General features: G+C 40.1%; 55 protein-coding genes (1 of these 55 running past the window's edge). 8 read left to right on the top strand and 47 right to left on the bottom strand.

The features are described from left to right. Positions 1–518: 518 nt before the first annotated feature. The 9 genes from PZE06_RS03225 to speE form a co-directional block, all read right to left on the bottom strand. The gene (locus PZE06_RS03225) at positions 519–1,043 is read right to left on the bottom strand and encodes a DUF2812 domain-containing protein (RefSeq protein WP_150914410.1); all 525 of its coding nucleotides are present in this window, start codon (positions 1,041–1,043) and stop codon (positions 519–521) included. Continuing rightward, positions 1,043–1,360: a PadR family transcriptional regulator gene (locus tag PZE06_RS03230; RefSeq protein WP_150914412.1), complete on the bottom strand. Its 318-nt coding sequence runs from the start codon at positions 1,358–1,360 to the stop codon at positions 1,043–1,045. Before PZE06_RS03230 ends, PZE06_RS03225 begins: the two co-directional genes overlap by 1 nt. 77 nt (positions 1,361–1,437) lie before the next feature. Then, positions 1,438–1,989 (bottom strand): GNAT family N-acetyltransferase, encoded by a 552-nt coding sequence (locus PZE06_RS03235; RefSeq protein ID WP_150914414.1) that lies wholly within the window; start codon positions 1,987–1,989, stop codon positions 1,438–1,440. Positions 1,990–2,056: 67 nt separating this feature from the next. After that, positions 2,057–2,236: a XapX domain-containing protein gene (locus tag PZE06_RS03240; RefSeq protein ID WP_150914416.1), complete on the bottom strand. Its 180-nt coding sequence runs from the start codon at positions 2,234–2,236 to the stop codon at positions 2,057–2,059. Between the two features lie 62 nt (positions 2,237–2,298). Beyond that, a complete protein-coding gene (gene mnmH / locus PZE06_RS03245; protein ID WP_275791628.1) occupies positions 2,299–3,381 on the bottom strand; it encodes a tRNA 2-selenouridine(34) synthase MnmH in 1,083 nt (360 codons plus the stop codon). A gap of 56 nt (positions 3,382–3,437) precedes the next feature. Then, entirely contained in the window at positions 3,438–5,108 is a 1,671-nt protein-coding gene (gene argS / locus PZE06_RS03250; protein WP_150914423.1) for an arginine--tRNA ligase, read from the bottom strand. Continuing rightward, positions 5,105–5,542 carry a YwiB family protein gene (locus PZE06_RS03255; RefSeq protein ID WP_150914424.1) on the bottom strand — a complete coding sequence of 146 codons (438 nt, stop codon included), beginning with the start codon at positions 5,540–5,542 and terminating at the stop codon, positions 5,105–5,107. The genes argS and PZE06_RS03255 overlap by 4 nt, the downstream gene beginning before the upstream one ends. Before the next feature lie 300 nt (positions 5,543–5,842). Beyond that, entirely contained in the window at positions 5,843–6,715 is an 873-nt protein-coding gene (gene speB, locus PZE06_RS03260; protein ID WP_150914429.1) for an agmatinase, read from the bottom strand. Between the two features lie 15 nt (positions 6,716–6,730). Next, on the bottom strand, positions 6,731–7,558 hold the full coding sequence (speE, locus tag PZE06_RS03265; RefSeq protein WP_150914430.1) for a spermidine synthase: 828 nt from the start codon (positions 7,556–7,558) through the stop codon (positions 6,731–6,733). Positions 7,559–7,926: 368 nt separating this feature from the next. On the opposite strand from speE, the gene PZE06_RS03270 reads away from it, so the two are divergent. After that, entirely contained in the window at positions 7,927–9,999 is a 2,073-nt protein-coding gene (locus PZE06_RS03270; RefSeq protein ID WP_150914432.1) for a transglycosylase domain-containing protein, read from the top strand. 456 nt (positions 10,000–10,455) lie between these two features. On the opposite strand, the gene PZE06_RS03275 is transcribed toward PZE06_RS03270, so the two are convergent. Then, positions 10,456–10,962: a YwhD family protein gene (locus PZE06_RS03275; protein WP_150914434.1), complete on the bottom strand. Its 507-nt coding sequence runs from the start codon at positions 10,960–10,962 to the stop codon at positions 10,456–10,458. Between the two features lie 22 nt (positions 10,963–10,984). Continuing rightward, positions 10,985–11,641: a site-2 protease family protein gene (locus tag PZE06_RS03280; RefSeq protein WP_150914436.1), complete on the bottom strand. Its 657-nt coding sequence runs from the start codon at positions 11,639–11,641 to the stop codon at positions 10,985–10,987. 244 nt (positions 11,642–11,885) lie between these two features. Between PZE06_RS03280 and PZE06_RS03285 the strand changes: the two genes are divergently transcribed. Beyond that, a complete protein-coding gene (locus PZE06_RS03285; protein ID WP_137743450.1) occupies positions 11,886–12,071 on the top strand; it encodes a 2-hydroxymuconate tautomerase in 186 nt (61 codons plus the stop codon). Positions 12,072–12,312: 241 nt separating this feature from the next. Here the strand turns inward: PZE06_RS03285 and PZE06_RS03290 are convergent, their stop codons facing one another. The 14 genes from PZE06_RS03290 to PZE06_RS03355 form a co-directional block, all read right to left on the bottom strand. Beyond that, positions 12,313–13,266, bottom strand: coding sequence for a phosphoglycerate dehydrogenase (locus PZE06_RS03290; protein ID WP_150914438.1), 954 nt, complete (start codon positions 13,264–13,266; stop codon positions 12,313–12,315). Between the two features lie 20 nt (positions 13,267–13,286). Further along, positions 13,287–14,453, bottom strand: a complete 1,167-nt coding sequence (locus PZE06_RS03295; protein ID WP_150914440.1) for an iron-containing alcohol dehydrogenase — start codon at positions 14,451–14,453, stop codon at positions 13,287–13,289. Positions 14,454–14,473: 20 nt separating this feature from the next. Further along, the gene (dapA, locus tag PZE06_RS03300) at positions 14,474–15,340 is read right to left on the bottom strand and encodes a 4-hydroxy-tetrahydrodipicolinate synthase (RefSeq protein WP_150914441.1); all 867 of its coding nucleotides are present in this window, start codon (positions 15,338–15,340) and stop codon (positions 14,474–14,476) included. A 28-nt stretch (positions 15,341–15,368) separates the two neighbouring features. Then, the gene (locus tag PZE06_RS03305; protein WP_150914442.1) at positions 15,369–16,724 is read right to left on the bottom strand and encodes a hypothetical protein; all 1,356 of its coding nucleotides are present in this window, start codon (positions 16,722–16,724) and stop codon (positions 15,369–15,371) included. Then, entirely contained in the window at positions 16,717–18,192 is a 1,476-nt protein-coding gene (locus PZE06_RS03310; RefSeq protein WP_150914443.1) for a tripartite tricarboxylate transporter permease, read from the bottom strand. Before PZE06_RS03310 ends, PZE06_RS03305 begins: the two co-directional genes overlap by 8 nt. A 24-nt stretch (positions 18,193–18,216) precedes the next feature. After that, complete coding sequence (locus PZE06_RS03315; protein ID WP_150914444.1) at positions 18,217–18,714, bottom strand: tripartite tricarboxylate transporter TctB family protein; 498 nt, start codon at positions 18,712–18,714, stop codon at positions 18,217–18,219. Between the two features lie 132 nt (positions 18,715–18,846). Next, on the bottom strand, positions 18,847–19,851 hold the full coding sequence (locus PZE06_RS03320; RefSeq protein ID WP_191963146.1) for a tripartite tricarboxylate transporter substrate binding protein: 1,005 nt from the start codon (positions 19,849–19,851) through the stop codon (positions 18,847–18,849). Between the two features lie 72 nt (positions 19,852–19,923). Further along, positions 19,924–20,814: a 4-hydroxy-tetrahydrodipicolinate synthase gene (gene dapA, locus PZE06_RS03325; protein WP_150914446.1), complete on the bottom strand. Its 891-nt coding sequence runs from the start codon at positions 20,812–20,814 to the stop codon at positions 19,924–19,926. Further along, positions 20,815–21,825, bottom strand: coding sequence for a 4-hydroxythreonine-4-phosphate dehydrogenase PdxA (gene pdxA / locus PZE06_RS03330; protein WP_150914447.1), 1,011 nt, complete (start codon positions 21,823–21,825; stop codon positions 20,815–20,817). It lies immediately after the preceding gene. Then, positions 21,804–23,111: a four-carbon acid sugar kinase family protein gene (locus PZE06_RS03335; RefSeq protein ID WP_150914450.1), complete on the bottom strand. Its 1,308-nt coding sequence runs from the start codon at positions 23,109–23,111 to the stop codon at positions 21,804–21,806. Before PZE06_RS03335 ends, pdxA begins: the two co-directional genes overlap by 22 nt. Before the next feature lie 239 nt (positions 23,112–23,350). Continuing rightward, positions 23,351–25,141 (bottom strand): sigma-54-dependent Fis family transcriptional regulator, encoded by a 1,791-nt coding sequence (locus PZE06_RS03340; RefSeq protein WP_150914452.1) that lies wholly within the window; start codon positions 25,139–25,141, stop codon positions 23,351–23,353. A 217-nt stretch (positions 25,142–25,358) separates the two neighbouring features. Then, the gene (locus tag PZE06_RS03345; protein WP_095312193.1) at positions 25,359–25,871 is read right to left on the bottom strand and encodes a YwgA family protein; all 513 of its coding nucleotides are present in this window, start codon (positions 25,869–25,871) and stop codon (positions 25,359–25,361) included. A 15-nt stretch (positions 25,872–25,886) separates the two neighbouring features. Next, positions 25,887–27,185 (bottom strand): HD domain-containing protein, encoded by a 1,299-nt coding sequence (locus tag PZE06_RS03350; protein WP_150914454.1) that lies wholly within the window; start codon positions 27,183–27,185, stop codon positions 25,887–25,889. A gap of 202 nt (positions 27,186–27,387) precedes the next feature. Then, positions 27,388–27,612, bottom strand: coding sequence for a YuzB family protein (locus tag PZE06_RS03355; protein WP_095312200.1), 225 nt, complete (start codon positions 27,610–27,612; stop codon positions 27,388–27,390). A gap of 270 nt (positions 27,613–27,882) precedes the next feature. Between PZE06_RS03355 and PZE06_RS03360 the strand changes: the two genes are divergently transcribed. Then, positions 27,883–28,581 (top strand): RsfA family transcriptional regulator, encoded by a 699-nt coding sequence (locus tag PZE06_RS03360; protein WP_137743447.1) that lies wholly within the window; start codon positions 27,883–27,885, stop codon positions 28,579–28,581. A gap of 235 nt (positions 28,582–28,816) precedes the next feature. Here the strand turns inward: PZE06_RS03360 and lipL are convergent, their stop codons facing one another. Both lipL and pta read right to left on the bottom strand, forming a co-directional pair. Beyond that, positions 28,817–29,653 carry an octanoyl-[GcvH]:protein N-octanoyltransferase gene (gene lipL / locus PZE06_RS03365; RefSeq protein WP_150914456.1) on the bottom strand — a complete coding sequence of 279 codons (837 nt, stop codon included), beginning with the start codon at positions 29,651–29,653 and terminating at the stop codon, positions 28,817–28,819. Positions 29,654–29,868: 215 nt separating this feature from the next. Next, positions 29,869–30,846 carry a phosphate acetyltransferase gene (pta, locus tag PZE06_RS03370; protein ID WP_150914458.1) on the bottom strand — a complete coding sequence of 326 codons (978 nt, stop codon included), beginning with the start codon at positions 30,844–30,846 and terminating at the stop codon, positions 29,869–29,871. A gap of 393 nt (positions 30,847–31,239) precedes the next feature. Here pta and hemQ point away from each other — a divergent pair, with 393 nt between their 5' ends. Both hemQ and gerQ read left to right on the top strand, forming a co-directional pair. Next, positions 31,240–31,986, top strand: coding sequence for a hydrogen peroxide-dependent heme synthase (gene hemQ / locus PZE06_RS03375; RefSeq protein ID WP_150914460.1), 747 nt, complete (start codon positions 31,240–31,242; stop codon positions 31,984–31,986). Positions 31,987–32,514: 528 nt separating this feature from the next. Then, complete coding sequence (gene gerQ / locus PZE06_RS03380) at positions 32,515–32,973, top strand: spore coat protein GerQ (RefSeq protein ID WP_150914462.1); 459 nt, start codon at positions 32,515–32,517, stop codon at positions 32,971–32,973. A 209-nt stretch (positions 32,974–33,182) separates the two neighbouring features. Here gerQ and PZE06_RS03385 read toward each other — a convergent pair whose 3' ends face one another. The 15 genes from PZE06_RS03385 to fdhD form a co-directional block, all read right to left on the bottom strand. Next, positions 33,183–33,554, bottom strand: a complete 372-nt coding sequence (locus PZE06_RS03385) for a DUF423 domain-containing protein (protein ID WP_150914463.1) — start codon at positions 33,552–33,554, stop codon at positions 33,183–33,185. A 130-nt stretch (positions 33,555–33,684) separates the two neighbouring features. Next, positions 33,685–33,957 (bottom strand): YwdI family protein, encoded by a 273-nt coding sequence (locus tag PZE06_RS03390; protein WP_150914464.1) that lies wholly within the window; start codon positions 33,955–33,957, stop codon positions 33,685–33,687. A gap of 282 nt (positions 33,958–34,239) precedes the next feature. Beyond that, positions 34,240–34,953: a uracil-DNA glycosylase gene (locus PZE06_RS03400; RefSeq protein WP_150914468.1), complete on the bottom strand. Its 714-nt coding sequence runs from the start codon at positions 34,951–34,953 to the stop codon at positions 34,240–34,242. Further along, positions 34,940–35,704, bottom strand: a complete 765-nt coding sequence (locus tag PZE06_RS03405; protein WP_150914470.1) for a DUF4230 domain-containing protein — start codon at positions 35,702–35,704, stop codon at positions 34,940–34,942. The genes PZE06_RS03400 and PZE06_RS03405 overlap by 14 nt, the downstream gene beginning before the upstream one ends. 341 nt (positions 35,705–36,045) lie before the next feature. After that, on the bottom strand, positions 36,046–37,065 hold the full coding sequence (locus PZE06_RS03410; protein WP_150914472.1) for a thiazole biosynthesis adenylyltransferase ThiF: 1,020 nt from the start codon (positions 37,063–37,065) through the stop codon (positions 36,046–36,048). Positions 37,066–37,272: 207 nt separating this feature from the next. Next, positions 37,273–37,506, bottom strand: coding sequence for a molybdopterin converting factor subunit 1 (gene moaD / locus PZE06_RS03415; RefSeq protein WP_095312232.1), 234 nt, complete (start codon positions 37,504–37,506; stop codon positions 37,273–37,275). Beyond that, positions 37,499–37,963, bottom strand: a complete 465-nt coding sequence (locus PZE06_RS03420; protein WP_095312234.1) for a molybdenum cofactor biosynthesis protein MoaE — start codon at positions 37,961–37,963, stop codon at positions 37,499–37,501. Before PZE06_RS03420 ends, moaD begins: the two co-directional genes overlap by 8 nt. A 21-nt stretch (positions 37,964–37,984) precedes the next feature. After that, positions 37,985–39,901 carry a molybdopterin biosynthesis protein gene (locus PZE06_RS03425; protein WP_150914474.1) on the bottom strand — a complete coding sequence of 639 codons (1,917 nt, stop codon included), beginning with the start codon at positions 39,899–39,901 and terminating at the stop codon, positions 37,985–37,987. A gap of 11 nt (positions 39,902–39,912) precedes the next feature. Then, complete coding sequence (locus tag PZE06_RS03430) at positions 39,913–41,142, bottom strand: molybdopterin molybdotransferase MoeA (RefSeq protein ID WP_150914476.1); 1,230 nt, start codon at positions 41,140–41,142, stop codon at positions 39,913–39,915. A gap of 7 nt (positions 41,143–41,149) precedes the next feature. Next, complete coding sequence (mobA, locus tag PZE06_RS03435) at positions 41,150–41,761, bottom strand: molybdenum cofactor guanylyltransferase (RefSeq protein ID WP_150914478.1); 612 nt, start codon at positions 41,759–41,761, stop codon at positions 41,150–41,152. A gap of 34 nt (positions 41,762–41,795) precedes the next feature. Continuing rightward, on the bottom strand, positions 41,796–42,668 hold the full coding sequence (locus tag PZE06_RS03440; RefSeq protein WP_150914480.1) for a formate dehydrogenase accessory protein FdhE: 873 nt from the start codon (positions 42,666–42,668) through the stop codon (positions 41,796–41,798). A gap of 39 nt (positions 42,669–42,707) precedes the next feature. Beyond that, positions 42,708–43,385 (bottom strand): formate dehydrogenase subunit gamma, encoded by a 678-nt coding sequence (locus PZE06_RS03445; RefSeq protein WP_150914482.1) that lies wholly within the window; start codon positions 43,383–43,385, stop codon positions 42,708–42,710. Continuing rightward, entirely contained in the window at positions 43,378–44,199 is an 822-nt protein-coding gene (locus PZE06_RS03450) for a 4Fe-4S dicluster domain-containing protein (protein WP_306421094.1), read from the bottom strand. The genes PZE06_RS03445 and PZE06_RS03450 overlap by 8 nt, the downstream gene beginning before the upstream one ends. After that, a complete protein-coding gene (gene fdnG, locus PZE06_RS03455; RefSeq protein ID WP_225310600.1) occupies positions 44,199–47,186 on the bottom strand; it encodes a formate dehydrogenase-N subunit alpha in 2,988 nt (995 codons plus the stop codon). The genes PZE06_RS03450 and fdnG overlap by 1 nt, the downstream gene beginning before the upstream one ends. A 128-nt stretch (positions 47,187–47,314) precedes the next feature. Further along, the gene (fdhD, locus tag PZE06_RS03460) at positions 47,315–48,079 is read right to left on the bottom strand and encodes a formate dehydrogenase accessory sulfurtransferase FdhD (protein ID WP_150914484.1); all 765 of its coding nucleotides are present in this window, start codon (positions 48,077–48,079) and stop codon (positions 47,315–47,317) included. A 739-nt stretch (positions 48,080–48,818) separates the two neighbouring features. Here fdhD and pdxK point away from each other — a divergent pair. The 3 genes from pdxK (at position 48,819) to bshB2 (ending at position 52,399) form a co-directional block, all read left to right on the top strand. Beyond that, a complete protein-coding gene (gene pdxK, locus PZE06_RS03465; RefSeq protein ID WP_150914487.1) occupies positions 48,819–49,637 on the top strand; it encodes a pyridoxine/pyridoxal/pyridoxamine kinase in 819 nt (272 codons plus the stop codon). Between the two features lie 1,664 nt (positions 49,638–51,301). After that, positions 51,302–51,649: a YojF family protein gene (locus tag PZE06_RS03470; protein WP_150915294.1), complete on the top strand. Its 348-nt coding sequence runs from the start codon at positions 51,302–51,304 to the stop codon at positions 51,647–51,649. An 81-nt stretch (positions 51,650–51,730) separates the two neighbouring features. Beyond that, a complete protein-coding gene (gene bshB2 / locus PZE06_RS03475) occupies positions 51,731–52,399 on the top strand; it encodes a bacillithiol biosynthesis deacetylase BshB2 (RefSeq protein WP_150915293.1) in 669 nt (222 codons plus the stop codon). A gap of 41 nt (positions 52,400–52,440) precedes the next feature. Here the strand turns inward: bshB2 and PZE06_RS03480 are convergent, their stop codons facing one another. The 5 genes from PZE06_RS03480 to PZE06_RS03500 all read right to left on the bottom strand — a co-directional run. Further along, positions 52,441–52,893 carry an SRPBCC family protein gene (locus tag PZE06_RS03480; RefSeq protein WP_095312526.1) on the bottom strand — a complete coding sequence of 151 codons (453 nt, stop codon included), beginning with the start codon at positions 52,891–52,893 and terminating at the stop codon, positions 52,441–52,443. A gap of 235 nt (positions 52,894–53,128) precedes the next feature. Further along, positions 53,129–53,764 carry a pyridoxamine 5'-phosphate oxidase family protein gene (locus PZE06_RS03485; RefSeq protein WP_150915292.1) on the bottom strand — a complete coding sequence of 212 codons (636 nt, stop codon included), beginning with the start codon at positions 53,762–53,764 and terminating at the stop codon, positions 53,129–53,131. A gap of 22 nt (positions 53,765–53,786) precedes the next feature. Then, the gene (locus PZE06_RS03490) at positions 53,787–55,409 is read right to left on the bottom strand and encodes an amidohydrolase (RefSeq protein WP_191963189.1); all 1,623 of its coding nucleotides are present in this window, start codon (positions 55,407–55,409) and stop codon (positions 53,787–53,789) included. A gap of 115 nt (positions 55,410–55,524) precedes the next feature. Further along, complete coding sequence (locus tag PZE06_RS03495; protein WP_225310652.1) at positions 55,525–56,919, bottom strand: M14 family zinc carboxypeptidase; 1,395 nt, start codon at positions 56,917–56,919, stop codon at positions 55,525–55,527. Between the two features lie 27 nt (positions 56,920–56,946). Next, positions 56,947–57,671: the final stretch of an ABC transporter substrate-binding protein gene (locus tag PZE06_RS03500; protein WP_150915290.1), read on the bottom strand. Its footprint extends 865 nt past the window's final position; only the last 725 of its 1,590 coding nucleotides appear in the window; its start codon lies off the right edge, out of view — the gene reads right to left on this strand; its stop codon occupies positions 56,947–56,949.

Here is a 57,671-nt window from a genome sequence, read left to right on the forward strand (position 1 = left end):
CGAATACGCCTTCTATTCGGACTATTCCTGCTCGCGAACTCCCCTTTCTGTCCGAATACACTCTCTATTCGGACTCTTCCTGCTCGCAGGATCACTTTTCTGTCCGAATACACCTTCTATTCGGACTATTCTTGCTCGCGGGCCCCCTTTTCTGTCCGAATACACTCTCTATTCGGACTCTTCCTGCTTGCAGGCTCACTTTTCTGTCCGAATACACCTTCTATTCGGACTCTTCCTGCTCGCGAACTCCCCTTTCTGTCCGAATACACTCTCTATTCGGACTCTTCCTGCTTGCGGGCTCCCTTTTCTGTCCGAATACACTCTCTATTCGGACTCTTCCTGCCTGCAGGCTCCCTTTTCTGTCCGAATACACCTTCTATTCGGACTCTTCCTGCTTGCAGGCTCCCCTTTCCGGTCGAATAGTCGCTCTCTATTCGGACTTTCCAAACTTGGTATCCTCTTTTTCTGTGCAAATATGGCTACAATTCATTTTAGATAACGGAATGGTTGTTTCTTTCCTATAGCTTTTTCCACCTATGATAGTAAGTTGCAAATAAAGTCATGAGTGCCGGAATCGTTAGGACGAGAAAGAAAAAGAAAATCCATCGACTGATACTTTCGACAACACCTGAGGAAAATGTGAACAGTAACCAAAATACAAACGTCATTCCGACTAAAAAAGGTACGATCCATTTTACTGGCTCTGCCAAGCGCTCAATTTTCTCTTTCTTAGACTCTATATCACTGTAAATTGGAGCTGTCCCTGGCGTTGCTTTAAAAATATGCGTATTGTACTCAGAACAAACATGAGTCCAGCCTGCTGAAGAGAACATGTCAAAGTATTCCGCTTCTTCATCAGGCGCTAACACGCGATAATCGATGCTATAAATAACATCCTCCGGTTCTCCATATTCAAGTTCATAGCCCATGAATCGAAAACCTTTTAAGTGCCAACCTTTTAACGCCTTTTTCCTAAGCGTTTCCATGTCCCTTTGTTCTGAAAAAGCGAGTCCGTTTGACATTAGATATTTGGTTTGCGCCATTACTCCCATCTCCTCTCAAGTCCTTTTTCCGCCAGTTCCACCATAATTTTGCGCCGTTTAATATCCACACGTAAAATATCGCGTCCTTTTTCGGTTAATACGTAGACTTTTCTGCGTGAATCCGTATCATCGTGGAGGCTAATTAGTTGTTCGTTTAATAGTTTTTTAATGATCGTGTAGAGCGACGCAGGCCCGATTACAACCTGTCCGTTTGTTGTTTCTTCCACTAAATTCATGACTGCATAGCCGTGCCTTGGCTCCGTTAATGCTGCCATAATGTAAAATACTGAATCCGTAAGTTGTTCTAATGATTTCATTTCATCCTCCCTTTATATCACTTTATGATATATCGTATTAAAAATATATCACAAAGTGATATATTATGCAATCATGATTAATTATTTTGGTTAAGTCGCCCCATTACTATCGTATTATAGAAATTCCCATCTGATAAACGTTTATCTTTCTTTAAAACACCTTCAACCTCAAAACCATTTTTCTCATATAAGCTAATCGCTTTTTCATTTGTTTCAATAACGTTCAATTCCATTTTGATGATTCCATTGCTGTCAGCCCATTGAATCGATTGCTGCAATAAATTTCTTCCGATGCCAAAGCCCCAATATTCTCTTAAAACACAGATTCCGAATTCGATTTTATGTAAGCTTCTCTTCAACTTGTTTCCTTCACACCTCGAAAATCCAATAATTTTCCCATTCGTTTCGGCAACAAGAAATAGGTTCTTTTCTGCTTGGAGATCCTCCGCAATGATCCGCTTAAAGCCTTGCTCATCTATGTATCCCTCACCTTGCTCCCGATCCATATTTTCAGTTTCACCATCAATTTGCACTCTTACTTCAGATAGTTCTTGTGCATCCTCATTATTTGCAGACCTAATGCAATAATGTAATTGGTTAATATAAAAATCAGTTTGTTCCACTTTCATCTTCAGGCTCCTTTCAAATGGAAGTACAAAGGAGGGAAGCCATAAAAAAGGCGCCCCTCCTTACCTCCTAGCTAAAAATTCGCTGTAACCAAGGTGATATTTGTTCATATACTTTAAAGCCAAAATAAATCCCCACGATCCCTGTTACCCCAGCAAGTGCAGGCGGTGCTGGAATCGGAAGCTTAAGCAAAGCAAAAATAAAGCCGACGATAAACCCTGTCACAATTGATAAAAGTACAAGCCTCATGTTATCCTCCTTTAAAATTCATAGGAATCTAACATTATTTTTCCCAGAATAAGCTTAATTATCTAGACTAAGCTTTTCGGATGGGACGGAAACCTCTCTTCAATAAAGTCAATAATCTGTTTTGCCGCTTTTTCTGTCGACTCAAATTGAACCTCTAATGCAGTCTTCAAGCTCTCATTAATTTTGTTATCGTATCTTGGATCATAATAATAAACAATCAGTAACTCAATCATTTCACGATAGTTCTTCTCTGCTAAACAGTGCTGAACTTTCTTTTGAATTTCCTCTGGTTTAATTCTTTTTATAATTCTTCCCAGTGCGTACTCCACTCTGGCGTGGAAAGCGTCTGTTTCTTCAACGTATTGCTCATAAATTCGCTTGACCCTTGATTGTAAATCAGACACGATGCGAATATGAATACCGTTCTCCTTCTTCTCATAAAGCTCTTGGGGCTGAACGGCATGGCCAATTCGCTTGCTTTCCCCTTCCATAAAAAAGTACGGACTGTTTGCAATGCGTTGTAAGTCCTCAAACAATAAAGCATCAAACATTTTTTGATTATATGGTTGATGCCCATCAATCGCTCCGAAAACAGAACCTTTATGATTGGCGTAGCCTTCTAAATCAAGAACCGGATAACCGGATTCCTTTAAATGATGAAGAATCTCTGTCTTGCCTGTACCCGTTAAGCCGTATATGACGACTGCCTGTTTTGGAAGCATGGTCGGAATGCGTTCAACAATATACTCGCGATAGGCTCGATAGCCACCTTCTAGCCGTTGTATATGCAGACCAGACATCATGGCAAAATGGGCAATCGACTGACTTCTCATTCCTCCACGCCAACAGTAAAGAAGAGGCTTCCTATTTGTTTTTTCAATTTCTCTAATTTCCTCTAATAGCGACGGTAGCTTCGGAGAAACCAATTCCATCGCTCTCCATTTAGCCGTCTTTTGACCTTCCTGCTTATATAATGTACCAATTTCAGAGCGTTCTTCATCCGTAAATAGCGGAACATTAATTGCATTCGGAATGCGGCTGTCCTGAAATTCCCCAGGAGATCTCACATCGACAGGGATGTAAATCTCTTGATGCTTTAGAAATTCCTCAACTGTTCGGTCATAATTCATCGTTATTGCCTCCATCTTGCCTCATCCTTGTTTTGCAAATTTCAAAAGGGTCTCCCAAGGAGACCCAGCTGTTACATTTTTTCAGGAGCTGATACTCCAATTAATGATAATGCATTGTTAAGGGTAATTTGAACCGATTTAATAAGAGCAAGACGCGCCTTCGTCCGTTCCATATTTTCCACATCCAGTACCTTTTCCGCATTATAAAAGCTATGGAAGGTTGATGCTAATTCAAAAATATAGTTCGTTATACGATGCGGCATCCGCTTTTCCGCCGCCTCCGCCACTGCTAATGGGAATTCACCGAGTTTCTTTAACACTTCAATTTCTTTTTCAGCCGTAATTTGTGCTAAGTCAACCTCTTTGCTAATGGTGATATTTTGTTCCTCACCTTGACGTAATATGCTGCAAATTCTTGCATGGGCATATTGAGCATAGTAAACAGGATTTTCATTTGATTGAGAAACCGCTAAGTCTAGATCAAAGTCCATGTGCGTATCGGCACTTCTCATTGCAAAGAAATAACGAACCCCATCCAATCCTACTTCATCGACTAGATCGCGCATCGTGACAGCTTTCCCTGTCCGTTTGCTCATTTTCATTTTCTCGCCGTTTTTATAAAGATGAACGAGCTGAATAATCTCGACTTCAAGTGCGTCCTTGGCGTAACCTAATGCTTGAATCGCTGCTTTCATCCGTGGAATATAACCGTGGTGGTCAGCACCCCAAATATTTATCAGCTTTTCAAATCCACGCTCTAATTTATCCTTATGGTAAGCAATATCCGGTGTTAAATACGTATACGAACCGTCTTGCTTAATGAGCACTCTATCCTTGTCGTCTCCTAATTCCGTTGATTTAAACCATGTTGCTCCGTCCTTTTCATAAATATAGCCATTATCTCTGAGCTTTTGCAGGGCGGTATCGATTTTTCCATTATGGTAAAGCGATGTTTCAGAATACCAAACATCAAAGCGGACGCGAAAATCTTCCAAGTCTTTTTTAAGCTTTTCCATTTCATATTGAAGACCGTATTGGCGGAATGTATCGAAGCGTTCCGTTTCCTCGACATGAACGTACTTATCACCAAATTCTTCTGCTAGTTTTTTCCCGATGCCAATAATATCTTCTCCATGGTAACCATCCTCCGGCATCTCTTTCTCTAAGCCAAGCGCCTGAAAATAGCGAGCCTCTACCGATAAAGCCAAGTTATTGATTTGATTTCCGGCATCATTAATATAATACTCTCTAGAAACATCATAGCCCGCTTTGGCAAGAATATTACATAGAGAATCCCCAACCGCTGCTCCGCGTGCATGTCCTAAATGGAGGTCTCCTGTAGGATTCGCTGAAACAAACTCAACTTGGATCCTTTGTTGATTCCCTACCGTCGTTTCACCGTAGTTTTCTCCCGCCTGAAGAATGGTTGGGATTAGATGAGTCAAGTAGCTATTATCCATATAAAAATTAATAAATCCAGGACCCGCTATTTCAATTTTATCAATGGAAGCCTTTGTTTTATCAAAATGATTGATAAGTTCCTCTGCGATCATACGCGGTGCCTTCTTTGCCACTCTTGCTAATTGCATAGCCATATTTGTTGAATAGTCACCGTGCGTCTTATCTTTTGGAATTTCTAAGACAACGTTCGGCAACTCATCTTCTTGTGCTAAACCTGCTTTTATCACAGCCGCTCTGATTTCATCTTTTAATTTACTTTGTACTTCCTCGACGATATTCATTTTTTCTCCTCCTCAAACTTAATTTCCAATTGATACGTTCCTGCAAGGGCTCCGTGCATATGTAAATCATAAGAAATAGAGAGCCTTCCCGCTTCACGTTCCAAACGATGCACAAGGCTCTTTGTTTTCGTGGTTATTCCCAACGTTCCAAATGGAGTTTCATACCTACCTGGGTGCTTTTTATTTGCTTCAAACACCATTCTCATATTAACGGCGCCACTTCGTAAAATTAACGTCTCATCCTTTGAGATCTTTACGATCGATTTAACGGTGCCTTCTTCCATAATCTCTTCATATTGAAGAAAGGCTGAACCACTTTTTTCATAGTATCGTCCAAATGTCGTTAATTCAAAAGTTTCCTTCTCACCGTTGTCCCAAATCGTCGTATTTACATTTATTTTCACAGGCTTTTGCTCTGCTGGACGTCCTGACAACTGCGACACATCCTTTTATTGAAATCTTAATCCTTTTTGACGCCCTTCACTTCCATGATTAACAGAGTACAATGACTCAGGGTTGTATACTATTATACCACTACAAGTCCCATTCAACAGGATAACTATATCACGATTTCGATTTTGTCAAAACTACTCAAATCACCGAGATATTTTCGCTAAAAAAACGTCCCTTGATCATTCATCAAACAATAGAGCTGCTCTTAACTGATCCCAACAAAGTTGAAAAGCAAAGCTACTAGAAACAGAAAAAATACAATCAGTCAAAGACCGATTGTATTATTTGATAAAGCCCAAAATCATTTCTCGAATAAGCTTGCTAGCAGTGTTAGCCGTTTGTTCTGAAGCGTCATATATCGGGGCAACCTCGACTAGGTCAGCTCCCACAACATTGAGATCAGAACGAGCGATTTCGTGAATTGAAGCAAGCAGTTCTCGTGAAGTAATCCCTCCTGCATCAACTGTTCCTGTTCCTGGCGCGTGCGCTGGATCGAGCACATCGATATCAATTGTCACATAAACAGGTCGTCCAGCCAAAACCGGAAGGATCTCCATTAGCGGCTTATGAACATCAAATTTTGAAATATGCATGCCCGCTTCCTTCGCCCATTGAAATTCTTCCTTCATCCCAGACCGAATCCCAAAAGAGTATACATTCTTTGGACCGATCAATTCCGCTGCCTTGCGAATTGGAGTTGAGTGGGATAATGGCTCTCCTTCATAATCGGTGCGCAGGTCCGCATGGGCGTCAATATGGATGATTGCTAAGTTCGGGTACCTTTTATAGACCGATTTTATAACGGGCCATGAGACAAGATGTTCTCCTCCCATTCCTAGTGGGAATTTCCCTGCGGCTAATACTTTATCAACGAAATTTTCAATTTCATCAAGGCTCTTTTGCGCATTCCCAAAAGGAAGGGGGATATCACCCGCATCAAAGTATTTCACTTCCTCTAATTCCCGATCTAAGTAAGCACTGTATTCTTCTAGCCCGATTGAAACTTCACGAATTCTCGTGGGACCAAAACGAGAACCTGGTCGATAGCTTACGGTCCAATCCATCGGCATTCCGTACAGCACCGCTTGGCTTTCTTCAAAATTCGGGTGACTTTTAATAAAAACATTGCCTGAATAAGCTTCATCAAAACGCATTCACTTTTCCTCCAGTTATTTCACTAAATCTTGTACAAATTTCGGCAGAACAAAGGCTGCCTTATGCAATTCTTTTGTATAGTATTTGCTGTCAATTTCGTGGAACCGCTCCGCGGGTACCTCTAATGGATCATACTTCTTTGAACCAATCGTAAACGCCCAAAGCCCACTAGGATAGGTTGGAATATTCGCTGTATATAGACGAGTTATGGGAAAAATTTCTTTGACATCCTTTTGAACACTGCGAATTAAATCTGCTTTGAACCATGGATTATCGGATTGAGCAACGAAAATCCCATCGTCCTTCAACGCTTTCGCAATTCCTGCATAAAAACCCTTTGTGAATAAGTTAACGGCAGGACCCACTGGTTCAGTAGAGTCGACCATGATGACATCATATTCGTTTTCGCTTTTAGCAATATGCATAAACCCATCGTCAACACGGACATCGACACGTGGATCGTCTAGCTTACCTGCAATTTCGGGAAGGAATTTCTTAGAGTATTCAATAACCTTGCCATCAATGTCAACGAGCGTCGCCTTTTTCACACTTGGATGCTTTAATACCTCACGAATAACGCCTCCATCACCACCGCCCACTACTAAAACATGCTCAGGCTGAGGATGTGTAAATAATGGCACATGAGCAACCATTTCATGATATACAAATTCATCCTTTACAGACGTCATCACCATATCGTCGAGAAGAAGCATATTGCCCCACTCTTCTGTTTCAATCATATCAAGTTTTTGAAAATCAGTCTGTTCCGTATGTAAAGTTTGTTTCACTTTCATCGTTATTCCAAAGTTTTCCGTTTGTTTTTCCGTAAACCAAATACCCATCTGCTTCAGTCCTTTCTATATTGGCATGTGAGCCGTTGAGAGACTGCTACAAAATCAAACTTTTACCACATTAAACAGTGCCAAAATCACCCGAAAGCTTAGCGTCAGACAACCACAGTGCCTCTTCCCCATGACCAAATCGGGGTGCATCTGTTGGATCTGCAGTTGCTATTATTCCCCAACATTTTGCAAACATGAGAAAAGTATAGTTGAATCTAGCAAAAATGCAAGTAAAAAATTAGAAAATCTGCCGTCCGCTAAACCTTTGCTTAATAGAATTGTAAAATTTGGACTTTCATGTTTAAAACGATGCCATTTTTTTCATACTAGACATAACGAATAAATAGATGGCAAGGGGGGATGAAGCGATGGAACTTATGACAGATCAAAGGTTTAAGAGAACGCTAAAATATTTGCGAGCCCTACTCATTATCGGCTCAATCTTCCTAGCTTTTGCATTGATCGTTTATGTGAGCATCCTTATTTATGCGAAAATTCTAGGTCCTCCTCCTTTGGCCGTTCCACAATCATCACTCTACTATTCTGATGATGGAACGATTATCGGAGAAAGCCATAGCGGACAAAAGCGATATTGGGTTGCGCTTGAGGATATAGCTCCAGAACTGGTCGACGCCACTTTAGCCATTGAAGATCGAAGTTTTTACCGACATCATGGCTTTGATTATAAACGAATTGCTGGAGCGGTAGTAGCGGATATTAAAGCGATGGCGAAAGTGCAAGGTGCAAGTACAATCAGTCAACAATATGCACGCAATCTGTTTTTAGAGCATGAGAAAACCTGGAAAAGAAAGCTATTGGAAGCTTTTTATACGATTCGCATTGAGATGAATTATACGAAAAATGAAATATTGGAGGGCTATTTAAATACAATCTATTACGGTGAAGGTGCCTACGGCATTCAAGCAGCTAGTCAGTTTTATTTTGGAAAAGATGCTGCCGATCTTAGTTTGGCGGAGGCAGCGATGCTAGCGGGAATTCCTAAGGGACCAAGCCTTTATAGCCCTCTAGCCTCCATGGAAAAAGCAACGTCTCGTCAACAGCTTGTTTTAAAAATGATGGCCAATAACGAACTGATCTCAGAGAAAGAAGCTGCTACTGCGTCACAAGCAAAGCTTGACATTATTGGCGAACATAGTCACTCCATCGGAAAAATTGCTCCCTACTTTCAGGACGCGGTTAAGAGTGCCTTGAAAAATGTTCTCCATTTAGATGAACGTACTATTGAATTGGGAGGCCTAAGAGTCTACACAACACTCAATACAAAGCAACAGGAGGATGCAGAAAAAAATATTGATAAGTTAATTGCGACAGATTCCGAGATTCAAGTCGGGTTAGTAGCCATGAATCCCGCTAATGGCCATGTGAAGGCAATGGTTGGCGGTCGCGATTATGAGAACAGCCCTTTTAACCGGGCAACACAGGCGGTGAGACAACCCGGTTCGACGATGAAACCCTTTTTATACTATAAAGCGATTGAACAAGGGTTTACCCCGTCAACAACGATGCGCAGTGAAATTACAACTTTTAAATTTGATGACAATCGAGCAGATTACACTCCGCACAATTACAATAATTTGTATGCAAACAAGGAAATTACGATGGCTCAGGCACTCGCTCTTTCTGACAACGTTTTTGCTGTAAAAACCCATTTATTTTTAGGGGAAGATGCTTTAATCGATACTGCGAAAAGATTGGGGATTTCTACGAAATTACAGGACGTCCCATCATTGGCACTCGGCACTTCAGGAGTACGGGTCGTCGAGATGGCCAATGCGTATAGCCACTTTGCCAACGGTGGAAAAAAGGTTTCACCTGTGTTAATTACAAGAGTGGAGAACCATCGCGGCGATGTTATTTATGAGCATAGTCCAGTTGATGAAGATGCATTGCGTCCGGACGCCGCCTTTGTTACGACCCATATGATGACAGGTATGTTCGATCGTAAATTAAATGGTTATACAAGTGTAACCGGCAATACTGTCATTAATGATATGACGAGAATCTATGCCGGCAAATCCGGTTCGACCAATACCGATAACTGGATGATCGGCTTTACTCCACAGCTTGTCACCGCTGTATGGACAGGCTATGATCAAGGAAAACCGATTGAAGTTGTCGCTGAAAAAAGCTATGCCAAGAACATTTGGATTCATTTTATGGAAGATGCTCTTGCTGGAGAACCGGTCAAATCATTTAAAGCACCAAAAGGTACAGTCGGTGTCTATATTAATCCCGAAAATGGAAAATTAGCGACAAAAGACTGTCCTGTAAAACGGCTCACCTATTATGTAGCCGGAACGGAGCCTACCGAGTATTGCATAGACCATATTCTCGAAGATGAAGAGCTTCCTAAAAAAGAAAACTCTCCTGACCAGAAGGAAAAAGTACCATGGTATAAGAAAATTTTCATGTGGGGTTAAGTGAGTGCTGAAATGAATGGGGTACCTTTTGCCTCCTACAGTTGAATAAGTGGATTCGAACTGGAGGTCAAATGAACCGTTATGCTTGACCTTATGGAGACTGCCATCCTTTGAATAAAGTTAGAAAAGCCTCGAACCTATTTAAATAGGTTCGAGGCTTTTCTTGTCCTAGTTTTATAGCGTGCTTCGCTGACCATAGTGTACTTCCTTTATGAAAAAACAGCAAGTCCTCTTTAAAAAATTCAGAAAACCGTCACATTTTAGACACAATTTCAATAAAGTCGATCCTGTTTCTCTTAAATTGACTTCTCAATTAATCTTTTTTATCCAGCCCAAAGTGACGCAAAGGCAAAAATAATAGCTACGATTATAGAAAGTACTTGACGCATTGCCGGGCGAAACTTTAGAAGGAGCAGGGTGACGCTATACAACAAGAAAACGGCGGGTATCAACCGCCTATACGATTAAATCATCCTTCAACTGTTGGGATGACCTCGCCCACATTTCTTCACTATGTGACTTTAAAAAGTCAGCTAAAACCCGTTTCGATTTCTCATCCATATGCTCCACAATAATATGGCGCTTTAACGATTTATCCATCCGATTGACATGTTCAGGAAGGGATTTATACCCTCTGCGAATTTCTTGGTCAACAGTCATTTCACAAGCTGTAACTCCTGCATAATAAGGACCCTCTTCATTGCGGTCGATGGTAACCCAAACTAACCAGTAAGGCTTTCCATTCGGGACTTCCTCTTTATTTTTTAAAAATTTAATTCGCTTCTCTACTGCACTACGGGCATGCAATGCACCAATATCGACGACTGCTTCTCCTGCCTCAACGTCAATAATAACTGGTGAAATATTATCTAAACTTAAAGTTCCAACACCATACCCTTTATGGCCATCCATCGGATCGCTTTTAATAATATTAAAACCAACCTTTTTTTTCTTCTCAGTCATCGGAATTCCTCCCTTTCAAGCATTATGTTAATAAGTAATAGAAAAAGTCATTTAGGCCTCCGACAATCGCCGGGTAAAAAGTATTTAAAATAGGATGAATCGTATATTGATCCAACGGGGTAATGACTAAAATTAAAAAAATAATCGATCCGTATTGTTCGAACTGCGTCAGCTTCGGTCGAACGGTCGCAGGTACTAAATCCTCAATAATACGATAACCGTCGAGGGGCGGGAACGGCAGTAAGTTAAAAACAAATAAGAGCAAATTTAACTTAATAAACATATCAAGAAACTCTGACACATAAATAGGAGCTTCTACAGCAAGTCCTGTTCCCACTAGGACATACCAAATAATAAAGCCGATACAGCCCATAACCAAATTGCTCAACGGCCCTGCAACTGAAACCATAATACTCGCTAGCCGGGGCCTTTTGAAAAAGAAGCGGTTCACAGGGACAGGTCTTGCCCAGCCAAATCCGGCAATAAAAATGAGGATCGTTCCAATTGGGTCAAGATGATGAATGGGATTTAATGTTAATCTCCCTTGATTTTTCGCTGTAGGATCACCAAAACGATATGCTACATAGGCATGGGCAAATTCATGTACCGTAAATGCAACCATTAAGGTGATCACCACATACGGAATTTGATTTATGGGAAATGCTAAAAATTGTTCCAACCGTAAAACTCCTCCATATCCATTTTATCTATTCGATCTCTTCTCTACACTTGTTTTAAGATATGTTAAAGTCGCCACACATCTAGTTATTGGCCACTTATAAACCAAAGAATTCATTCCCATTTAAAGTATACATGATTCTTTTCAGAAAGGGAAAAGAGGAAGTTTCACAGCTGCCCCTTGCATATCCACTGAAAATATGGAACACTACTTGTGATTGAATTACATAAGAGGAGGAATGATCATGCCATACGTAACAGTGAAAATGCTTGAAGGTCGTACTGAGGAACAAAAAAAAGCGTTAGTGGAAAAGGTCACTGAGGCGGTAAAGGAAACAACAGGAGCTAAACAGGAAAGCATCGTTGTCTTTATTGAAGAAATGTCCAAAAATCATTATGCCGTAGCCGGAAAACGTTTAAGCGATCAATAATACCCGATTACGATGATGGGCATGGCTATATGTCGATGTTGTTTTTGATTCATCCTTTTCGTATCATGAAAAGCGTGCGAAACTCTGGTTGCACACGAGATGGACTAAAAGCATTGTATCAACCATTCTGTTTAACAACGTCAACAGATTATAAATACTGCACCTTTTAAGGTCAAGGTGCAGTATTTTATGTAACATACTAGATATACACTAAAAACTTAACATCGTGCCATTTGCACTCTCACACAAGTTTCAGTTCGTTGACAACGTTTTTCAATGTTTCACCATTTACTAATCGATAAACATTTTCCACAGACATTTCACTTGTTAATTGCACTGCCTCGTTGGTGTATGCTCCAATATGAGGAGTTGTTACAAGGTTCTCTAAGCCCATTAACTGTGAAGAGACAGGAGGCCCCTGTTCGAAAACATCCAGTCCACAACCTCTAATTTTCCTTGCTAATAATGCTTCGTATAGAGCCTTTTCATCGATAATTCCACCTCGAGCTGTATTAATCAGGATAGCGTTTGGTTTCATTAATGAAAATTCATCTTCGCCGATCATTGCTTTTGTATACTGATTTAGCGGAACATGCAAAGAAATATAATCGGAGGTTTGCAATAGCTCTTTTAAAGACACCCGTTCGATACTAAGTGCCACTTCCTCTTGTGATGGCGGTGAAACATCGTATCCAAGGACATGCATATTGAATCCTTTTCCCCTTTTTACAACACCTCTACCGATGGCTCCCAAACCGATCACACCAAGAGTTTTCCCCCAAACGGATACTCCGTCAAACCTTCCCCAGCCACCTCTCTTTACTAAATGATTCGCTTCAGGTATCGCTCTGGCAACACTTAGCATCAACCCAAATGCCAGATCGGCTACTGCATCATTGTTCGTTCCAGGTGCATTTGTTACTGCAATCCCTCTTGCACTAGCTGCTTCTATGTCTATATTATCAACTCCTACGCCGTGCTTAGCAATTAACTTTAATTGATTAGCATATTGAAGTAAATCTTCATCTGCCGCCTCAAGTCCTATTATCCAAGCATCCGCATTCTTGATCTCTTCCACCATTTGTTCTCTCGAGTATGGAATGAGCTTCACAACTTCGCAGCCCTTTTCTTCCATTCTTTTTATCAATCCATTATGAAATTTCCCAAAGCTTGGCGTTGTTATTATAACCTTCATTTTTTACACTTCCTTTATGCTTAGTTGAGAAGTTTTTTATAAATATTCTCCATATCGGCAATCGTTAATGTTTTCGGATTGTTATTTAACAGTCTTGTTACTTTTGATGCAGCGACAGCCAAATCGGCTACATCCGAACTTTTGACACCAAACGCTTTTAAATCTTGGGGAATATTTAATGTTTGCGTCCAATTTTCTATCTGTTCAATTAATCGTTCTGCTGCATCATGATTGCTCACGTTGCCATCCTCAATGACATGAATTTCTTTTGCTATTATGGCCATTCTTTCTTCAATATGATCTAAATTAAATCGCGTTACATGTGGAAGCAACATTGAATTTGCCTCCCCGTGAGGAATGTGAAACTTACCTCCTAGCGGATAGGCTAATGCATGGACCGCCGCAGTGCCAGCGCTTGTTAAGGCCATCCCCCCATAAGTGGAGCCAAGTAGCATGTCGTGACGCGCGGCAATATTGTCTCCATTCTCATACGCTTCAATGATGCTACGAGCAATCAACCTCATTGATTGCATGGCAAACATGTCACTTATTGGGTTCGCTTTATTGGATATAAAAGATTCGAAGGAATGTGTAAAGGCATCCATTCCTGTGGCTGCCGTAATACTCGGTGGCAAGGACAAAGTAAGAATCGGATCTAAAATAACGAGGGAAGGAAGCAAATGCCTGCTGACAACGCCTTCTTTTAATTCCTCATCAGGGAGAGTCACGATCGCGTTAGGAGTTACTTCTGAACCAGTACCAGACGTCGTTGGAATTAAGATCACTGGAATTCCCTCTTGTTTCACTTTATCTGTCCCTACCATGCTTCTTAACGGCAGAGCATTTGTACTCATAACAGATAATAGCTTTGTTGCATCAAGTACACTTCCTCCTCCTAATCCAATTAAAACATCGTATTTCTGCCCTGCCATTTTTCCGTATAGCTCTTCAATATGACGAACAGTTGGTTCAGGTTCAACTTCCGCTAAGATGTCATATGATATCCCTGCTTTCTCCAACTGCTCGGTAATCATATCATTAAAAGAATTCTCTTTAAAAAATGGAGTTGATACTAGTAAGACATTCTTTATCTCACCAAAAATTGATAAATGTTCATGTAGCTGCTTTAATGAATGTGGCCCAGCTACGATTCTTCCTGCTGTTTGAAATGAATAAAGGCTATTCACTTTTCGACACTCCTTCTATATTAATTGTACTCATTCATGATCTTGATTAGCTTATTTTTCACTTCCTCTGATACGCGTTCAACAGGATATCTCGGTGGTCCAGCTGAAACACCTAGCAGTTCCATCGCTGCTTTGAATACTGCCGGAGTGCTTGCCATATTGGAAGCATCACGAATGGATCTTAATTTCTCCTGAGCCTGTCTTGCCTTAGAAAGCTCCCCATTCTTCCAGTTTTCATAAATGGACACAACAAGCTTTGGATACATATTTGAAGTAGCGGCAATTGCCCCTTTTCCTCCTGCCAATAAAGTCCACAATATTAATGAATCAGCACCTGAATACACAGCAAAATCATCTTCAGTTACTTCTATAAATTTGAGAATTTGATCAAAATTCCCCGTACTATCCTTAATTCCAACAATATTGCTAATCTTACTTAACTTCGCTACCGTTTCTGGCAAAAGCGTGTTATTCGTTCTGCCAGGCATATGATAAATAATGATTGGCAATGCTGTTGCTGCAGCGATTCTTTTATAATGATTGAGTAACTCCTCTTGACTAATGGTCATCAAATAAGGGGTTAGAACTGACACGCTGTCTACCCCCACCTTCTCCATCCTCTGCGTCAATTCAATGGCCTCGCGCGTGTTTATTGCCCCAGTACCGGCACACACTGGAATTCTTCCGTTTACTTCATCTACCACAATTTTGGCAAATGCGACCTTCTCGTCACTGCTCATACTAAAGAATTCACCGTTTGTTCCGAGAATAAATAGACCATGTACTCCCTCATTAATAAGTCGATTTACTTGCTTTCTTGTTGCTCCTTCATCCATTTTTTGATGTTCATCAAAGGGAGTGAGCATAGCAGTAATAATTCCTTCCATTATTGTCACATTCTCCTTTCTGTAAAGCCTAAATAAATTGATTAATACAGATTAATAGAATTGATGAAATGCAAATCCATAATAGGACATAGACTCCATTGTTTTTGCCTATTTCGTAAGATGAAAGCTGCGGCAATAGACCGCTTATTAAAATGTTGGCTCCGCTAAAGGGACTGCCTTGCATCCCTGCAACAAATCCTACGAGTAGCGCACTCGAAAATACGGCTTCGTCCATTCCGAAAAGCTCCGGATTAATTAGCTTCGCTGCGAAGATCATGCCGATAAACTGATGAACGCCGACAGAGGACAACGCTAGAATAAACAGCATTGTAGCTGGAATATAAAAATAGACCGCCCCTTCCACCCCAATCCATGGAAGATGTTGCATGACGACATGATCTATACCGGTTACTTCAAGCGTATGAATAAACAAACTTGCACTAATGATGATGGCGTACAATCCAAATGAACGAGGATTTTCTTTGAAAATTCTAACTATTAATCCTTCATACCAGCCTTTTGCGTCCTTCAGGCAAACACTCCAAATAAATGTGAATGGGAGCACGCTGACTACAATCGTTTCCATAATGCCAAAATGAAACAACCATTCAACCAAAAACAGAAATAAAAAATATCCGCATAAAGGGGCAAACACAAGTATTAATCGACGCTTATTCAGATTCCCATCGTACTCCACAGACTTCTCCGCTGCATCCTCAAAACGCATTTTTCTCTTTGCCATATAATAAGAAAGCCATAAGCCAACAACGACTAATACGAGATTAATTGGCAAAATCGTGATCCATTTCGTTCCCGTCAAATCTATTGCCATCGCAATTGCTGCTCCAACCGGAGTGATCATCATGGCAATTCCAAAAGAACGTCCAATTAACTCAGCTGTGATAGCTTGTCTATCTTTCTGTTGCTCCTTGTGAATAAAAATCACTTTTGCAATCGGAATCGCTGCTAAGTTGATCAAGTTCGCCAAGAAAAAACTAAAATAATGAGCGAGCTTATAAGCAGGTGCTTTTTTATTCAGCATGGCAACGAGCACTTTCAAATCCTTGACAAATTCACCTGCAGGATAGGAAATAAGAGGAATCAAACTAATAAAAAGAATGAGCTTTAATAAATCTGCAAATCCCGCCATCATGTGTAATATCGATTCACCATTTAGCATCACCACAAAAATTGAACATACAATTAACAGTGTTGAAACTAAAAAATAAAACTTTCCAGAGCCTATAAAAGCGGTGAAAAAAAGGAATAGTGATACGTATGTTAAGGACGTCCACAAAAAATCCACCGGATAAACTGTATAGGCCAAATACATGATAAAAGCGGCAGTGAAAGCGAGTCCTCTTATAGCAAATAAATTACGCATTTTTAGCTTTCTTCTTTGGTTTTATTACGAAAAATATTGTTAATATGGTGAAAATAAAGAATAACAAGGCAATTGGCCTAGTGAAAAATGGAGTTAAATCTCCACCACTTTGAATAAGCCCATTTCTTAAATACTTTTCAAAGCTTGCTCCCAATAACAAAGTAATAACGAGCGGCAACGTAGAGAAATTCCACTTATCCATGAAGTATCCTATAACACCAAATATCGCCATAATCCACACATCTTCTATACGAAAGCCAATATTATAGCTACCAGCAATACTCATAACCAAGACAATTGGCAGTAAATATACTTTTTTTGCAGAAAGCAAAAATGGAAATATTCTCGCCCCAATGGTCACCATGAAAACATACATAATAACGACAGAGATAAAAAATGAAATGAATAAACCTGTCATAAAGTCTGGCTGATTTGTAAACAATAGTGGTCCAGGTTGAAGCCCATGCATCTGAAGCCCACCGAGCAGAAGGGCTGTTACACCATCCCCAGGTATTCCAAGAGCAAGCAAAGGAATTAACGCACCGCCGATGACCGCGTTATTCGATGTTTCCGATGCTACAACCCCTTGAATGTTTCCATTTCCAAAAGTTTGCGGTTCCTTGCTGCTCTTTTTTGCTCGGTCATATGCAACAAATGTCGCCAATGATGAACCGATACCAGGCAATATCCCGATGACTGTTCCAATCAGGCTCGAACGGGAAAAATTAGAAGCAGATTCCTTCATATCTTTCATCGTTGGAATTGTTCTTTTCAATTTGCTTTTTGGAATGATCGGTGTACTTTGATCTGTTTCCAGCTCAATAAAGACCCTTGAAATAACAAACAACCCAATCATTGCCGGTACTGCAGGAATTCCATTGCTGAGGAATTCCAGACCGAGCGGATTTCGGTCTGCCGCATTAATGGGATCAAACCCCCACGACGCCAAAATTAAGCCCAAAACCGTTACGATGGCACTTTTAAAGAAATCCCCTGTTAAGCCAGCAACCATTACAAAGGCAAAAAGCATGACCATTGTATATTCAAATGGAGTAAAGGATAGTGCTAGCTTTGCTAGCTGTGGTGCAAGCATAATAAGAAACACCAGCGAAACAAGAGACCCAATTAAATTGGACATTGCCCCCATCCCAAGTGCATATGTCCCCATTCCCTTTTTAGCAAGAGGGTATCCATCAAATGCTGTTGTAACCGACGAAGGGGTTCCAGGCATGCCAATTAAAATCGCTGCAACTACTCCCCCTGATATGCCCCCAATATAAGCAGCTAAAAGTGTTGCAATTCCCGCCAACGGGTCCATTCCATAGGTGAGCGGGAGCAACATAACAACTGCTAACGTTGCTGTTAAACCTGGAATGGCTCCAAAAATGACCCCTAGCACCGTTCCAATCAGAACATATATGATCGTGGGACTTAAAAGAACGTCTGATAATATACTTAAAAAATCCACTTTTCCAGCCTCCCACCTCAAGCATCAAAATAATAAAGTATTAGGAAAATAAACATTAATAAGATTAAAAAGAATGTATAATATTCCGTTTAGCCCTAGACTAAACAAAAGGGAAACGATCCATTTCTTTTTTGCCCAATCAAACATTAGCCATGTGAGCAAGAAGACGAATAGAAGCGATGTGACATAATAACCGATATAAGTAAATCCTAGTACAAAGACAAATAACAAAATCATGGATACGAAGATTTTCATTCGGCTCTTTTTACTGATTATTTGTTGCGTTATTTCTTCATCAGTGCTTTGACCCTTTTCCAATTGCTCAACCTTACGTTGTAAAAGCCACTCTTTGCTAATACCACCTGCTGAAAAAACAATTAAAAGCCACGATAGAATAACAACATAATCCTTTTGATTAAGCACATCGCCATTAAAACCAAGCGTACTAATGTTCGCAGATGTAATTAAAAATACAATGCCACATATCAACAAAGCAGCTTGGATTGCCATATTTCTTTTCATATGCAGCCCCCTAGTTTTCCCTCTATTCAAACAATGCAATATAGGACGAGAACAAAGTTTTTCGTACCTTTGAAATTGGAGTGTAATTGCAGGAGCAAGCTCACCTTACAATTACACCCCTTTATGATTTACTTATTCATTCAAATCAATGGTCTCTGCTAAACGATCAAACAGCTCTTGTACCTGCTTATTGATGTCTGTAAATTTCTCGATATTCAAAAATTCTGACTGCATTCCATTCGTCGCTGTCATTTCTTTAAAGGCGCTTGTTTCGGCTACTTTTTCAATCGTTTCCTCCCATATATCTAACACTTCCTGCGGAGTACCTTTTGGTGCGTAAAAACCAAATCTGACTACAACATCTGTATCCATTCCAAGCTCACCTAACGATACAGCATCTTTTAAAGCTTCATGAAAATGCCTATCCAAGCTGGACGTGACTAAAGGTATCGCATCTCCAGATTCAACATATTGGATAGAATCAGGTGTTGATGCCATACGCAAATCCACTTGTCCACCAAGATGGGCGGTAATCAAATCTGCACCACTTTGGAACGGGACTAATTTAAACAACCCTTCTGCATCGACCGCCTGAATAATTGCCTCATAGGCTAAATGAGCAGTTGAACCAATGTTGGGAACCCCAACTGAAATACTGCCGGGATTTTCTTTTGCTGCTTGGAGATAGTCATCAAATGTTTTATATTCTGAATTCGCATTGCCCACTAATACATTGGGAGTATAGGCGACTTGTCCAATAAGTTCATAATCTTCATAAGAAATATCTAACTGACCAACCGCATTCATTGCATTTAATGTTGAATGGTGAAGCAAAATAGTATGACCATCTGGCTCAGCTTTCAAAACTTCCTGTAACCCATTTTTCGTATTTGCTCCTGGTAAGTTTACTACCGTAACATTTTCATCAAATAGTTTCTCTTTATTCATCACATCTGCAACTGCTCTTGCAGTTAAATCACTTGTACCACCTGGATCATAAGGAATTACAATCCTCACATCCTTCTCAGGAAAGCTTACTGAATTTCCCCCATTTTCTCCCCCTGAGGAGCTAGAACCACATCCAGACAAAATAACTGCCAATACTACAAATACAAAAAATAAATGTTTGTACCTCATTTTCTTCATCCCCCTTATTTCACATTAAAGTAAACGCTGCCAAAAGTTGGCCTATTCATGCTTTTTGGCTAATTACAGTTCAGCTATATCTTTATAAGCTTGAACGATCTCCTTAATCTCTGCTTTTACAGACTCAGAAACTGGACGCACAGGTAGTCTTGCACTGCCCACGCTTACACCAGCCACATTCATTGCTTCTTTTAAAACAGACGGTAAGCTCCCTTTTTGGAAGGCATTTCGGATCTGTCTCAATTTTCTTTGTTCAAGTTCCGCCCCCTCTAGGTCGCCTTCTTTCCATTTTTCATATATCGATACTACAACCTTCGGAAGTAAGTTGGCTGTTGCTGCAATAGCACCACCTCCACCAGCCATCAATGTCGGCAGGATTAATGAATCGGTACCAACTAAGACCGTGAAGTCAGAACTTTGCGCTTCTAAATTTTTCAGTACATTGTCAAAACTTCCGCTGCTATCTTTAATAGCTACAATATTAGGAATATCCGCTAGCTTTCTGACCGTAGCTGGTGAAAGTGGATTACCAGTCATACCGGGAATATCGTATAAAATAATCGGTATCTTGACTGCCCTTGCGATCATTTCATAATGACATTTCAGTTCTTCCTGTGATAGTTTAACGAAATATGGGGTAATGACAGAGACTGCCTTTACACCGATTTCCTCCATTTGTTTTGTTAATTCAATGACTTCAACTGTACTATTTCCTCCTGTTCCTGCGTATACTGGAACGCTGCCCCCTGCTTCTTCGACAGCGATCTTGGCAATCATGATCTTTTCTTCATTTGTTAGTGAGAAAAACTCTCCGTTGCTCCCCAAAATAAATACACCGTGACAACCTGCTTCCATAACGTTTCTTACAAGATGTCTCAATACTTTTTCTTCCACTTTCCCTTGCTCGTCGAATGGAGTGACTAGAGCTGGTATGATGCCGTAGGGTTTAAACATTTACATTTCCTCCTCGCTGTTTTTTGGTGCGAGTTCTGCTGCCATCTTTAATGCCTCTAACAACGAACCTTCATCCGCTAAATTTTTTCCAGCTATATCAAAAGCTGTACCATGGTCAACGGAGGTTCGAATAATGCCCTCTTTTAGCCCCACTGTGATATTAACTCCAGCTTCAAGTCCTAACACTTTTACTGGACCATGCCCTTGATCATGATAACAGGCAACAACAATGTCAAAATCTCCTCTTATCGTTCTGAAAAATAATGTATCGGCTGGATACGGACCCGAAACCTCGATTCCTTCTTCCTGTGCTTTTCGAATACCAGGAATCAGCTTTTCCTCTTCTTCCCCATTTCCAAATAATCCATTTTCTCCAGCATGCGGATTAATTCCACATACAGCGATTCGAATTTGGGTGAATCCTGCTCTTTTCAATGTTTCATGGGCTAGACGAATCACCTTATAAGTGCGATCAGGATTAATTAAATCAATCGCATTTCGCAATCCAACATGCGTTGTTAAATGGATGACCTTTAATTTGGGCGCCGAGAGCATCATGGAAAAATCCTCTGTCCCTGTTAAATCCGCGAGAATTTCTGTATGCCCTGGGTACAAATGTCCCCCTTTATGAAGCGCTTCCTTATTTAAAGGTGCAGTGCATATTGCGTCAATTTTTTTCTCCAACGCCAAAGCAACCGCTTCCTTTATATAACAAAAGGCAGCGTGACCTGCTTCAGCACTTACTTGCCCGTATGGGAGATCGACTGGCAATAAGGATAAATCAATGCAGTCTATCGTCCCTTTTTTAAAAACTCCTTCTTCAGGTGAATCAATGATATGAAATGTTACACTGTCTTTTAGCAAAGCTGCTTCTCTTTCTAATATTTTTGCATCTCCAATCACAACTGGACGAGACATTTTATAAACTTCATTCGACCTTAACGCCTTCAAGATAATCTCAGGTCCTACACCAGCTGCATCTCCCATGGTTATACCAATGATCGGCCGCATTTTAACCTGCCCCCTCTCAAGATGGATAATGATTGTAGTAATGAACTCTCTGCTCCAAACCCTCCTGCTTTTGTAATAGCAGTAATTTCTTTTGGATGTATGAAAGTACCGATTGGTATCCCATTCTCCACTTCATCCAATAGCTTAAATTCATGGATGCCCATAGCAAAACATACTTTTTTAGCCGTATCCCCTCCCGTAAGAAATATTCTATTAATCTCAAACTTCTCCAAAGTCTTTGCCGTTATTAACCCTAATGTTTCCGATATTTTTTCACTAACCATCGTTGCCGTCATTCCAAAAGCTGCACCTGTATCCTGTGCTAGTTTAACTTCTTCTGGATTGCCTGATGAATATAAAACAATGTCGAAGTTTTCCTCCATTCCTAACTTAATGGACTCGAGCACTCTTGTTATTTCTTTTTTATACGCTTCCTCGCCCGCTACAATGCAGTGAGAGTTCACTTTAATGGCTTTTACGAAGGGGTCAGATGAGACGATTTCAAGCTGTTTTCGGGTATTTTTATGGACGCTCCCGATAACCATTAATACGGGATGCTCATTTCTACCTAACTCGAATTCATGTTGATTTAACGATTGACCTTCCACAAGGTAATCAGCCAACCCTGCTGACCCGGACCAAACAACTTGGTAATCTGTAGCTTGAACAAAATTACTGATTTTTTCCAAATCCTTATTTGTCACTGCATCGAACACTAACAATGGGACCTGTTCAGCATAATAATCGGCCAAGCTCCTCTGAACATGGGCCTCTCCTTTGGCCAAATCGGCTACTGTGATGATGCCTGCTCTCAAATTCATGTCCTCTTCCAACATCTCCACAATATTTGACCTTACAACAGGTGTTTTCGGATCATCGGCAAATTCCGTTTTATGTAGCGGCTTTCCATCAATAAAAAGAACGCCGTTTTCTACTGTTCTACCATTATCCGGATAAGCAGGAGCAAAAATCATAAAATCAGGTCGAAAGCTATCATACACTGCTTGCATTTCAGCTCCAATCTTCCCCCTTAGTGTCGAGTCCACTTTTTTATAAACGACTTCAGGATTCATTTTTTTGATGAGCACAGAAGTTTGTTTGACACGCTGATAAGCTTCTTCAGCAGATAAGGCCCTGCTGTCTGTATCAATGACCAGAACATCCAGGTCAGACTGAAGAGGACTTTCACTGGACATCCACACAGATGTCATAAACCCTTTTCTCGCAAATTTAACACCTGTATCATTTGCCCCCGTTAAGTCATCTGCTATAATCCCAACCCTCAAAATTTCTCCTCCTAATTCCAAAATCCTTAAAATTCAGCAACCGCTTACAAATATGTTGAAAAAAACAACACATCCTCCATGATTGCATCGTTTTTTATTTCATAATTTTAAGATAACGGCAATATGTTTAAAAATCAACACAAAAATATGATATTAAGTTAATACATTGAAAATAGTTGCATTTTGAAACAAAAATAGCTAAAAAAAGACTGGATACTTAACTTCCAGTCTCTTTCTCTTTATTTATTATTCAACTTTCTCCATAAGGTTGAACGATTTATCCCTAACCGTTTTGCTACTCTGGACTGGTTCATATTTTCTTGCCGCATCACAATATCAATAATGTCTGCCTCTATCGCCGTCAAAGGCTGCTCAAGATTAATCACTTGTCCATCTGACCCCTGATTTTCTTGCAAAATCGGCAAAACTTCTTCGGATATATATTCATCAGCAGTTACTTTAACAAATTCTTCTACCATTTTTTTTAGTTCAATCAAATTTCCATTCCACGGATGACGCTTCATTATATCTATCACTTCGGACCTGACTCCGACAATTTGTTTTCCATATCGTTCATTGTAATGAACGATAAACGTTTTTACCATTTCTTCTAGCTCCTCCATTCTTTCTCTCAGAGGAGGGAAATAGAGCAGACTTTCATTTAATAAACGGTAAAGCTCCGGATCGAAACGATTTTGATTGGCATTTAGAACATCATGTTCACCAATAAAAGCAAACACTAGATGAGCTCTTATCTTGCTGTATAACTGCATGAACTTTTCCTGTTGTACAATGGATGTGTTTTCAACACCTTTAATATAAATCAAATCGGGCTCGTCCATTTCCTTTTCAAGCATTATTAAAAATTGATTGAAGCTCTTCATTGTTATCCTGCCTAGCTTCACCTCTATTAGAACGCTCCCCTTTGGAAAGTGAGACTTAAATAACGATTGCATAAACATACTCTTTCCTGCACCCTCTTCCCCGCTAACAGCAATTGGAAGATGAGATTCCATTCTTTTTTTCCCTACAGCTACCGCATTATGAAAGAGGGCAGATGAAAGTAACAGCTGTGGGTAGCTTTCCATTTTATGATAGAAAACGACAGGGATTTCTTCCTTCAATTGGTTCGGCCTTTGTAATGAAAAAATATAAAGGGGCCTCTGTTTTTTTCTTTGAAAATAATTAGCCTTTATCGTGTACAGCTCATCTGTATCCTGGATCGCAAGCTGGTACTGCAGCTTCAACCCACTTTTGATAAACTGCACGATTTTTTTAAAATAGGGCTGCACTTCAAAGAGTGATAATACACTCCCCTGCACGATTGGCTCTATTTGCAGCGTCTTGTAAAAAGATTGATTGGCAAAACGCACTGTACCATCCTCTTCTATTAAGGCAATAGGCGTATCAACCTCGTATAGAATATTTTGATAAAACATTGTTTCTTCACTTAATCTTTCTAATGCCTGGTGCATATGTTTTGCCTTTTCAAAAGCCTCTATAATCGATTCTCTTCCAGAGGTGATTAACACTCCCTGCAATCCCATCTCATTTGCCAAACGAACCGTTATCGTATCGCCAACAATAATCTTTACACCATTCTCCTTCGCCTTTCGTATTGCTAGCTCCACTTCATCCTTATGCGTAATAACCGTATAAGCAATATCAATATCAATCAGTTTTGAAATTGATTCAAACCCTTGAATGATATTTTTAAATGCAATCATCTCCATCGGCTGTTGATATCCTTTTAATAACGTTAAAATGCGTAAAATATCATAACCTGAGACTTCTATATCAATAACTGGAATAGATGTATGCTCTCTAAGCATGTCTGCGGTTCCACCACGGCTAATAATAAAATCAATCTCTTCATCCTTATAAGTCTCCAACAACAGTAAGCTTTCTGTTAAGTCTGCCATATGAATGATAATCTCAAATGAAGCGAGATCACCCTCCATCGCTTTTATCGATTCCATCAAACCTTGATAAGGCGCAATAACCAATACTTTTATCTTCAGATTCACCATTTTTCACACCTACAATCCTAATTTGCTCCCTCTGAATACGCTTTAACAAATATATATATTGCAACAATCATTATAATTACTTTCATAATATATGTAACCATTTCATTTTGCAACAATAATCAAATTGATTATATGTAAGATTTTCCAGTTTAAAAGAAAAGAAGGGAATGAATCGTGATTAGAGAGGAAGAAGAGAGGAAGAAAAAAAGCCAAACCTCTATGCGTGAGGCTTAGCTTTTTGGTGGAGCTGTTCAATATATGCATATGCTTGATCGATTTCTTCTTCCGTGTAATTTTGCTTCTTTTTAAGAGTGTGAACTTTTTCCTCGACCTCTTTTCTATCGAGATTATCAAAATAAAGAATGGTGGACACAAGCTCAAGAAATCGTGCACTTTGCTCATTCATGTCGGTCATGCAATCCTCAAGGCATGGCATATCAATTTCATTTAAACTAAGGAACTCTTTACCTGTTTCCGTTAAAGTGTAACGATATTGATAATATCCACCTTTATTCTCCTTCACTTCATCGACAAATCCCATATTACAAAGCTCTTCCATTCGTAAGGTTAGCTCTTCAGAGTATGGCCCGTAAAAATGAAATTGAAATCGTTCCTGGAATGGGAATGTTATTTTCTTCGCAATATATATCATCTTTTGCAGCTTCTTCCGACCAGTTATTTCACCTGAAGCGGCAAGTGCTTGCATCAGCTTAGCGTGATCTTTTAACAAGACAAGGTCAACTCCTTATAATTCTAAAAGCGTTCGAATTTGCTCTTTTATATTTTTCTTTGTCGTATCATCGATTAATAAATCCTCTGGATAATAGAGCTTATGATCGGTTCTTCTTTTTCCAGAAATAGCATCGACAATCTCGGACTCACGGGAAAGTTCTCGAATGTCCCCATTGCCCATAAGTAGTTGAATAGGAAGCCTCTCCTCCTCTTCTCCTGGTCGATAGAAGTCATAAGGAAGGTCCGATGAGGAATCGACAACTAAATAATATTCTGGGTCCAACCCAGCCTTTATAAAAAGCGTCGAGAGTTCTGCCAGCTTCTTATATTCCTTCGCAGGATCAAATTCCACATACTTAAATAGATTTCGATTCACAAATCGCTTACATAAATCACTTAATATGTCATCCTCTTCATCCTGCCACATTTGAAAATAGTAGAGGATAATCGATTCATCTAGCTTTAAATAGTCTTCTAAGGTGAGAGTGTCCTCAAAAATGGAGGTAAAATGGGTTGGCTCTTGATGAAAAACGTATTGATCGTGATACAGTTCTTTTGCTCTGTGCAAGATTTTCGTCAAAATCACTTCCGCACTTCGAGTTACAGGATGGAAATATACTTGCCAGTACATTTGGTACCGGCTCATAATGTAGTCTTCTACAGCGTGCATCCCTGTTTTCTTAATAACGACCTGATCCTCATGGGGGCGCATCACACGCAAAATTCTTTCCATATCAAAATGACCGTAGCTCACACCGGTAAAATAGGCATCTCTTTGTAAATAATCCATTCGGTCTGCATCGATTTGACTTGAAATTAAACTGATCACAATTTTATTCTCAGACGTCTTTCCAATTACCTCTGCCACACGTTTCGGAAAATTAGGCTCCACCCTCGAAAGCACAGCATTTACTTCTGTGTTCCCTAAAATAATGGCCTGAGTAAAATATTCATGATCAAGGGCAAATACTTTTTCAAAGGAATGGGAGAACGGACCATGGCCAAGATCATGAAGTAACCCTGCACAAAGAGATAGCAAGCGATCCTCTTTGTTCCATTTTGGCCTATCGACAAAAACGTCATCGACAATTCTGCGGATAATTTCATACACTCCTAAAGAATGATTAAAACGGCTATGCTCTGCACCGTGGAAGGTTAAAAAGCTTGTCCCTAATTGTTTAATTCTTCTAAGCCTTTGAAATTCCTTTGTGCCGATCAAATCCCAAATTACTTGATCCCGAACGTGAACATAGCGATGTACAGGATCTTTAAATACCTTCTCTTCCTTCAGCTTTTGCTCAGCGTAATCCATTTTCTACCTCCTCTCCATAAAGCATCCCGGCATCGTTACGAAACGAACTTATCTAGTTATACATTATATCCTTGTTCCATTTACAAATCATTACATAATGAAAAAATTAGAGAAAATTCGACAAAAGTCCTAGAATCAACAAAAGAAAAAATCACCTTTAATGAAAATTCAAGAAAGGTGATCGACATTTGGAAATACGACATTATTTTTTTAATTTTTTATTCACTTTTTCCATTAATTCCTCTTCTGTTAACGCAGCCAACGGACGATTATTAACAAAAGCAAAAGTCTTCTTTCGCCCAGGGCCACAATAAGATTGACAGCCAATATCAATTGTCGCATCGGGATCGATGGCTTTTAGTTTCGGAATCAATGTTTTTAAGTTCACGGCCTGACAATCATCGCAAACTCGAAATTCGTTTGCCATAGTATTACAACCCTTTCTATCAATCGATCATCTATACGGATATAATTATACTTTTTTGCCAATCATAAGGCTTAAATAATGAATTTACACATTCGCCATTTTACCTCTTCTCTTAGCCGATTGCAAGTTCACACATCTCTATCGATTTGGAAAAATTTTAAAAAATCTACTATCCTTTTAATCACTTTTGTATAAACCTTTGCAAAACTGGTCATCCTGTGACTAAGCACGATAAAAAATTAGAATTAAACACATAAGGGGTTGAAAAAAATGAAGGTTCGTCAAGACGCATGGACAGACGAAAATGATTTATTGTTAGCAGAAACTGTACTAAGACATGTACGCGAAGGAAGCACACAGCTAAACGCATTTGAGGAGGTTGGTGATAAGCTCAATCGAACTTCGGCAGCATGTGGATTCCGGTGGAATGCAGTTGTTAGACATCGCTACGAAAAAGCGCTGCAGTTAGCAAAAAAGCAACGTAAACAAAGGCAAAGAATGCTAGGGAAGGAACAAGGTGGAAAAAAGAAATTACTATATTCACCGCCCACTCCTTCGATGGACGAGATGACCTTTTTGTCTCAAACAGCAGAGACAGACGTACAACCAAGCGGCGAAATGAGTGTAGCAACACCTGTTGCAACACAAACATATACTGGACAACTAAATTTGGAAATGGTGATCTCCTATTTACAGAATCTAGATAGTTCTAATTTTCAGGTTGATATATTAAAAAGTGAGAATGAAAGATTGAAACGTGAAAATGCCGAAATGCGTAAAACAAACCAGGAACTGCAAGCAAAAATCGAGCAGTTGGAACAAAACACTGTCACCATCCAAGAAGATTACGAGACCCTCATGAAAATCATGAATCGGGCAAGAAAACTTGTTTTATTTGAGGAGGAAGAGCGTCCTGCCTCCACATTTAAGATGGATCGCAATGGAAATCTAGAAAAAGTAGCTGAGTAACAAGGGGGATATGGCGAAGAACTTTCTGAACTTAGCCGTAGATCTTGTTTAAACAGAGCTGGTGCTAAACTATTATTGGCTCATTATGTATGAAGCCTTGGTTTCGCACATGGGCCCAAGATCAACACCGACAAATTACAAAGCCTAACAATAAAAAGATTTTCTTTTCGAGGAGAAAGGTTGGTAACAATATCTTTCTTAAGAAAGCCGTAGCAAAACTAAATGCTACGGCTTTTTACTGTCCAGAAAAGATCTTTTGATTGCGCTCTATTACCCGTTCATGATAGCTCTGAAAAAGGGGTAATTCTTCTTCAGTTAAGGTTCCTGCATATAAATGTTCACTATTCCTCCGCAGAACTTGCAGTAAGCGTAGCATAACATCCTCTACCGTTAAATTTCGCTGCGTTAATTCTGATAATGAGGCCATCACAACCGGATTAATTTCTGGATATTCAAATTTGGTTTCAGATTGCCTTTTTCCTAATCGATAAAACTCTTGAATGAGCTGAGCCCGTTCACTTCCACTCCCATTGACGCAGAGATAGATTTGCACAGCAACCCCTCTGCGCAGACGCCTTTGCGATATGCCAGCGAACTTTCTTCCGGCAATACTTAAGTCATAGCTACCGGGGCAATATGAGCCGACAATTTCCCGCGCCTCAATTTCCACATTTAGATCGGCAAACATCGCTGCAACTAAAGCGAGCATTGCATCATAGCCACGATTTATATCAATGCCATTCTCTGTTTCCGGGAAAATAAGCGACACATTTAAGACGCCTTCGTCAAGGACAACTGCCAACCCACCTGAATTTCTCACAATGTAACGATAACCACGTTCCTCCAAGTGCTGCAATCCATCCGCTAAATAGGGCAGCTTCGTGTCCTGTATCCCCAGAACGATCGTATTATGATGCACCCAGGACCTTGCTGTTGCTGGTGAGAGGCCTGCTCCAACTGAAGCACATAAACAATCATCCATGCCAAAAGATTGAAGAGCATTGACATGTAAGCCAACAACCGATTGGTCTATCACTCGCCACACTTTTTGACTTAATAAGTCTTCCTGCATCCCTTTGTTTTCTCCTTCTACTCACTTTTATTAATCAATTTATTATATTATGTTTTCTTTTTAGTGAAAAAACAACTCCTATAAAGGAAAGCGATTTGAAAGCTTGGGCTTCCTTCGGCAGAAAAAACGAGCAAAAGGGTACCCCGTTAAGCATTAGCCCTTGTGGATACCCTATTGCCTTTTGCCATCCCCCTTAAAGGGAAGGCAGCATAGAATTATTGTTCTAAAGCTTGCGCCGCTGTAATAAGAGAAAGCTTGTAGACATCTTCTTCATTACAACCTCTTGATAAATCATTGACCGGACGGTTTAATCCTTGCAGGATTGGTCCTACCGCTTCGAAATTTCCAAGGCGTTGCGCAATTTTATAACCAATATTTCCAGCCTCTAAGCTCGGGAAAACAAATACATTCGCATCACCTTTAAGAGGGGAATTTGGCGCTTTTTTCTCCGCAACTGATGGAACAAAAGCGGCATCAAATTGGAACTCACCATCTAATACAAGTTCAGGGTTTAATTGTTGAGCAATTTTAACCGCTTCTGATACCTTTTCCGTTTCCGGTGATTTCGCTGAACCTTTTGTTGAGAAGCTTAGCATTGCTACGCGCGGTTCAATATTAAACATTTTTGCTGTAGTCGCACTCTCAAGAGCTATTTCTGCTAGATCTTGACTGTCTGGAGAAATATTGATCGCACAATCAGCAAAGACATATTTCTCATCACCACGAACCATGATGAATACACCGGATGTCTTTTTCACGCCTGCTTTTGTTTTAATTATCTGCAAGGCAGGGCGAACGGTGTCTGCTGTTGAATGAGCTGCACCACTTACTAAACCATCAGCTTTATTCGTATGTACAAGCATCGTTCCGAAGTAATTTTCATCTAAAAGGATTTTTCTAGCATCCTCTTCTGTAGCCTTCCCTTTTCTTCTTTCAACAAAAGAAGCAACCAACTCCTCCATATGCTCATAAGCTTTCGGATCGTAAATCTCCATTCCGTTTAAAGAAACATTCAAGCTTGTTGCCTTCTCTTGAATCTCTTGGACATTCCCAATAAGAATAGGTGTTAAAACTTTTTCGTCTGCTAATCGAGCTGCTGCTGCAATGATTCTTTCATCCAAACCTTCTGGAAAAACGATTTTCACTTGCTTGCTGCTTGCCTTTTCTTTTAACGTTGAAAATAAATCACTCATATGTCATCCTCCTTATATTGAAAAAAATAATATAAACTATTCATTTACTTAACCTATCTCTATCATTTCGCGGGGCAAAAAGGATCCACCTTCATTAGCATACCCTTCTCATATAAATTTTCAAGAAGTCGAGCAAATGAGAACGTTTACTTTGAAAAAGTTTATATATTCTTAAAAGTTGAATATTTGAATGTTGAGTTTCCTTTTTACTATTTACGAAAAAGCACGGATTTAACCAGCATAATTTCCTTATTTATCCTAAAATGGAAGTTGTCTTTCCATTCAAGGTTTATTCATATTTTTAATGGTGAAACTATGTTATAGTAATTTTAATTAGTGAATGATTTCTATTGAAATCGCCACATTTTAGTACATATTTAGGAGTGATGAGTGATGAGTGAAGCGGTTAAAACGCTCGATGGTTGGTATTGTCTACATGATTTCCGTGCAATGGACTGGACGACTTGGAAAATGATATCTCCAGAAGAAAGACAAGCAGCCATTCACGAGTTTTTAGGTCTAATCGAAAATTGGAACCGTACGCAAGACGATAAAAAGGGTAGTCATGCATTATATACGGTTGTTGGTCAAAAAGCAGATTTTATGATGATGATTTTACGACCAACAATGGAAGAATTAAATGAACTTGAAACTGAGTTTAACAAAACAAAGCTTGCTGAGTTTACAGTTCCTATGCATTCGTATGTTTCAGTGGTAGAGCTAAGCAATTATTTACCATCTGATCAAGATCCATACCAAAACCCAGAAATTTTGGCACGTCTCTATCCAACGCTTCCAAAAGCAAAATATGTTTGCTTCTATCCAATGGACAAGCGCCGCCAAGGAGAGGACAACTGGTATATGCTTCCAATGGAGGAAAGACGCAGCTTAATGCGCAGCCATGGGATGATCGGACGAAGCTATGCTGGACAAGTAAAGCAAATCATTACTGGTTCGGTTGGTTTTGATGACTACGAATGGGGTGTAACACTGTTCTCTGATGATGTTCTCCAATTCAAAAAGCTTGTTTACGAGATGCGTTTCGATGAAGTGAGTGCACGTTACGGAGAATTCGGTTCATTCTTTGTTGGAAACATCCTTGAAGTTAACCGAATTGAATCATTTTTACACGTTAATTAATTATTTTTGAATAGAGGGCGTCTTAAATGCGAAAGCTTTTGAGACGCCCTTTAAAACGAAGCCCTAAAATAAGACTTTCCTCGTTATTACAACCATCTTCATGAAAACCACCAAAAAATATGACGCTTTCGCATCATTACGTATTGTGAGTGTTTGCGGTTTACTGCTGCTTTTTATCCTTCTCAGCAAAAACAAACACCATGACCTTCAGTAGGATCCAGTTGCTCTTTAGTACTTACTAAAGCGCCTTTTTTTGCCTTAAAATCTTCAAATTTCTTCATTACTTTCCCAGCTTGTCTAGTGTCATAAAAGAAAAAATAGAATCATAACTATCCAATAGGATCTAATTTATCGTAAGTTTCATATGTAAAAAACGAACATATTCTTCGCATAGAAAAATATATATAGTGATAGCTCAACTTCTGCATTGCTTCATTATGAAGATCTGTTCAATTGTCCAAAATCGTTCGTTTTTTGTTTAGTGTAAGAAAATATTAAAATTACATTTATTTTTAGGAGGGAAGTCAATTGACGTACAATCCCAATTCTTATTCAAAAACACCCTATTATGGATACCAACAGCCTACCTATGGATACGGCGCTCCAGCAGGTCAAGCACCGACAGCGCCTCCAGTGCAGACAGGAACCATGTTTCCAACTGCCGGAGGACAACAGCCGACACAGCAGATTCCAGGAATGCTGCCACTGGAACAGTCTTATATTGAAAACATTTTACGTTTAAACAGAGGAAAATTAGTAACGGTGTATGCAATGTTCGACACAGTCTCTGCTGAAGGTCCATCGACACGAACCTTTAGAGGAATTATTGAAGCAGCTGGAAGAGACCATCTGATTATTAGCGATCCAGAGTCTGGCACGCGCTATTTAATTCCAATGGTTTATTTTGGCTATGCCACATTTGACGAGGAATTAGAGTACGACTATCCATACGGAGTACCGGGGGCAACCGCTTACCCACCGAGGTAAAAAAGCATAAGAACCTGTGCTAAGTCCATGTTAAATTTTATGAAAAGGCTTTTTGAAACAGAATGTGATAAATCGATCTAAAGCTTATTTCGTGTAAAGCCTTCATTGCGCTCATCTTACAATTATCCTGAAAGAAAGCATGAGCCAAAATTGAACATCGCCTAATAAAAGCCAATATAAAAACGGGATCCCCCTTGAGGTTCCCGTTTTTACATTATTTTTACAGCTGCAATCACAAGCAATAACCACGCTGCCAAAAAGGCTATGCCACCCAATGGAGTAATTGCCCCAAGCACGGAAATTTGCGTTACGGCAAGGATGTATAGGCTCCCCGCAAAAAGAATGATTCCGATAAACATAAGCCATCCAGACCATGTTAAGAGCGCACTTGCTGGATATTTACCAAGCAGTATCGCAATAATAAATAGACCTGTTGCGTGAAACATTTGATATTTGACCGCTTTTTCCCAAATATTTATATATTTTGGTTCAAGCTTCCCTTCTAATCCATGCGCTCCAAACGCACCTAATGCGACTGCTAAAAAAGCATTGATCGCACCTAAAATAATTAATATTTTCATGTTCATTCTCCTTTGGCGCAAAAAATTGCAGATTTGCTTAATAGACTGACGTTATTCTTTAACCATGTTCAGTGCTCTCTGGTACATTGCAGCTCCTGCAAACTAAATGGCGTAGAACAATGCTAAGCGTTTAAAAGTCAAAGAGAGAATCACCGTTTGCTTCATCATCTACTTTCATTTTTGCTGGCTGTTGATATTGAACTGCCCGCTGAGGTTCGATAGGGGAAGATTGCGGAAATGATGACATTGGGCGTTGGCGACTTGTCTCCTGCTCCAATGCCAACTCACACAATGTTTTAATTGCATAGATCTTCTCTCTTATTCGCACTTCCGAGTCGCTTTGTTTCGCCTGCTTTAACTCTTCCTCTATTTTATCAAGCAATGATTGCATCGAAATATTCATTTTACCACCTCACAGTTATCTACTTTACCATATCATATCTTACAGAACGGGATTTTAAAAAAGAAATAGATTCCATGAGGGAAACGAACGGCGTAATGCTTATTTCTTCTCGTATTTCAAACACTTATGTCCTGAAGCTCGCAAAACCTCTTGAGAAGGAAGCCTGCTTGTTTTAAATTGGAAGGCCCGGCAACCCTTTGGAAACTTCTTATCCCACGTAACGTAAAAATGTTTGCAGGCAAAACAATTGATTCGTTCTTCCTTCAATATCGTCAACCCTTTTCATTTTAACTCATTTTCTACTGTTATTTCAGATTCAAAGCTCAGTCCCCAATCAATTTCTTTTCTATTGCCCTTTCTCAATAATTGATTAATTCGCGAAAACGGTCTACTTCCAAAAAAGCCTCTATGAGCCGATAAGGGACTTGGATGGGAGGAAGCCATGACAAAATGCTTCTGCTCATCGATCAGACTCCGCTTTTTTTGAGCCGGCTTTCCCCAAAGCACAAAAATAATTGGAGTTTCCCTATCGTTTAGGCATGTAATAATCCTATCCGTAAACGTTTCCCAGCCTCTTCCTTGATGGGAATTGGCTTCCCCTGCTCGGACCGTTAGAACCGTGTTTAAAAGGAGAACGCCCTGCTCCGCCCATTTTTTTAAGTAGCCATGATCTGGAATGTTACAGCCTAAATCTGCTTCAAGCTCCTTATCAATATTTTTAAGTGATGGCGGAATTGGAACCCCAGGTAAAACAGAAAAGCTCAATCCATGTGCTTGATTTGGACCGTGATAAGGATCCTGACCTAAGAGCACAACCTTCACATCATCAAATGAGGTTAAATTAAGCGCCTGAAAAATATATTCTTGCGCTGGATAGACAATCGAATGCTCATATTCCATTCGCACAAAATCGATCAGCTCTTGAAAGTATCGCTTTTCCATCTCCGATTTCAATTTCTCGCGCCAATCTCGATGCAAGAGACTATTGATGTTCATAGTGTACAGTCACCTCATAGCCGATTTGTTCAAAAAATTTCTGCAATGTTTTTTCAGCATTTGCTTCAGCCATTTGCAACAGCCCCTGAGCCATCGCCTCTTCCTTCACAAGTTCCTTTGCTTCTGCAGCCAGTTCAAAAGCTTCCTCCCAATTAACCTCCGCACGGAAAATCCCTTCGACCGAAAAAGCTTGTACATGATCAAAGTCTAATGATGGCTCTTGAATAATGGTCGCAGAAGGCAACGTGATCTCTAACGTCTTTTCTTCTTCGTCTATTCTTAAATTCTCGGCATTCACATTTTCTAAGTCAACCCCTGCCGTTACTGTACCAGGTACAACTAATAATAACTTTCTTTTTGTCCCAGGAATATTCGTTGATATTTCCTTTCCAAACAACTGGTTATCCTCTTTTTCAATTACCGCCTTTACAAATGCTTGGGAAGAGGCCAGTGAAGAGAGCTCCTTCATCTGTTCTATGAAGCTACCTTTTTCCACCTTTGCTTCGGTTCCAGAAAAGAGCTTAAAAGTTCCAATTCCAATTACAGTTCCAACTAATAATAGCGCAACTAAAATAACGATTATTTTCAAATACCACTTCCGAAGACCTACTTTTAAAAAGCCTTTAAAAGTTGGCGTTCTTTTATTTATATCTAAAGCAGCCGTAGTTGCCGTCTGCTCCTTACCTTGCTGAAGTTCATTCATGATCGCATCAAGCTGTGCTAATATTTTCTCATCATCTCTCTTTTCCATTATCCTCGCCCTCCTAATCCTATGTCCTTCTACCTATTATAAAGGAAAAAGAAAGAATCGATAAGATTAATAGATTTTCCATTTCGCATAGACTGGCAGTTACACCACTATGCCAGCATCTTCTTAACCATTAGTCTTTGTTATAGTGACTCGTTTCGAGGTTGCCCAATGGACTGGCTGTTCTCCTTCTAGATGCGCTTTTTCGCAGGCAAGGACGATTTGCATTTCTCACAGAATCCTCACCTTCCGTTCCAATCAATAGGAAGGGCATCCACAAACAGAAACTTTCCAGCAATAAAAATACCTCCTTGCCATTACAGCAAAGAGGTATGTCATTTACATTATCCAAGCAATCTTTGGTAAATGGAGCGGGCCTGTGCTAAATCTTTTGTTCCATGGATGAGGGCTCGTCCATCTTTAAAAATCACGATTCGATTAGCTTCCATTTCGATTGATAATAAGTATGGATTTCCTTTCACTTCATAGTGAATCGAGCTTAAATGAGCGGCGAGCTCATTGAGATCCACCTCTCCTTCCTTTGACGGACGGATTTGCACCGTGTCTCGACCACATAACACTTCTGATTTCATCAAATTCTCTCGACTTAAGTATGGATACGTTCGCTCACTACCACAGGATAAGCAGCTTTCATCCTTTGCTCTCGACATTTTCATGCTGCTATATTGATTCCTCCATAAATCGAAGCTAACGAAAGAGTGACGCAGTGCCTCCCAGTCTTCCACGAGAATTTTTAATGCCTCAGCCGTTTGATGAGCCACAACCATCTGCACAGTTGGGGCAATAATCCCAACTGTATCACAAGTCATTCCCTGTACAGGAAGAGACTTAAGCAAGCAATTAAGACATGGCGTCTTTCCAGGGATAATCGTGAAACTCATCCCAAAGCTTCCTACACAAGCACCGTAAATCCAAGGAATTTGATATTTATGGGCAATATCATTAAGCGCCATTCTTGTCTCAAAATTATCAGTCGCATCAAGGATGAGATCGACGCCCTTCACAAGTTCATCAAGCATTTCAGGAGTCGCATCACCAACTACGGCACAAAGCTCTACATCAGAGTTAATCGCACTTAATCGCCGTTCTGCAGCCACAGCCTTCGGCAGTTTTTGTAGCACATCTTCCTCCGTATAAAGCTGTTGTCTTTGGAGATTGCTTGCTTCCACATAATCCCGATCGACAATCGTTAATTTCCCAACCCCTGCCCGAGTCAATATTTCACCATTGCTGGAACCGAGTGCGCCTGCACCAATCATGAGAACATGCTTTGCTCGCAGCTTCTCTTGTCCATTTTTCCCAATCGGAGCAAATAACATCTGTCTTGAATAGCGTTCGTACATCACTATCCCTCCTTTCCAGGTAGAAAAAACTGCCCAACGGACAGTTTAAATGAAAATCATTCTAAAGGCTGATTGTAAAGCACACAAACCCTTGAGAAATGCGAAGTTACTCTAACAGGGCATATACGTAACTTTACAATGAAAGCAATTTGTAGCTAGACAAGGGCAAGCAACGAAGAATGCGAGCGTTCGCCATCTGTCTGGAAATTAACCTCCGCTCACAGGAGGAATAAACGCAACTTCATCGCCTGCTTCAATAACATCCTCATTTGAAGCAAATTCTTCATTTATCGCTGTCATCGCAGAGTCAAGCTTCTGAAGGTTATATTCCGCTGCAAGTAATTCCTTCACTTCAGCAACTGTTCTCCCCGCTACATCGATGCGAATATTTTCTTCACCAACCTCATCCTTTAAATGAGCGAAAAATAGAATTTTATTCATATAAATCCTTCTCCTCTGGTTTTCCTGTAGGATATGCGACCTTTTCGAGCTGATCACCAATCCACTCTTCTCCGTCCTCCCAATGCTCCTTCTTCCAAATGGGAACGATTTCTTTAATTCGCTCGATCGCATGGCGATTGGCTTCATATGCATCAGCACGGTGAGGGGTTGACACAGCAATCACTACCGCTACATCGGTAATGTCTAATCTCCCAACACGATGGGTGATCGCTACCTCCGCGCCTGGCCACCGCTCTTTAATTTCATCACCAATTTGCTCAAGCTTTTTGACAGCCATTGACTCATAGGCCTCATAAATTAAATAAAGGGTCTTTTTTCCCTTCGTTAATTCCCTGACTGTTCCAATAAATGTCGTAATTGCCCCTGCATTGCGCTGTACAACCTTATCAATTACTGCTTGTATATTAATTGGTTCTTTTGCAATTTCAAAATTCATCATCTAGCACCCTCTTCAACGTCATTGTAAATTTCTCGGCTCCGCATTTACTACAACAGAATAGCCACCAATTGCCTCCACTCTAGCCTGAAACTCCTTTGACTGAATGATGCCTACTAATTGCTGCCCTCGGTCACTTTCAAAGAAAGCCTTTGTCATGAGCAGATCGTACTCTTCATCAGCGATCGCAATAAAATCTAAGCCCATCGCCTTTGCTGCCGGGTAAATTCCAAGACCGACCGCTTTCGGACTGCCCTTCACCTCAGCTGCAACACTAAGATGGGAAAACATCTCCCGATCATAACCATTGATTTGTTCTGGCTCTATCCCGTGCTCTCTTAATAATAAATCAAATAAGATTCTCGTGCCGGCTCCTTTTTGACGATTTACGAACAATGCTCCTTTTTCAGCAATATCAGAAACATCTTTGATATTTAACGGATTTCCTTTTGGCAGAAGCCATCCTTGCTTCCTTCTTAAAAATGGGTAAAGAACGACTTCTTGCTCCGCAAGAAATTTCTTCACATAAGAAAGATTATATTGCTTTGTTTCAGGATCCAATAAATGGACTCCTGCCATGTGAGCTTCCCCTTTTCTAATGGCCATAATCCCCGCCATACTGCCGACATGTGAGGAAATAATTTTTGCATTGTTCGATTGCGCACGTAGATAAGATGAGAGAATATCAATGGTTAAATCGTGACTGCCATTAAACACCACAGCGGACTTTATTTCCTCCTCGGAACGAAGAAGCTCTATTTCAACATATTCCCCTTGTTCATATCCCAATTGTTCAGAAGGAACAACTAATAACCCGTCTGCTTTCACAAGAGACATCGTTACTCCCGCCGCTCTTGTTAAGGGGTTAGCAATATATTCGCCTCCCACATAGCCAATGGTCATACGTACAAAATCTTCCGCCCCCATTGTTGAAACAATCCTACGCCCTAGCTTTACCTTTAACGTTTGCCTTTTCGGCACTGTTATTCCTAAATATGCACAAACAAGCGGGCGCACGAACCATTCAAGGGATAAATACGCAGAGACAGGATAGCCGGGAATACCAATAACAATGGTATCGTTTATTTTTCCTAAAATTACTGGCTTGCCCGGCCTTGTTGCCACACCATGGGTAAACACTTCACCAAGCTCAGCGATAAGATGAACAGTATAATCCTTTGAACCTGCTGAGGAGCCAGCATTGATGACAACGATATCAGAGGCTTCAACAGCATCTAGCAAAGCTTGCTTAATTTCTTCCGGTTGATCCTTTACTATCTCATGCAAGATCGGGGCCCCACCCCACTCATAAATGTAGTTGGCGATTACAGAACCATTAAATTCGATTAATTTTCCTGGTTCGGCCCCTACACTCGGAGCAATTAATTCGTTTCCCGTTGGAATAATCGTTACGACAGGTGGTCGCACCACTTTAATTTTTGTCGTTTGCGACGCCAATAGCACCCCTATATCAACCGGTCTAATTTTATGTCCTTGCGGAAAAAGCATTTCTTCTTGGACGATGTCTTCACCTATCGGACGAATATGCAGCCATGGAGAAACCGGCTCAATAATTTCAACGACATCCTCCGATAACTCATCCACATTTTCAATCATAATCACTGCATTAAATGGTGAAGGAATAATATTTCCTGTGTCCACATAGACAAAATCTTCATTTCGTTTTAGCTGAACTGGATTCTGTTCATGAGCCAAAAAAGTATCCTCAGCCCTTACAGCAATTCCATCCATAGCAGAAGCATGGTAATGAGGCATTGAATTTAATGCAAATACTGGCTCCGCTGTTATTCTTCCTAATGCTTTACTGCTATCCACCCACTCCGTTTCCCTGCGCGGACGAAAATGGGTGAGAAGCTCTTCTACTGCCACTTTTCGAGGTTTATCCTGGAGGTATACTTTTCGTTTGTATTTTTTCATTGTTTCACACCTCATTGAAATAATATAACAGGTACTCGCTCTCCTTTATGGATCCCTTCACTCTCGGAAGCAATTTCCAACATCCCATCACTTTTTACAAGAGTAGAGATGAGCCCTGATTTCCCCAAAATCGGCTCGGCATACCATTCATTTTTTTCTTCAAAAAGTCGAATGCGAATATAATCTGTACGACCTGGAGCAGAAGGGATATTTTTTGTTACCTTCGCAAAGGTGAGCCTCAAATGATTCACGCTTCCTCCTCCCAGAATATCGAGAATCGGTTTGCCAAATAACGAAAAAATAATCATCGCTGAAGCCGGATGTCCAGGGAGACCAATAATCGGTTTTATTCCTGCTTGTGATAAAATCGTTGGTTTTCCTGGTTTAATTGAAATTCCATGGACATAGACCCCCGGCTCTCCCAATGCTTCTATCACCTCGACCGAATAATCCTTCGTTCCCACTGAACTGCCACCTGTAAGGATAAGACAATCTGAGATATCGAGCAATTCTCTCGCTCGTCTTTCCAATTCATCTCGGCTATCTTCGACAATACCGCCATAAATAAAATCAAGCCCCCATTGCTTAACTAATGCACCAATGGTTGCTCCATTCATATCTCGGACTTCTCCCATTCGCAAATCCGGCGACTCCATAGGAACAATTTCATCTCCCGAAGATAAATATCCTACAACCGGCTTCCGCCAAACTGAAACCTGATGGACCCCTTGGGAAGCCAGAGCGCCAATTTCTTGGGCACGAAGTTTTGTCCCTTTAGTCAAGAGCACCGCACCTTCTTTTAAATCCTCTCCAATCGAAATTACATTTTCCCCTGGTGCGACTTGCCGATATAAATTCAACAGGTGACTTATTTCTTCGCAATGTTCAATCATAACAACAGCATCACTGCCATCCGGGAGCATTCCTCCAGTTGGAACATACATCGCTTCTCCACTTTGTATTGGCCTTTCTGGCACCTGTCCCATTTTCACTTCCCCTACTACGGTTAAAAAGCCTGGCATGCTCTCTGATGAGCCAAATGTATCCTTAGCTCTAACAGCATAGCCATCAACAGAAGAACGGCGGAAATTTGGAACATTCTCTTGTACAGTTATATCTTCAGCTAAAACGAAATGAAGTGCTTGATCGAGAGGCATTATAATGGCCTCTGTTAGCGGTTTTACCATATCCTGAATTAACTTTTGAGTTTCTTCCACTGATTTAACCTGGAAAAATTTCATATCATCTCTACCCTTTGTTTATGCCATTTTTCATACTCATCTTCTTGGCTTGCTCATACTCTTCCGGATGGTTCATATTAAATAAGTCAGACTCACTCAGCTTAATGCCGTAATCATTCAATTCTATTTCATTCATTATTTTAACATGAATATTCCGAAACATCTCTCTTATCCGCAATTGCTTCTGTTCTAGCGCTGCTTTTGCCTCTTCTTTTACTTCTTTTCGATAAGCGGCAAATAAAGGATGGATCTTATCAGAAATTTTAGGGATAGCTACTTGGTACTCTGCCAATTGCCCAAGAAGCACCGAACCAAGTCTCGCCGAAATAAACGGCATATCACAGGCGACAAGCAAATTATGCTCTGTTTTAGTTGCGCTTAGGCCAGCATGAATACCCGCAAGCGGCCCCATATCCTTCCACTCATCTTCCACCATGGGAAGATTTAAAAAAGCATAATCTTCAAACGAGTTAGTTACAATGATAATGTTGTTAACTATCGAATCTAGCTCTGCTACCACATGCTCAATCACAGATTTTCCATCTATGCTTAATAATGCCTTATTGGTACCCATTCGACTCGATTTACCGCCGGCTAATATTATTCCTGTCGCTTCCATTTTCCCACCTCATCAAAAACATAAGCTCCGTATATTAATTTACTTTCGTATCGTCAGGCATACCATATCCGTTTTCTTGTGCAATGAAATCTAAATGAATGGATTTAATATCAAGAAGGGCAATGGAGTCCTTTTTGATCATTTTGCGAACATCAATTACCTTTGTATAACCGTTACAGTCATGACACACATGAACCTCCGCACTATCATCCTTTTCAACCTTGAGGATTTCCAATTTCCCAGGCTCCTCACTACCGCAATGGGCACATTTAATTTTTTTCACTTCCCAGGCATAATGACAGCGGGGACAAGTAACTTCCTTTCTTCCTTTTTTGTTAATAATAGCAAGGCGAGGAGCCTCTCCACAAGCTGGACAGCAACCATGAACATCAGTCTTTTTTAATTCTTCTCTTATTTCAGTGGTAGCTCTTTGGAGAAATGGACGGATCGCGTGCTCTGCCACAAAATAAGGAAGCCAGCTTGCAACATGATGTTCTTCTGCAAATGCTTGAAAATAACGCTGATGAACTGTAAGCACCTCTGGATGCCACTGTTCCAATATTTTTGTTGAAATACTTGATTTTAACGCTTTAATATCAGCTTCAAGTGAAGGCTGCTTCTCTTCTAATAATGTAAGCAGTTCTTCAATAAAACGATGATATTGCTGAAAATCGATCGACAGTTGTACTTGAGGAAGCGCAGGATACTGTGTTAATGCCCTTACTTGTTCTACATCAATCAACTTCTCATCCTCTAATTGCTGACTCCATTTATCATTTAACAATTGAATCTGTTCTTCCAATTGTTGATACTCTTTATTGAGCACATTCATATTATTCACCTCTTCATTAATAGAGGAAAGGCTACCCAAAAGCTGGGTAGCACTTTCCACATCATGTTCATTCAATAGCCCTCTATCCTGTTATCAAGTTTCGAGTAGTTCTTCTTAGGCATGCTTTTTTGATTTTTTCTTTTCTTCTTCCTTCAATTCATCGTACCAGCGGCCATGATGATGTTCTGCATAATCTTCCGTTAAATCACCCTTGAAAATGCCACGCAAAGATGGTTTTGCTAGTGCAATCGACATATAAATATGGCCGATCGCTACCGCCGCAGCAAGACCCAATCCAATATTATGAATAGGGTAGGCCCACATGATAATCCCTTTTGCAAAATATTGCGGGAACCACATAACAAGACCCGAACAAATCAGCATAATCGTCGTAATGATCATGAGCCAAGAATTAAGCTTTTCTCCTGCATTAAAGAAATCCTGTTTTGGAGTATTTGACTTCATTCCGAAGAACTCTTTTCCAAACTGCGGGAAAAACTGAAAATCGTGTTTCTTCCAAGAGAAAATATTTTTGCTCCATGTTCTTAAGCCATGGCGATCAAAAAGTAATAAAATTGGAAGTGGCAGCATAAAAGCTACTGCTGCAATTCTATGAATTAAACGTGCCCCTTCTGGACCACCAAGTATTGGATAGAGCCAATTGAAAAAGTCTGTATACATCGGCAGCGCAGAGATATAGAGAACAAAGAATGCACCAGCATTTACCCAGTGAGCAATAATAAAACCTAAATTGAATCGTTTAACCATTTTTTGATTCCCATGATTACTCATGATCCTGGCCTCCTTTATGCTCCCCTTTCTCTCTGTTCATGGCATGGGCAATGACTGAGCCGACTACTGCCATCGTTGTGACGCCGAACATTGCCTTTCCTAACGGTTGAGCATAGTCCTTCCATACGATTTGTGATAGTGGCACCTTCGGATTTTCCGGAAGTCCGTATACGGACGGCTTATCTGCAAGCAAGTAGACTGTCGTCGTCCCCTTAATCCCTTGCGGATTATAAATATTCGCATTCGGGAAGCGTTCCTTAATTTTTGCTAAACGCTGTTCAGCCTCGGATAACACTTTTTCCTTTTCATCATAGATAAGACAATCTGTATGACAAGCTGTTACACAAGCTGGCTCCAGCCCTTGCTCAAGGCGATCTGTACAAAGGGTGCATTTTTGCGCTCTGCGATATTCTTTCCCATGTTTGTCCTTATAAGTAGCCAGCTCAACCACATCAAACGTACAGTTTTGCACACAGTATCCACAGCCAACACATTTATCATGATCAATGACGACAGAACCAAATTCTGTATGACTAATCGCATCCTCTGGACATGCTTTTTCACAAGCCGCTTCGACGCAATGTAAGCATGATTGATGTCTAAATAACCACTCAAACCCACCATTTGCCGTTTCATGCTCATTATAAGTAATCACATTCCATGTATGAGCATTTACCTTCGCATGTGATTGAATGGAGCCGGAATATTCTTCCGTTACGGTAGGAAGGTCATTCCAATTTTTACAAGCAACCATACATGCACGACAACCGTCACATTTCGTTACATCTACAAATTTAATATAATCGGCCATCATTACACCCTCCTTACATCGCACAGGAATGCTTTATATTCCGGTATTGTTGAGTTTGCACATCCAATATGCGGTGTTAAGCGGTTTGCCGTAGCACCTGTTGCAATTCCCTTATAGCCAAAATGCCATGGCATCCCAATATGATGCACAGTTTTTTCCTTTAATTTATACGGTTTAAAACGCTTTGTAATCATCGCGTATGCTTCGATTTCCCCACGTGCCGTTGCGACGATCACTTTATCCTTTTCCTTAATGCCCTTTTCTTTGGCAAGCTCTTCACTTATCTCAATAAACATATGGTTGACAAGCTCTGCCAGCCAAGGGACATTTCTTGTCATTGCACCGGACTGCCAGTGCTCAGATAAACGATAAGTTGTTGCAACAATTGGATATTTATCCGCTTCCCCTTTTGCATTCATTTCTTCTTCGCCAAACTGGACAGCTGGATTCAACTGCACACTGGAGAACGCATTGGAAATTGGATTTTCATAAGGCTCATAATGTTCAGGGAACGGTCCCTCATTTAATTTTGATGCTGCATAAATCGCACCTTTTCCGCCTGCCATCATAATGAATGGATCATTGAAGGTCGGATCGTCTGGTCCCTTTGTTGCCACAAAGTCAGGAATGTCATACCCTGTCCACTTGCCTTCCTGTGCATTCCATTCTATTCCTACCCGCTCCTTGCTCCATGCCTTTCCGTTGAGGTCAGCACTTGCACGATTGTAAAGGATCCGGCGGTTTGCAGGCCATGCGAAGGACCAATTCAAGAAGTTGCTCATACCTTCGTTTGTATTATCACGACGCTTTGCTAGATTTTCATTTTCTGGGTAGAAACCTGTATAAATCCAACATCCAGCTGTAGTTGAGCCGTCGTCTTGAAGGTCACCAAACGATTGAATTTGCTTTTTCGTCTTCCAATCATATCCATTAATATCTTTACATACTAATTCGATATCTGGATGATCATCGTCCCCGTAATTCCAATATAGGGCGTTAATTTGTTTCGCAGCAGGTGTGGATTCGTTTTTATAAAGCTCTTTCAAGCGACGTGCTAACATATGGGTAATTTCTAAATCAGCACGAGATTCTCCCTTCGGAGCAATTCCTTGCCAGCGATATTGCATCCAACGTCCTGAGTTTGTAACAGAACCTTCTTTTTCAAAGGAAGAACATGCTGGTAGAAAAATAACTTCCGTTTGTACAGATGCTGGGTCATTACCTGCTTCCTTTTGCCAAAATGCAGATGTTTCTGTCTCAAATAGGTCCACTGCTACCATCCATTTTAAATTAGCCATGGCAGCCTGCTCTTTAAAGCTGTTCGGACCACCGACAACTGGATTTGACCCGAAAAGGATTAAGCCCTCAAGCTCTTTTCGGTGCATCGCATCAAATAAGCGCATAAACGAGTAGTCTTTCCCAGGTGCGATTTTTGGCATGAAATGATAGCCAAACTCATTATCAACTGTAGCGTTATCTCCGTAAAACGACTTCAACATACTTGTGTAAAACTTGGGCTTATTGACCCAATAGCCTGATGTTGGTGTAATCCGCTCCAAGAAGCCTTGATAAGTTGAATCCCCTTCAGAACCTGTTGGTACTTCCATATAGCCTGGTACATTGTGATAAAGTAAACCGAAATCAGTTGAGCCTTGAACGTTGGACTCCCCGCGTAGAGCATTTACACCACCACCGGCAATTCCAATATTCCCAAGGAGAAGTTGCAGAATTGCATATGCACGAATATTTTGCGTACCAACTGTATGTTGAGTACCACCCATTGCGTAAAGAATCGTTCCTGCTTTGCCTACTTCACCTGTCGAGCCATACGTTTTACAAATATCAAGGTAGGTATCCTTATCCGTACCGGTCACACCAACTACTGTGTCGATATCATAGCGCGCATAGTGCTTTTTCATAAGTTGGTAGACACAATTTGGATCGGTTAATGTTGGATCGGTTAAAACATTGCCTTCCTCATCCGTTTTGAAGGCCCATTGCGATTGATCATATTTTCTTGTCGCTTCGTCATAACCGCTGAACATTCCGTCCTCAAACTTATACGTATCCGCAACAATGTAAGCTGCATTTGTATAGTGAGCTACATATTCTTTATGATATAGTTCATTCTCTAAAACATAATTAATCATCCCGCCGATAAAAGCGATATCCGTTCCTGAACGGAGTTGTCCGTATACGTTCGCCATTTGTGATGTTCTCGTATAACGGGGATCTACGGAAATAAGTTTTCCACCCTTTTCGAGAGCTTTCGAGATCCATCTAAAGCTAATTGGATGATTTTCTGCAGGGTTTGCTCCAATCACCATAAGAACATCTGCAAATTGCAGATCATTCCAATGATTTGTCATTGCTCCACGACCGAATGTAGGCGCCAGACCGGCAACCGTTGAACTATGTCATATTCGGGCCTGGTGTTCAATGTAAGATAGTCCTAGACCAGCGCGGAACAATTTCTGAAGCAAGTGGCATTCCTCGTTATCCAACGCTGCACCGCCCAAATAGGCAATCGCATCAGTTCGATTAACGGTGATTCCATTTTCTTTCTCCATAAATGTTTTATCTCTTGTTTCCTTAATGTTTTTCGCTACCTTATCAAGCGCAAAATCCCAATCTACCTCTTCCCACTTAGAACTTCCTGGGGCCCTGTACATTGGCTTAGTCACACGTTTTTCTGATGTATATACTTGACGCACTGTCGTTCCCTTACTACATAAAGTTCCCTCGTTTATTGGGTGATCTGGATCCCCCTCTGTATAAACGACATCATCTTCATTTGCGTAAACTAATATTCCGCAACCTACAGAACAATAAGGACAAATAGTAGGTGTTGGCGTTAGTTTCGCAATCTTAAATTCTTCTGACTGTGCTTTTACTGACTTCTCGTCAAATCCAAGCTCAACAACTGCCAAAGTAGCAGCTACTGCACCAGACAATTTAAGAAACTGCCTTCTGGTTACATTCACTTCCATTTCTCTTCCCCCTCCGTTGTGTTTATTTCCTTTTCCATAAATAGAACAAATAATAAATATATAGAAAATCCTACCTATCCCCGTCAGATCCTTTAGTAGCGAAGAATCTGGCTTATGTTAAAAAAGGCTTAGTTAGGATTAGCCCCCAAAGCTCTTTCTTCTAAGTCATATATCACTCTACCAAGTGATGTATATTGAATCGCCATTCTTCCCCTTAAATATCCAACTACTTCAATATTTAAATATTTAGCAAGTTGAATGGCTTGTTTTGTAGCAGCAGTCCTTGAAGCAACGATTGGAAAACCAAACTTCGCTGCTTTCGATAGCATTTCATAAGAGATTCTACCGGTCGTAAGCAACAATAAAGAAGACGGTTCCAACTCGTTTCTAACCGCATGACCAATAATTTTATCAACTGCATTATGACGTCCAATATCCTCACGAATGGTCATAGCTCCATTTTGTTCGACAATACATGCTCCATGCATGCCGCCCGACTCTAGATAAAGGGGTGAATTCCTAGCAAACTCACTTCTCTTTTTTAAGAGATAAGAAAGTTGGTATGTTTTTCCTACTTCAACCTTGTTAAACGTTTTCACATCTGTCATGGAGAAAAAAGTAACCCCTCTGCCGCAGCCAGCAGTGTAATGCTTTTTCTTTGAAAACATCTTCTCTGTATTAAAATTTGTCGCTAATGTAACTTCGATGACTCCACTTTCTTCATTAATTAAAACCGTTTGTACATCAGCAGCACGCTCAATCATTCCTTCAGAAAAAAGATACCCATAAACCCAATCCTCTAAATCCTGTTTCGTTAGCTGAAAGACCGCAACTTCAAAATCATTGACTACAAGAGTAATAGGATATTCCTCCGGGCAACCTTTTTGGTTCATAACCATTCACCTCGTCAGCAAACCCCTCTTGGTTCACTTGTTTATTTTAAAAAAACAGCTCCTTCGATTTCTGCGACAAATATCACAAGTTATAATTGCAATGGACGTTAACATGAAGGCGTTCACAAATGTTCTCCGCAATTCGCTCGTGCCGTTGTCCAATCTCTTTTTCATTATTAAAACCGAGTGTTTATTACTCATTTTCTGAAATCAAACGCCATATACGTACATTATCGAAAAACACATTAACGTCGTTCGTGTTTGCCCTTCCGACAAAAAAGGTATATGCGATAAAATTGTGAAATTATTTTTTGTCTATTCAGTGACATTTTCTATTCTCCAAAAATTTTAAGTTGCACGTTTTTGTCGAGAATGTTAACAAAAAATGGGAAAGTCGATTTAATATATTCAGTGTTTTAATAGTGCTATTGAATAATGTTACGATCGTAGCTTAAATCTTATTGCCTATTAATTCTGTAACTTTTATCACACTTGCGTAGTGAAAATAAGCATTTCTACACCCTTATCATAAACCACTCCACAACCTTGTTAATGTTGAAAATGTGACATTCTGACATCTTCACAGAATGTTCAAAAAATAGAAACCACGATTCACAATTTGCACATACTTTATGTGCACTGAATTATTTTAATAATGTTCGTAATCGTTCTAAAATTGATTAACCTGTCTCTTTAAGATAAAATGAAAAACAAAACACTTCATTAGGGGGCAACTACAATGTCAATGAAAAAAGCTTTAACCATCGCAGGTTCAGACACAAGCGGCGGAGCCGGGATTCAAGCCGACTTAAAAACATTTCAAGAACTCGATGTTTATGGAATGTCTGCTATAAACGTCATTGCTACGATGGATCCAAAAAACAATTGGCGCCACAGCGTTTTTCCTCTTTCAATCGAATCCTTTGAGGCACAGCTAGAAACGGTATTTTCTGTTAATCTCGATGCTTTGAAAACGGGAATGCTAGCTAATGTCGAAGTTATTGAGCGGATTGCAAAGGCGATTGATGAATATGGCGTAAAAAATGTGGTCATCGATCCGGTGATGGTTTGCAAAGGTGAGGATGAGGTGTTAAACCCTGAGAATGCAACTGCACTAAGGGATGTACTCGTACCTAGAGCTTTAATTGTTACACCAAATTTATTTGAGGCTTCCCAACTTGCTGGAACTGCCCCAATCAAAACGATAGATGATATGAAGGAAGCGGCTGCAAAGATCCATGCTCTCGGAGCAAAGTATGTTCTCATTAAAGGCGGGAGCAAGCTGGACTATGACAAAGCAGTTGACCTGCTCTTTGACGGGGAAGAATACAAGCTTTATGAGAGTGAAAAAATTGATACAACCTATGTTCACGGTGCGGGCTGTTCTTATTCTGCAGCCATTACTGCTGAGCTAGCAAAAGGAAAATCCGTATTAGAAGCCATTGCACTTGCAAAAGACTTCGTTACGGCTGCCATTCGTCACGGCTTTAAGTTAAATGAATATGTTGGACCAACAATGCACGGGGTGTACCGTACGTTTGGTGCAGAAGGAAAATAAGCTATAAACAGACCGCCCTTACACAAGAGGGCAGGTGAATGAGCAGCCTATCGGCTGCTCTCAGACTGTAGACAAACTCGATGAAATCAAGTTGCCTACAGTCTATTTTGATTTAGAATATTCATTAAGAGTTATGTAAAGATGATAGAAAAATGATGACGAGAAATCCTATTACAGACAGAGACCTATTCGAAGTGGATTACAATAGAGCAGTTGGTACCTCAAGATCATTTATACGTTAGCTCGAGTCTGCAATTGATTTCTCCTTCATTTATCCGTAACTGTGGACCATGTTTTTAAACTAATAATCTTAATTGAACTCTTGAGTTACAAACCTCTTTTGTTCCGATCAATCGAATTGCGAGCTTATTCGGACTGGAATCTTGCTCACTTTGCCCGTTCTGTCCGAATACACATCTTATTCGGACTGAAGTCTTGCTCGCTTTGCCCGTTTTGTCCGAATACACCTCTTATTCGGACTGAAGTCTTACTCGCTTTGCCCGTTCTGTCCGAATACATCTCTTATTCGGACTGAAGTCTTGCTTGCTTTGTCCGTTTTGTCCGAATACACCTCTTATTCGGACTGAAGTCTTGCTTGCTTTGTCCGTTTTGTCCGAATACACCTCTTATTCGGACTGAAGTCTTGCTCGCTTTGCCCGTTTTGTCCGAATACACCTCTTATTCGGACTGAAGTCTTGCTTGCTTTGTCCGTTTTGTCCGAATACACCTCTTATTCAGACTGGAATCTTGCTCGCTTTGCCCGTTTTGTCCGAATACACCTCTTATTCGGACTGAAGTCTTGCTCGCTTTGCCCGTTTTGTCCGAATACATCTCTTATTCGGACTGGAATCTTGCTCGCTTTGTCCGTTCTGTCCGAATACACCTCTTATTCGGACTGAAGTCTTGCTCGCTCTGCCCGTTTTGTCCGAATACACCTCTTATTTGGACTGGAGTCTTGCTTGCTTTGCCCGTTCAGTCCGAATACATCTCTTATTCGGACTAGAATCTTGCTCGCTTTGCCCGTTCTGTCCGAATACGCCTCTTATTCGGACTGGAATCTTGCTTGCTTTGTCCGTTTTGTCCGAATACACCTCTTATTCGGACTGAAGTCTTGCTCGCTTTGCCCGTTTTGTCCGAATACACCTCTTATTCGGACTGGAATCTTGCTTGCTTTGTCCGTTTTGTCCGAATACACCTCTTATTCGGACTGAAGTCTTACTCGCTTTGCCCGTTCTGTCCGAATACCTCTCATTGAGGCCACTGCTCCATGGAGGCTCACCGCCCCCGGAAGGCAAGCACTTGGAGCTGAAATTAACGTATTTAACCGCAATTCCATCCAAAATGCCAAAAGACATCGAGAGTACTCTCAATGCCTTTGTTGACAAGCTGAGAGCATCCAAGAGGCTACTCTTTTTTTGATCCGGATTTTGGGAGGAAAGCTGTACTAAAAAGTAACACACTGGCAATGATGCCTCAGCTTCGCGCCATTCATCACCACATCTTAGCAATGACTTGCAAAAAAACGGAAATAAACACCAGAATTCCCAACCTATAAGAGCCTTTTTAAGTGGATTGCTCATGGTCGTAAGCCAACTATTTCTTTTTTGCCATCAATTTTAGTAGAATGAATGTACGCTTGGATGTTTTAAAGGAGGTATTCTACATTGGAAGCAGTAAAGACGGAAAATGTACAAAAAGAACTTAATCGCTTGGCTAATCAAGAAGTATATATCCATCTTGAAACGACAAATGGGGCGTATGCAACCCACCATGATGAATCATTTTTTTCATCGGGTGCTTACATTCGTAACGCAAAGCTCGTTTACACGCTTGGAAAAATTACAGGGCCGAATCCATACCGTGTTGGACTTAAACTAGATATTGGCTGGGTGTATGCCGAGGGAATTACTCATTATGAAGTGGATGAAAAAGGAAGATTGCTTCTAGCTGGTCATGATTTTCAAGGCAAACTCGCTGTTGCCTTAGAAATTAGCCAAATTCCATTTGAATAGTCGAAAATCGATTTGGAATAAATTTAGAACAACGGAAAACAACTCACTATAAAGTGATAGTATGAAAGGAGACGATCTTTAATGGAAAAAGAACGGCATGTATTAGTTATTTTCCCTCATCCAGATGATGAGGCATTTGGTGTTTCCGGTACGATCGCTAGCCATATAAGCAATGGGACGCCGGTCACTTATGCTTGCCTAACCTTAGGTGAAATGGGGAGAAACATGGGAAATCCTCCTTTCTGCAATCGGGAAACACTTCCACAAATCCGCAAGCAGGAGCTACAAAACGCTGCACAAACATTAGGAATCACTGATTTAAGAATGCTTGGCTATCGCGATAAAACCGTTGAGTTCGAAGATCAAGAGAAATTAATCACTGATTTTAGCTCAATCATTGCTGAAGTCAATCCATCTCTTATTATTAGTTTTTACCCTGGATATTCTGTCCATCCAGACCATGATGCAACAGGGGCCGCCGTCGTCGAAACGGTAAAACGAATGCCAAAGGAGAAAAGACCGAAATTAAATTTAGTGGCCTTCTCAAAGAACTGTGTCGAGAAATTAGGGGAACCGGATATTATTCATGATGTTCATCCTTTTATTTCAACAAAGCTTGCGACAATCAAAGCGCATCGTTCCCAGACCCAATTAATGGTCGCTGATGCCGAGGAAAAATTGAAGCAAAACGATCCACAAATTATTGCATGGCTCCAAAACGAGCGCTTCTGGAGCTACAACATAGATTAAGTCAGAGAATCAGTAAGGGATTGTGTAAAAAGCCAGCCTTTTTACTCAGTCCCTTCTTTCTTTCCTTCAACTTCTTCCTTTAAATATCGAAGCAAATAACCATCTTCCTGTTTAAGAATTTTCACAAGTGCACGTCTTGAGAAAAAGCTGAACAGCCCTTTTATTTTGACATCGGCTTCAAACTGAGCTTGTGTCCCTTCTTCAATCGCTTCAAATAAGTATTTATACGTAATCGTGATGGCACCTGCAACACTTTCCGTTGTATAAACTCGATTGGGCTCATACTCAATAATTTCAATTTCCGCTTTTGTCTCTCTTCCGCGAACATTTCTTGTTTCTAATAGTTTCGTCCCTTTTTTAATCGGACCCTCTGTCAATTTTTCTAACTTCACCACATTGGGCATGATATCTGTAATATTTTCCAACGTTATTAAATACTCAAATACTTCCGCTACAGGTCTCTCAATGATAATACTTGATTGGAAATCCGCCATAACACAACCTCATCTTTCAAAAAGTGATAGGATTATCGTCTCAAAAGCTACAAGTATTAGTCAAGAGTCAAAAAGTTTTAAAGTTCTTGGCTTTGTTATGTATCGGTGTTCATTTTTAGATCACTTTCTCTATCCTTTTAGCTTAACTAAAAGACGAGGATGTCCGAAAAACTTAGCATTTCCTGCAGGAGTCGTCCTCTTAAGTAATTTGCCCAATACTCATATGTACTTCATACTAATAAAGTTCTTTATAATCCTCTTTTAACAATTCTTCTAAATCCTCTGATGAATAATCGGATAACTTAGTGTGATCACGTAACATCTTTGCAGCCGATGGTAATTTTTCTTTACTATGCCATGATGAGGAATCCCATAACTTAGATCTTTTAAATGCTTTGGCACAATGGATAAAACATTCGTTCACTTCGACAGCAATGGCTAACATAGGGGCTTTCCCATTTACAGCCGTTTGCTTAAGCAACTCCTCATCCTTCACTATAAAAGCTTTCCCATTAACCCGTAACGTTTCTCCTAATCCTGGAATAAAAAATAAAAGCCCAACCTTTGGATTGCTAATTATGTTTGAGAGCGAATCCAATCTCCTGTTACCCGGTCGTTCAGGAATGATTAAATAATTTCTATTTAAAACCAATACAAAACCTGGACTGTCTCCCCTTGGTGAAACATCACAAAACCCCGACTTATTAGCTGTCGACATTGTCAAAAAAGGCGATAAAGAGATGAACGTACGACAATGCTCATCTAAATAATGAACCACTTTCTTGGTTACAATTTCACTTGGATAACCAACTAACGCTCGTATTTCTTCTTCTGATTCTATCATTTTACTAAATGGTAATTCTCGACGCATTCAATTCCCCTCCTTCCTAATTTCACCCACTGACTTTTGTGCGCTCCTCTAAAGAAAAGATTTTTTCCCCTCCAGAATATGTTTCTAAAACCTTTATTTCATCTATCTCTTCGGGATGAATAGTCAAAATATCCTTATTCAACACAATGAAATCAGCAAAGTAACCAGGCCTTAATTGCCCTATCTTCGGAACACGAATAATTTGTTGAGCATATTTTGTATACAAAAGGATAGCTTCTTCTATCGTAACTCTTTCATTTCGGTTAAATTCCAATCCAGTGTAGGTTTTTCTGGTAACAGCAGATTTAATCCCGATAAATGGATCCGAAGGCTCTGGCCACGAAGTAGCAGGTGCATCTGATGAAAATGAAAAGGTCACTCCATGCTCTAACATTGTTTTAAAAGGGTAGGACTTTTCAACTCTACTAACTCCTAAATTATTCAAATAACTATCATATTCAGCGAAAAGAAAGATAGGTTGAGTAACAAATCCTATACCTGCATCCTTCGCCTTTTTTAATGTCTCAATTGTCGGAAAAGATCCGTGCTCAATTCTTATAGAGGGAGCATCCTGAATCCACATTTCTTGATTGGCAAATGTATCTACAATAAGTTTAATTGCGTTTTCCCCCATCGCATGTACGACCAATTGAATTCCTTGTTTTTTGGCAAAATCAGCCGCCTGTAAAAGTTCCTCTTCGGTAGTAATGGATAAACCAGTATTGTTCCCATCACCTAAATATGGTTTCTCTACCCACGCTGTTTTTCCAGAAATACTTCCATCTGCGAATAATTTGACACCACCAATATGTACGGGTTCAAGAGGATCCAATTGGGTCATAGGAAGTGTAATTACATGCTGTAAATCCTCCCAAATATAATAAAGAACCGTTCTTTGTTTATACCCGAGACTTGTCGCTGTTTTGTATAAATCATAATAATCAATTGGAGAGTTTTTAGACATCATATCAGTAACCGTCGTTATCCCTTGTGAGGATAGCTTAGAGCTTAGCTTTGTAAGTAATTGTGCATTTTCTGCAAGCGTCAGATCAGAAATAATATCATAAAATAAATACCTTGCCTTTTCTTTTAATATTCCATTTATCTCTCCTCTTTCATCAACACCAATTTGCCCTCCTATTGGGGATTTTGTATACTTATCAATCCCGGCAAGCTGTAAGGCAAAACTGTTTACAATAATTATATGTGAGCAAGCTCTAGTAATAATAACTGGTATATCTGGTGCGACCCTATCTAAATCCCAACGGGTAATCTCTCTTTGTTCTCTTAGTTTTGCTTCATCAAACCCCCATCCTCGAATCCATTCATCTTTTTTATTCTCTTTTATACGCTCATATTTCTTTCTTATTTCATGTAGCAATTGTTCAATTGAATTGATGAGCGGAGGACCACAATATATTTGCTGCTCTGCTTCTGCTAATAATAATGGATGCATATGAGCATCTATAAAGCCAGGAAGCACTCTTCTCCCTTGGAGGTCTATCAGCTTCTTTCCCTCCTTTTTAACATCACGTTGATTCCCAACCCAAACTATTCTTCCTGATTCTACGACCATTGCATTTGCATAAGGCTGTTCTGTATTTGAGGTAAAAATTAGACCATTATAGTAAAGCTCCTCCACCATTCTCATCCTCCTAAGGAAAGATAGAAATCAATATTCCCTGTTAGTAGCAAAGTTCAATAATTTTACCTTTCTTGCCTTGTGTCCTAAAAAGCAAGAAAGGTCGTTATTATTTACCTTATTTGTTTTTGCTTAGATGGCTTGCAACAATCAGGCCACTCTCAACTTGAATGCGAACAAGCTTCTGTATCGGGATAACTGAATAATTCAATTCATGTTCAAGTTCTTTACAATACTCCTCTAACCACTTTAATCCCCGTCTATGAGTATTTTTAAGCTTTTCAATTTCCTCGAAATCTATATTTCCTTCTCTTTCAAGACGAGCAATTTCATAATCATACGTACGAATGGATAAACCTAGTGACAACCCATTATAAAATCTCGCTGTGTAAAGATTATCAAAAATTTGAGCTATCTTTGCAGGCTGTTCAAATTCTAGACTACTTGATGCCCAATTCTTTTTTGCTTCACTTCCCTCTTCTTGATGAACTATGATTTGGTCAACCAGTTTTACAAAAGGATTTCTCTCTGTTAAATATGGACGCACTTCACTTAAATACTCCTTTAATTGATTGTAATGGTTTTTATTCATTTCGATATTTTTTAAAAGTGCCTCTTTACGAGTGATATCACCTTCACTCAAATCTTGCACACGTTCGTCAAAAAAGTATGGCAACTCCGTGAGCAAAGTAACACAATCAGCTTTTGTTGATGCATAGTCAGCACTTGAGGTTCCAGAATGAATAGTTGGAGCTTTGCCTGTGAACTTTTCCGTATAATCGTATGACTGCGCAACACCCATAATTTGAAATACGGCTGGTGAGAATTCTTTAATATAAGGTGCTTCTGGTTCTCCTAAACTCAGTGCGACACCCTGTTTAAGTGCCGAGCTACGTAAATCCTCATAAATTTCTGGAATATCTTTAGAAATATACCAGTAGGCCCCTCCAAACCCAGCGTTATGCAATGAATACATAAACTCAGGTTTTATTTCATCTATGATTTTCATAAGGGCTTGCGTTTCCGGAAGTGGCTCATGAAAGTGCAATTCTTTATAATCTACCGGAAATGTCCATTCTACTTGTTCAAACCCGACAGGTCTAAAAAAATGTTTAGTATAATTGTAAATGTTAAACGGTCCCTTAAACCACCCTTCATTCAGTCTCGCACCATCAGGATCAATACATTTGATAATATACCAAGTAAACCCAAGTGCCTCTCGTAGATTGGCATCCTCTGCCAAAGCACGGGAAAAATATTCCATAGTCATGGCACCGATCGGCTCATTCGGATGAGGGCATGCAAAACATAAGGCATTTTTCTTTCCGTTCCCTATTTTAATGCATTCTATAGAGTGTCCATTTCGAGATTTTCCTGCCTCAAATACTGTAACAATATCAGGGAATTCGTCAGCCAATTGTCTTGTACTTTCATCCATTTCGTCTACCGTTAAAAAAACTTTATAATCTGGCACCCTATCAACAACAGACTGAATATTTATCGTTTTATTCATCGACAAATCTCCTTTACCAACTTTTTTTTATTTTTCAATCTTGACATAGTTGTATTCAGAGAAACCAGTTGATTGAATCGCTTCATCGGAAGATGGATCCCCTTTTACATATGAATGCACTGGAGAATAACCCACCCACTCAGATATTGGATAAATTGGTAAATCCTCTGACAAAATACGCTGAATATCTTGATAGATAGGTGCTCTCTCCTCCTCTGTCACCAATTGGGCTCCTTTGACAAGAAGCTCGTCTAATTCAGAGTTTTTATATAGAGATAGATTGTTGGAACCATCCGAACTTATTCTCGGAGATATTGAGCCTACATCAGGTCCTTGATAACCACCTAACATACTCATTTCAAAATCCGCGTTATCTTTTACTTTCTGCTGCCATGTCGCATATTCTAAAATATTTAACTCTACATTGATGCCCACTTGTCTAAGCTGATCTTTAATAACTGTTCCCATATCCGCATTCGAACCTGATTCAAACACATCAAAAGTAATGCCCAAATAATTCCCATTTTTATCTGGGGTATATCCGGCCTGCTCTAATAACTCTTTTGCCCTTTCTGGATCATGCCCTGGAACTTTATATTCATCTGATATTGCCCAACTATAAACAGGTGATAAGAAGTGCTCTGCCACTTGACCATCCCCCTTTTGGGCCTTTGAAACAATTTCCACGTTATTTAACGCATAAGCTACTGCTTGACGAACCTCTAATTGATTAAACGGCTCCTTTTCAAAAT

The sequence above is a fragment of the Robertmurraya sp. DFI.2.37 genome (genome assembly GCF_029211245.1).
GTDB lineage: Bacteria > Bacillota > Bacilli > Bacillales > Cytobacillaceae > Robertmurraya > Robertmurraya methanolica_A.

What these genes read in the sequence shown, in the direction of transcription:
- PZE06_RS03225 (WP_150914410.1), bottom strand. Translation starts at nt 1,043, where the DNA reads ATGGCGCAAACCAAATATCTAATGTCAAACGGACTCGCTTTTTCAGAA.
- PZE06_RS03230 (WP_150914412.1), bottom strand. Translation starts at nt 1,360, where the DNA reads ATGAAATCATTAGAACAACTTACGGATTCAGTATTTTACATTATGGCA.
- PZE06_RS03235 (WP_150914414.1), bottom strand. Translation starts at nt 1,989, where the DNA reads ATGAAAGTGGAACAAACTGATTTTTATATTAACCAATTACATTATTGC.
- PZE06_RS03240 (WP_150914416.1), bottom strand. Translation starts at nt 2,236, where the DNA reads ATGAGGCTTGTACTTTTATCAATTGTGACAGGGTTTATCGTCGGCTTT.
- mnmH (WP_275791628.1), bottom strand. Translation starts at nt 3,381, where the DNA reads ATGGAGGCAATAACGATGAATTATGACCGAACAGTTGAGGAATTTCTA.
- argS (WP_150914423.1), bottom strand. Translation starts at nt 5,108, where the DNA reads ATGAATATCGTCGAGGAAGTACAAAGTAAATTAAAAGATGAAATCAGA.
- speB (WP_150914429.1), bottom strand. Translation starts at nt 6,715, where the DNA reads ATGCGTTTTGATGAAGCTTATTCAGGCAATGTTTTTATTAAAAGTCAC.
- speE (WP_150914430.1), bottom strand. Translation starts at nt 7,558, where the DNA reads ATGGGTATTTGGTTTACGGAAAAACAAACGGAAAACTTTGGAATAACG.
- PZE06_RS03270 (WP_150914432.1), top strand. Translation starts at nt 7,927, where the DNA reads ATGGAACTTATGACAGATCAAAGGTTTAAGAGAACGCTAAAATATTTG.
- PZE06_RS03275 (WP_150914434.1), bottom strand. Translation starts at nt 10,962, where the DNA reads ATGACTGAGAAGAAAAAAAAGGTTGGTTTTAATATTATTAAAAGCGAT.
- PZE06_RS03285 (WP_137743450.1), top strand. Translation starts at nt 11,886, where the DNA reads ATGCCATACGTAACAGTGAAAATGCTTGAAGGTCGTACTGAGGAACAA.
- PZE06_RS03290 (WP_150914438.1), bottom strand. Translation starts at nt 13,266, where the DNA reads ATGAAGGTTATAATAACAACGCCAAGCTTTGGGAAATTTCATAATGGA.
- dapA (WP_150914441.1), bottom strand. Translation starts at nt 15,340, where the DNA reads ATGGAAGGAATTATTACTGCTATGCTCACTCCCTTTGATGAACATCAA.
- PZE06_RS03305 (WP_150914442.1), bottom strand. Translation starts at nt 16,724, where the DNA reads ATGCGTAATTTATTTGCTATAAGAGGACTCGCTTTCACTGCCGCTTTT.
- PZE06_RS03315 (WP_150914444.1), bottom strand. Translation starts at nt 18,714, where the DNA reads ATGAAAAGAAATATGGCAATCCAAGCTGCTTTGTTGATATGTGGCATT.
- PZE06_RS03320 (WP_191963146.1), bottom strand. Translation starts at nt 19,851, where the DNA reads ATGAGGTACAAACATTTATTTTTTGTATTTGTAGTATTGGCAGTTATT.
- dapA (WP_150914446.1), bottom strand. Translation starts at nt 20,814, where the DNA reads ATGTTTAAACCCTACGGCATCATACCAGCTCTAGTCACTCCATTCGAC.
- pdxA (WP_150914447.1), bottom strand. Translation starts at nt 21,825, where the DNA reads ATGCGGCCGATCATTGGTATAACCATGGGAGATGCAGCTGGTGTAGGA.
- PZE06_RS03340 (WP_150914452.1), bottom strand. Translation starts at nt 25,141, where the DNA reads ATGGTGAATCTGAAGATAAAAGTATTGGTTATTGCGCCTTATCAAGGT.
- PZE06_RS03350 (WP_150914454.1), bottom strand. Translation starts at nt 27,185, where the DNA reads ATGGATTACGCTGAGCAAAAGCTGAAGGAAGAGAAGGTATTTAAAGAT.
- PZE06_RS03355 (WP_095312200.1), bottom strand. Translation starts at nt 27,612, where the DNA reads ATGGCAAACGAATTTCGAGTTTGCGATGATTGTCAGGCCGTGAACTTA.
- PZE06_RS03360 (WP_137743447.1), top strand. Translation starts at nt 27,883, where the DNA reads ATGAAGGTTCGTCAAGACGCATGGACAGACGAAAATGATTTATTGTTA.
- lipL (WP_150914456.1), bottom strand. Translation starts at nt 29,653, where the DNA reads ATGCAGGAAGACTTATTAAGTCAAAAAGTGTGGCGAGTGATAGACCAA.
- pta (WP_150914458.1), bottom strand. Translation starts at nt 30,846, where the DNA reads ATGAGTGATTTATTTTCAACGTTAAAAGAAAAGGCAAGCAGCAAGCAA.
- hemQ (WP_150914460.1), top strand. Translation starts at nt 31,240, where the DNA reads ATGAGTGAAGCGGTTAAAACGCTCGATGGTTGGTATTGTCTACATGAT.
- PZE06_RS03385 (WP_150914463.1), bottom strand. Translation starts at nt 33,554, where the DNA reads ATGAAAATATTAATTATTTTAGGTGCGATCAATGCTTTTTTAGCAGTC.
- PZE06_RS03390 (WP_150914464.1), bottom strand. Translation starts at nt 33,957, where the DNA reads ATGAATATTTCGATGCAATCATTGCTTGATAAAATAGAGGAAGAGTTA.
- PZE06_RS03400 (WP_150914468.1), bottom strand. Translation starts at nt 34,953, where the DNA reads ATGAACATCAATAGTCTCTTGCATCGAGATTGGCGCGAGAAATTGAAA.
- PZE06_RS03405 (WP_150914470.1), bottom strand. Translation starts at nt 35,704, where the DNA reads ATGGAAAAGAGAGATGATGAGAAAATATTAGCACAGCTTGATGCGATC.
- PZE06_RS03410 (WP_150914472.1), bottom strand. Translation starts at nt 37,065, where the DNA reads ATGTACGAACGCTATTCAAGACAGATGTTATTTGCTCCGATTGGGAAA.
- moaD (WP_095312232.1), bottom strand. Translation starts at nt 37,506, where the DNA reads ATGAATAAAATTCTATTTTTCGCTCATTTAAAGGATGAGGTTGGTGAA.
- PZE06_RS03420 (WP_095312234.1), bottom strand. Translation starts at nt 37,963, where the DNA reads ATGAATTTTGAAATTGCAAAAGAACCAATTAATATACAAGCAGTAATT.
- PZE06_RS03425 (WP_150914474.1), bottom strand. Translation starts at nt 39,901, where the DNA reads ATGAAAAAATACAAACGAAAAGTATACCTCCAGGATAAACCTCGAAAA.
- PZE06_RS03430 (WP_150914476.1), bottom strand. Translation starts at nt 41,142, where the DNA reads ATGAAATTTTTCCAGGTTAAATCAGTGGAAGAAACTCAAAAGTTAATT.
- mobA (WP_150914478.1), bottom strand. Translation starts at nt 41,761, where the DNA reads ATGGAAGCGACAGGAATAATATTAGCCGGCGGTAAATCGAGTCGAATG.
- PZE06_RS03445 (WP_150914482.1), bottom strand. Translation starts at nt 43,385, where the DNA reads ATGAGTAATCATGGGAATCAAAAAATGGTTAAACGATTCAATTTAGGT.
- PZE06_RS03450 (WP_306421094.1), bottom strand. Translation starts at nt 44,199, where the DNA reads ATGATGGCCGATTATATTAAATTTGTAGATGTAACGAAATGTGACGGT.
- fdhD (WP_150914484.1), bottom strand. Translation starts at nt 48,079, where the DNA reads ATGAACCAAAAAGGTTGCCCGGAGGAATATCCTATTACTCTTGTAGTC.
- pdxK (WP_150914487.1), top strand. Translation starts at nt 48,819, where the DNA reads ATGTCAATGAAAAAAGCTTTAACCATCGCAGGTTCAGACACAAGCGGC.
- bshB2 (WP_150915293.1), top strand. Translation starts at nt 51,731, where the DNA reads ATGGAAAAAGAACGGCATGTATTAGTTATTTTCCCTCATCCAGATGAT.
- PZE06_RS03480 (WP_095312526.1), bottom strand. Translation starts at nt 52,893, where the DNA reads ATGGCGGATTTCCAATCAAGTATTATCATTGAGAGACCTGTAGCGGAA.
- PZE06_RS03485 (WP_150915292.1), bottom strand. Translation starts at nt 53,764, where the DNA reads ATGCGTCGAGAATTACCATTTAGTAAAATGATAGAATCAGAAGAAGAA.
- PZE06_RS03490 (WP_191963189.1), bottom strand. Translation starts at nt 55,409, where the DNA reads ATGGTGGAGGAGCTTTACTATAATGGTCTAATTTTTACCTCAAATACA.
- PZE06_RS03495 (WP_225310652.1), bottom strand. Translation starts at nt 56,919, where the DNA reads ATGAATAAAACGATAAATATTCAGTCTGTTGTTGATAGGGTGCCAGAT.